Source organism: Streptomyces sp. NPDC002306 (assembly GCF_053593435.1).
In genome coordinates this window covers 157,181-214,851 of record NZ_JBSFCK010000003.1, presented here as the reverse complement: position 1 = coordinate 214,851, position 57,671 = coordinate 157,181, and the positions used below count along the sequence as shown (strand labels likewise).

The window sequence follows — 57,671 nt, the reverse complement described above, 5'->3', positions numbered from 1 at the left end:
GCCTACGCCGACGCCCCGCTCGCCACCCGGATGCGCGACGGCGATCTGGTCTCCTCCAGCAGCCAGCCGTCCCTCATGGCGCTGATGCTGGCCGAGCTGCGGGTCACGGACGGCGACCGGGTCCTGGAGATCGGCGCCGGCACCGGATACAACGCGGCGCTGCTGTCGTACCGCCTGGGCGACGACCTGGTCACCACCGTCGACCTGTACCCGGAGATCACCGAGTCGGCCCGCCGGCACCTGGCGGACGCCGGGTACCACCCCGCCGTCGTCACCGGCGACGGCTCCCGGGGCGTCCCCGAGCGCGCTCCGTTCGACCGGATCATCGCCACCTGCACGCTGACCTCGGTCCCGCGCGCCTGGGTCGCCCAGTGCCGGCCGGGCGCCCGGATCCTGGCGCCGCTGGCCACCGGCCTGATCGCGCTGACGGTAGGCGACGCCGGGCACGCCGAGGGCCGCTTCCTGCACACGCCCGCCTACTTCGTGCCGCTGCGTGGCGAGGGCCGCCCGGAGCCGGAGCAGGCGCCGCTCGGCGGGGTGCCGCACCGGGCCCGGGACGACGAACTGTTCCGGTTCCTGCTCGCCCTGACCCGCGGCAGCCTCGCGCCGCAGGACGCCTACACGCTGTGGGAGCGGGAGGACGCGCCGCGGCGCGAGCGCTACGGCGTCACGGTCGGCGGGGAGCGGGAGTGGGCGTGGCTGGACGATCCGCGGGGGCCGTACGTGTGGCCCCTCCCCGAATGACGGCTGAGGCCTGTCCGCCGGCCGCCGACGGGCAACCCGCCTGACGGCTGTCCGGCGGCCGCCGGCGTGCGGCTACCCGCCCGACGGCCCCCGGTGGGCCGACCGTCCCCGGTCGGCCCGACCGCCTCGCACTAGCCTCGCCGGATCGTGATCGTCGTCCAGGCGCCCACGTGCACCTGGTCGCCGTCCTGGAGCGGTACCGGCACGAAGGGCTGGATGGGCTCCTCGGAGCCGTTGACCGTCGTGCCGTTCGTCGAGTTCTGGTCGACGACCGCCCAGGTGCCGTCGGGCTGCTGCACCAGGACGGCGTGCTGGTGGGAGACGCCCGGGTCCTCCGGCGGCACCGACAGGTCGACGTCGGGGGTCTCGCCGGTGGAGTGGCGGCGGCGGCCGATGGTGAGCTGGTTGCCGGTGAGCGCGCGCTGCTGCTCGGGCGAGTAGGCGGGCAGGTTCAGGCCCGCGGCCTCGGGTCCGGAGCGCTGCATCATCGCCATGAAGTACGCGCGGTCCGGGCCGATGGTCGCCGTCCACGTCGTCGGCTGCTGCTGCTGGTAGACGGGGCCGGGCGGCGGGGCCTGGGTCGCGCCGGGCTGCGCGTAGCCGCCGTAGCCGTCGCCGGGCGCGCCGGGGCCGCCCGGGCCGGGACCCGACGGCGGGGAGATCACCCAGTCGTCGTCACCGCCGCCGAAGGACTGACCGCCCTGGCGGGGACCGCCCTGCTGAGGGCCGCCCGGCTGCCGGCGTCCCGTCTCCTGCGGGAACATCGGCGGGGCCTGCGGACCGGACTGCTGGAACGCCTGCGGAGCCCCGCTGGTCACACCGGGACCGCCACCAGGACCTCCGGGTCCGGCACCGGGACCGTAGCCCCCGGGACCGGGACCGTTGGGCGGCGTGGGGCCGGGCGGTGGCGGGACCGGCCGGGACGGGTCCGTACCGAACACGGACGGGCCGGAGGGGCCGGGCCGGCCGGAAGGGCCGGGGAAGCCCGAGGCGCCCTGCGAGCCGGGCTGACCGGGCTGTCCCGGCTGGCCGGGGCGGCGCGAGGGGTCCGCGCCGAACGGCGGAGCCGACGGGTCGCCGCCGAAGGGCGGGATCGGCTCGGCCGGCCGGTTCACCTGCGAGGGCCGGGAGCTCTGGTAGTCGAACGAGTCACCGCCGCCGAAGGACGGTCCGGGAGCGCCGGGGCCACCGGGAGCGCCCGGGCCGCCGGGTGCCCCGGGCGGCTGCTGGAAACGCACGGCCGGGCCGGGCGCCGGCGGGCGCGGGGCGGCCGGGGTGTAGGAGGTCGCGGTGTTGGTGAGGAAGTTCCACCGGCACTCCTCGCAGAAGGGCGCACCACCCTCACGGGGCGTACGGCACTGCGGGCAGAGTTCGGGCTCGTGGCTCGGTACGGCGGACAGATGCCGGTTGCCGGGACCCTGCTGGCCGCCCGGGCCGGGCGGCGGGGGCGGGAAGCCGTAGCCGCCGCCGGGGGGCGGCGGGGGCGGAGGCACGGCACCGGCCATGCGGTGACCGCAGACCTCGCACCAGTCGTCGGAACCCGACTGGTGTCCGTTCGGGCAGGTCGGCATGTCGGCGCTTCCCCCTCTCCTGTTCCGGCCGCTCTGACCGGATTTACTCCAACCCCAGGAGGGGTCGGGCTCGCTGCTTGCAGTGTCCTACTAGGTCACTTCTTTACACGAACAGTCTTTGTGGACCGTGTTTCGAGAGTCATCTCGTCGGCCTCCGCGACTTTTGCCTTCAATCGCACAGTACCTGTCGTCGCGTCGACCACGTCCACCACCTTCGCAAGCAGTTTCGCAGTATCCGCGTTCCCGGAGGCACTCGCGAGCTGAACGGCCCGGCCCAGTTTGGCTGTTGCCCCATCGAAATCACCCGCTTTGCGAAGGTCCAGGCCCTGTTGGATGGCCTGGGCCAGTTCCGCCTGGCCGGTGTAGTGCGCGACCTGCGGATTGATCGACGTCGAGGCCGTCATGTCGTCGGTCCACACGGCCCGTACGAGCCCCTGCGCGCCCAGGTTCTGGACGCTGCCGTCGGGTTGCGGGACGATCAGGGAGACGCGGGCGGCCAGCATCTCCTGGCCGATGTTCGCGGCCGGGACCTCGACGCACACGTGGTAGTCGCGGGACTCGTCGCCCCAGGATCCGGTGGGGTAGTCCCCGGCCCGGGGTCCTGCCTCGGATCTGCGGTCGGTCAACTCCGTGACGGTGGGCGCGACCTGCTTGACGTACTTGACGGAGGTGCCGAGCGGGGTCCACAGGCGCAGCGCGACGTCGGCGACCTCCTTGCCCATGGCCGTCTCCATCATCCGCGTGAAGTCGGTGGCGAGCCCGGCCGGATCGGCGACGATGTCGGCCGTGCCGAGCAGGGCGGAGGCGATGCCTGTGACTTCTTTCACTTCCCAGTCGGTGCCGACGCCGCGGGCGTCACAGGTGAAGCGCCCGGCGCAGTGGTCCAGGGACGCCTTGAGGTCCTGTGCCGACTCGTGTTCGTTACGGCCGTCGGTGAGCAGGATGCCGTGGCGTATCGCGACGTCGGCCGAGGACAGCAGGCGCTCGGCGAGCCGCAGCCAGGTGCCGATCGCCGTGCCGCCGCCGGCGCTCAGCTTGCGCAGCGCCTGCTTGGCCTGGTCGCGGGTGGTGGCGTCGGCCACCGCGAGACGGCCGCCGCCCGGGTAGACCTCCTTGGCCACGTGCGTGCCGCCGATCACCGCGAAGTGCACGCCGTCGCGCAGGGTGTCGATCGCGGCGGCCGTGGCGTCGCGGGCGTTGCGCATCTTCGTCGCCGGGTAGTCCATCGAGCCCGAACAGTCGACCATGATCGCCACACCCGCGGACGGGCCCTGCCCCGGCGCGTACAGATGCGGCGCCGCGACCGCCGTCCCGACCGTGCCGCCGCCCGTCGCGGTGACCGTGACGATCGCGTTGACCTCGCGGCCGCCCTCCGGGAGGTACTCGTTCTGGTAGACGTCCACCGAGAACTGCGGCACGTTCGACTTAGAGAAATTGGCCATACCTGCTCAAATCCCCCTTGGAACCCCCACGGTTGTGGGGCGATGACTCGGTACGGACCGGTCCCCTCCGGTCCGTGGATGCTTGTGCGCGTTCCGCCCCGTTCGCGGCCTCAGGCCGATCCTGCCCCGGGCGGTGGCGCGGGGAACGGCAGTACGGCCACTGTTACGTTGTCGTGGCCCCCGCCGTCCAGCGCGTGGCCGACCAGGACCCGGGCGCTGTGCAGCGGGCGTACGGCCGCGTCGAGGGGGAGCACCTCGGCCATCTCCTGGGCCGCCTCCGCGTAGTTCCACAGGCCGTCCGTGCAGACCACCACCACGCCCGGCCGGTCGGGCTTGAAGGACGCGGTGTGCGGCTCGAGTTCGTAGGCGTCCGCGCCGAGCCAGCCGGTGATGGCGTGGGCGCGCTCGTCGGCGTAGGCCTCCGCCTCGTTCATCAGGCCCGCGGCGACCATCTGCGCGGCCCACGAGTCGTCCTCGGTGAGCCGGGCCGGGGGCGCGCCGCGGTCGGCCGGCACCCAGTAGACGCGGCTGTCGCCGACCCAGCCGACGACCAGCAGACCCGTGGTGACCACGGCGCCGACCAGCGTGCAGGCGGGCGCGTTCTGGTGCGGGGCGTGTTCGCGCGCGGTCTCCGGTTCCCGGGCCAGCGCGTTGACCGCGTGCGAGGCGGCGACGATCGCGTCGTGCATCGCCTGCTGCGGGTGCGTGCCCTGCGGCAGGGCGGTCAGCAGGGACTCGCTCGCCGCGCGGGAGGCGGCCAGCGAGGCGTCGTCCGGGCGGGTCGCCGAGGAGACGCCGTCGCAGACGATCGCGACCAGCGCGGGGGTGCCGTCGGGCAGCGCGCTCTCGCGGACGGCGAACGCGTCCTCGTTGCGGTGATGGCGCAGGCCCCGGTCGCTGACGGCGGCGATCGGGCCCGACTCCTGCTCCATGTGGTCGCGTTCACGTGGCTGGGCGTGCCCGCAGACCTCGCAGTAGCCGTCGTCGTCGACCCGGCCGGCCCGGCAGGCGACGCACACCCTGGCCTCCTCGGCCGCCGCCGCGAGCTCGGCGGCCACCCGGGGGTCGGGCGCCTGGAGGGCGTACTCGTCGGGCTCGGGGGGCCGGTCGAACCGTACGCCGGTGGCGGGCGAGACCGGGGAGCCGGGCTGCGGCGGGACCGCGGCCACCACCGGGGTGCCGGGCTTCGTGGCCGGCTGGGCCGCCGGCTGCGAGGCCGCGCCGTTCATCGTGAGCGTCGGGTGGTCGTCCGGCTGGGGCGGTACGGCGGACAGGTCGTATCCGCACGCACCGCAGAACCGGTCACCGGACTCGAGCGGCTCGGCGCAGCTCGGACACCGCGCCAGGGCGGCCTGCTGGGGCATCTGCGACATCAACTACACCCACGTCCGCGGGCGGTAACGATTGGCACGTTCCACCAGGTCGATCCTTTCATCGCCGCCGGTCGCCAGCCGGGCCAGCATGCGGTACGAGCGCTCCAGGCCGAACCTGAGGCCCCGTTCGTCCAGGCCACTGCCGAGCAGCGCCCGTTCCCCGGCTGCGGTCGGGGCGGAAGTCCGGCCCCCGGAGAGTATCCAGTCCAGGGCGCAGCCGAGCACCTCCGTGGACAACTGCTCGCGCCGCGTCGGATCCAGACCGTACGCGTCCAGTGCCTCGATCTGCGCGGCGGCGGCGGTCAGATCCTCCAGGAAGGGGGCGTCCGAGGCCGTCGCCGTCCGCTGCCGCAGCCGTGCGCGCACCGCCGCCACCCGGGCGGCCGTGTAGTGGATGGACGACTCCGGCACCGACTCCAGCGTCCGTACGGCGCTCCGCCGGTCCCCGGCCGCGAGCTGGACCCGGGCCAGGCCGAACGCGGTACTCACATAGCTGGGGTCGGTCGACCACACCAGCCGGTAGTACTCGGCCGCGTTGTCGAGCTGGCCCAGTACCTCCGCGCACAGGCCGAGGGCCAGCTTGGGCGCCGGTTCCCCGGGGAAGGCGTCGTAGATCGCGTCGAAGGCGAGCGCGGCACCCTCGTGGTCGCCGGTCACCAGCGCGGCCGCGCCCCGGTACCAGACCACACGCCAGTCGTCCTGGCGCTCCTTCTCCAGCGCGCCCAGGGCGTTCAGCGCGGTGGCCGCGTCGCCGTTCTCCAGCCAGGCCCGGATCATCCGCAGTCGTGTCTCGACGGACGGGGCGGGCGCGGCCGGCAGGGCGCTGATCAGCTCGGCCGGAGCGGAGGTCATCAGGCCCGCCAGGAAGCCGGCGTTGGGGTCGGTGGGGTCGACGTGGGGCACGGGCAGGGCGAGCGCCGCGGCGGGCGCGGGGACCGGCTTGACGAGGCCCGGCGCGGGAGCGGACGCCGGACCGGGCACCAGGTCGGCGCCGGAGCCGGGCGGCAGCGCCGCTGCCGCGCCGGGCGCGGAGGAGCGCCGTACCGCGGCCGCTCTGGCCCCCAGCCGGGACACGTCACCGTTCATCCGCGGGAACAGCTCCGCGTCGGTCACCTTCAGCTCGGGTCCGAACAGGGTCGACAGGGCCGGCCGCGCCTGTCCCGTCTGGAGGGAGACGACCTCCCGCAGCACGCCCGTCAGCTGCTCCGCCATCTCCTGCGCGGAGGCGAACCGGCGCGCCGGGTCGGGGTCGGTGGCGCGCACCAACAGCCGGTAGAACGACTCGTACTGGCGGAAGACCTCGATGTTGTCGGGGTCGGGCAGGGAGTCCACGAAGACGCTCGTGTAGCCCTGGAAGTCGAAGGTGAGGACCGCGAGCGTACGGCCCACGGTGTACAGGTCGCTGGCCACCGACGGGCCGACGTCGGCTACCTCGGGCGCCTGATAGCCCACCGTGCCGTAGATGGCCGACTCCTCGTCGTCCACCCTGCGCACCGCGCCCATGTCGATCAGCTTGAGCTGGTCCTCGGTCTGGATGGCGTTGTCGACCTTGAAGTCGCAGTACAGCAGGTTGCGGCTGTGCAGGTGCCCGAGGGCCTCCAGCGCCTCGATGCCGTACGCGCACGCCTGCTCCACCGGCAGCGGGTCGCGCTTGCCGGTGGCCGTGCGCCGGTCGTTGGCGATCTCCTTCAGCGACTTGCCGCCGACGTACTCCATGACGATGTACCCGTCCAGCGAACCCGTCCGCTGGTCGAGGTGCTCCACGAAGTTGTAGATCCGCACGATGTTGGAGTGCTCGATCTCGGCGAGGAAGCGGCGCTCGGCGACCGCGGCGGCCAGCGCGTCCTCGTCGCCGGTGTCCAGCAGGCCCTTCAGCACCACCCACCGGTCCGACACCGCGCGGTCCACGGCCAGGTAGACCCAGCCCAGCCCGCCGTGCGCGAGACAGCCCATGACCTCGTACTGGCCGTGCACGATGTCGCCGGTCTGCAGCTTCGGCACGAACGAGTAGGGGTGGCCGCACTTCGTGCAGAAGCCCTCCGTGCGCCCCTCCCGGTCACCGCGCGAGCGGCCCACCGGCGCGCCGCAGTCGGAGCGCGAGCAGAACCGCTTGCGCTCGGGCACCTCCGGGTTCTCCAGGACCATCGCGTGCGGGTCGGGCCGCGGCACCTGCGGGACCGTGACCAGCCCCGCGCCGAGCCGGCTGCGGGTGGAGCCGGCCGTGCCGGAGCCGGAGCTGCGCACCGACACCGAACGGCCGGTGGAACGGCCCGACACCGAGCGCGAGAGCCGTCCCGACACCGAGCGCCGCGACTTCGACGACTGCGACGACGTCCGCGCGCTACGGGCGCTGCGCGCGCTGGAGCGCGAACTGCCGCTGCCCGCGGAGCCCTTGCCGCTGCCGCTGACCCCGCTGGGCAGGGAGCCGACCAGGCCTCCCGCCGAGACGACCGGTGCGAGACCGCAGGTGTCGCAGTAGATCTCGCCCCCGCCCACGTCCTCGTACGACCCCTCGCAGCCCGGCCGCTGACATGCCTGACCCGCCTGACTCATGGCTACTGCTCCCCCCTACGGTCCTGAGGTCCGCCCTGCTCCGGCACGCGGGGCGTGCTGAGCAGGTCGACGGCCGCGTGCTGGTAGCGCAGCACGGCCTGTTCGGCGACGCGCAGATCACAGGGCGCGCTCCACAGCATGCGGCGGGCCACGTCGTACCGCTCGATCAGGAACGGGTCCTCCGCCAGGCCGTGCCGGGCGACCTTCGCCTTGTACGCGTCGAGGCGGCCGCGCAGCTCCGCGCGGACCGCCAGGGGCGCGGTGACCGCGGTCAGCGACTCGCGGGCGCGCAGGAGTTCGTCCTCCGCCTTCCGCTCCAGGGACTCCAGGAGCGGCGACAGGCGGTGCCACTGGGCGTGCCTGCGGTACTCGGCGGCCGTCGCCAGCTGTTCCTGGAGCACGGTCGGCGGACCGCTGACCACCGGCACCTCCGTGGCGGCGATCTTCGCGAGGACCTCGCCGCGCGCGGTGCGCGCCTCGGCGAGCGTGCGGTCCGCGCGGGAGAGCACGTCACGCAGCCGCACCAGCCGCTGTTCGGCGTCCTGGCGGACCGTCAGCACGGCGTCGATCTCCCGGCGGACGTCCTCCAGCCCCCGTGCCTCACGGTCGTACACCGTCGTGTCGGGCCGGCCGCCGCCCGGCGCCGAACTGCCCTGCGCGGGCACCCAGAAGGCGAGCGGGTCGGACACCACCTGTTCGCGCAGCGCCGTCAGGACGCGCGTGATGCGCTCCAGGTCGTCGCCCGCCGGGTGCTCGCCGGGGCGCACGCCCACGGAGTGCGCGAGCCGGCGGGTGCGCTGGAGCTCCGCGGCCAGTAAATCTATCCGGGCGGGCAGCGCCGACCAGACCGCGTCGGCGGTGACGACCATGTCCAGCGAGGACGCGTACAGCTCGTTCATCCGCTCCACCAGCGTGACGAGCGAGAAGCTCTGGCTGAGCCGGCCCGAGCCGGACAGCGTCGGCGCGTTGGCGGTGGCCGTGGCGCTGCCGGCGACCGTGACGGACTCGCCGCGCAGCAGTTCGGTCAGCTCCACCAGGTCCTCGCGGCTGGACCAGCGGCGGCGGGCGCGGATGTCACGCGCCGAGCGCAGCGCGTCCGTGTAGGCGTCGAAGTACGCCCACAGCAGGGTGATCGACGCCTCCGCGGACGCCCAGCGCTCCCGGGTGGTGCCCGTGAGCGCGGCGCCTTCGAGGAGTCTGCGGCCCGCGTGGTCCTGGAGGGCGAGGAGGGAGGTCTCGATCGCCTCGTGCTCCGCGCCGAGCCGCGCCAGCGCACGGTCCACCTCGTCCCGGTCCATCACCGGCCCGGCGGGGTCCGTGACGCCCATCGATCACCTCTCGCTGCTGAATCGGGTTTCTGGGTTGTTCTCCGCGTGATCCTTCTGGCCCTCGTCGACGTACGGTCAGCTCGTGCGCAGGTACTGCGGTGCCGATGGCTCGGACGCCTTCGCGTCCTTCCCCAGTGTCGCCGACAGCCAGGTGTCGTACGAGGCCTGCCAGCCGTCGCCTCGGTAGTCCACCAGGATCTTGTTGACCCGGCGCACCAGGTCGTCGGCGTCCTTCTTCATCGCCACGCCGTAGTACTCGGTGGTGAAGGCGGCGCCCTTCAGTTCGAGCGTGGGGTCCTGGGCGGCCTGGCTCGCGGCGAGCGCGCCGTCGGTGACCACCGCGTCGACCTCGCCGAGCTGGAGCCGGACCAGGCAGTCGAGCTGGTTGGGCACGGTGGTGGAGATGTCGACCGAGGAAGCGAGCCGCCCCGCCTTCCTGTCCTCGTCCAGCTTGGCGTACGCGGTGGAGCCCGCCGCCGTGCAGATCCGCTTCTTCGCCAGCGTGCCGTTGTAGCCCGTGATCGTCGACGACTTGGGCGCCAGGACCTGCTGGCCGGTCTTGAAGTAGGGCGCGGAGAACGCCACGTCGGTCAGCCGGGCGCAGTTGATGGTCATGGTGCGCACCACCATGTCGACCCGGCCGTCCTTGATCGCCGGTATGCGCTCGTTGGTGGGGATCGCCTTGAACTGGATCGCGTCCGGGTCGCCGAGGATGTCCTGGGCGATCCGGTGCACCAGGTCGATGTCGAAGCCCTCCAGCTCGGAGCCCTGGTTGTTGGGGTCCCGGTAGCCCCAGCGGTAGCTGTTCTGGTCGACGCCGACGATCAGCTTGCGCTTCTCGCCGGTGCGGTTCTTGATGGCCTCGATGGTGGCGCCGTCCGCACCCGACGGCGCCAGGGTCTGCTTCTCCGGGGCGTCGCAGTCCTCGGCGCGCACCGGGCTGCCGTCGGCGACGCCCGGGCCGCCCAGGCCCGTGCTGCCGTCGCCGTGCGACCGGGCCAGCGGCAGCAGCAGCACGAAGGCCAGGGCCAGGGCACAGACGACCGCCATGGCACCCACCCCGCCCCAGCCCTTCAGGCCGGCCCGCACGCGTCGCACATGCATCGTCACGCCCCCTGTCACCGGTACTCCGAAAGCCTGCGTCCGATGCCGAGCACCGCGCCCGTCGCGCCCAGCACGGCGAGGACGGCGGCGCCCGTCGGCAGTCCGGTCATGGCGCCCAGGCCGTCGCCCGCCGCCTGCCGGAACTCGCCCTGTTCGTGGGTGATCGCGAGCGCGAGGTTGTCGTCGACGCTGTCGAAGCACTCGCCGGTCGCGCCCTTGCCGCCGATCACCTGGTCGAGAGCCTGCTGGTAGTTGCCGTTCTCGTCCTGTTCGCGGGCGGCGGTGTGGCGCTTCTTCCACTCCGTCATGTTGGCGACGGCCGAGGTGACCGGCGTGGCCCCGTCCTTGTCGTCGGCGAGCTTCTCCGCCTCGGCGAGGCCCTTGCCGAGGGTGTCCATGTCCTCGGTGAAGTCGTGGTCGTAGGCGTCGACCTGCTCGGTGCCGACCTTGACCGTCTCGGCGCCGCGCGCCACCAGGGTGAGGTTCTCGTTGCCCCGGGCCTTGAGGGAGGCGATCCGGGCGTCGTGCAGCACGGTCAGCGAGCGGACGCCGTGGTCGTAGGAGGCGTCCAGCTGCGCGCGGGCCACCGTGTGGCCGACGGCCAGCCAGAGCAGGACGACCGTCGCGGTGGCCGTGGCGGCGACCAGGCCGTGGTTCAGCACCCGGTTGGTGCGCCGGTAGTTGCGGTGCTGGGCCCAGGCGAGCGCGGCGAGGACGAGGACGCCGAGGGCGATCGCCGCCCACGGGTAGGGCGTGGCCCTCGCGTAGTCGTCGCTCAGGCGCCGGTTCTCCTTGGTGTAGAGGTCCTGCGCCGCCGGGAGCATCTCGTGCTGCATCTTCTCGTTGGCGTAACGCAGGTAGGCGCCGCCCACCGGGAAACCCTGCCGGTTGTAGGTGCGGGCGCGCTCGACCAGGCCCTTGTACTCCGGCAGCAGCGTGTTGAGCTTGGCTATGGTCGCCGCCGCGGGGGAGCCCGGGTCGGAGTTGGCGGCCGCCGTGACGAGCTTGGCGGCGGCGGTGTCGATGTCCGTCTCGTACCGGTCGCGGGAGGCGGCCGTCTCCTGGCCGCCGGCCAGGAAACCGCTGGAGGCGGCGGTGTTGGCGTCGGCGAGCGAGCGGTAGATGTCGGCCGCGGCGGAGGTGAGCGGCTGGCTCTTGTGCAGGACGTCGTCGGCCGCGGCCGTGCGGTCGGTCATCTGCCAGGCGGTGACGGCGCCGAACGCGACGACGAGCAGGGCCAGGAGCGCGCCGATGACCCGCAGCCGGCCGGGTTCGGTGGTCGCCGCGGCGCGCAGCCGGTCGGCGCCCTCCGCGAACGCGGTTCTGCGGGGCGGCGCGGGGTCGGACGGGGGCGGTCCGCTCGGCCCGGGGCGGCCGGCTCCCGGCTGCGGTGGGACCACCGGCATCGCCGGCACGCCCGAACTCGGTGGTGCCGCGCTGCTCTTCGGCGCTTGAGTCACTGCTGACCTCCCCCGTGGTCATCCGTCGACGCAAGTATCGCTGCCGGGACCGACATCCGCACCGGGCTTCGCACGATCTTGATCGGATCGCAGCGGAAGCCGGTGGGGCGCCGGAACGCTGTCCGACCCCCTGCCCATGAATACGCTGCGGCAATCTGTTCGGTTCCCGGCCCGCGGACCGGCCGGACCCGTCGGTCGCACGGCACGCAGCACGCCTGCCTCACGGCACGTGCAACGCCCGCCTCACGGAACGTAGAACGCCCGCAGCCGCTCCAGCGCCCCCGTCGTCACGCCCGCCCGGTCCAGCCCCAGCAGCGCCGCCCCGAGCACCGGCGGCGCCGTCACCACCGTCGGCACCGCCTTCGGGGCCCGGGCGGCGAGCAGATCCCGTACCGCGTCGTCCAGTTGGGTGTGACCGGCCGCGAGGACGCCGCCGCCCAGCAGGACCGGCGTCTCCTCGTCCAGCAGGTCGAGCCGGGTCAGGGCGACCGTGGCCATGACCACGATCTCCTCGGCCAGCCGGTCGACGACCGTGCGGGCCACCGGGTCGCCCGCGGCGGCCGTGGCGAACAGCACCGGGGTCAGCTCGTGGCGGCGGTGCTGCGGCACGTGCTCCAGGTGCAGTGCCTCGATCAGCGCGTACATCGAGTCGAGCCCGAAGTGCGCGGGCAGCGTCCGGGCCAGTGCCGAGGGCGCGCCGCGGCCGTCCTCCGCGCGGGCCGCGTGCCACAGCGCCTCCTCGGCCAGATGCCAGCCGCCGCCCCAGTCGCCGGAGATCCGGCCGATCGCCGGGAAGCGGGCGGTGCGGCCGTCGGGGCGCATGCCGGCGCAGTTGATGCCGGCGCCGCACACCACGGCGACGCCCCTCGGTTCGGCCACGCCCGCCCGCAGGACGGCGAAGGTGTCGTTGCGGACCTCCACGGCCGTGCCCCACGCGCGCGCGTGCAGCGCGGCCGCCAGCTGCTCCTCCTCCACCGGGAGGTCGGCGTTGGCCAGGCAGGCCGAGACATGGGCGACGGAGGTGACGCCGGCCGCCGCGTACGCCCGCCCGACCGCCTCCGCCAGCGCGTCCACCGCCGCCGTCACCCCCACGGCCGGCGGCCGGAACCCGCCGCCGCGGGCCGTGGCGAGGACGTCTCCGTCGGCCGCCACGACCGCGACGTCGGTCTTGCTGTTGCCGGCGTCGATGGCGAGGACGCATGCGGTCAGGCCCACGCGAGGTGCTCCCGGTTGTGTGCGATCAGCTGGTCGGTGAGGGTCTCGGCGTACTCGTACTGCCCGACCAGGGGATGGGCGAGGAGGGCTTCGAAGACACGGTCGCGGCCGCCGTGCAGGGCGGCCTTCAGCGCCAGGTCCTCGTAGGCCGTCACGTTCGCCGTCAGCCCCGCGTACAGCGGGTCGACCGGCGGGACGGGCAGCGGGGCCGCCCCCTTCGGGCCGACCGCCGCCTGCACCTCGATCACCGCGTCCGCGGGGAGGAAGGGCAGCGTGCCGTTGTTGTACGTGTTGACCACCTGGTACGGGCTCCCGGCCCCGGTCAGCAGCGCCGCGGCGAGGTCCACCGCGGCCTCGGAGTAGTAGGCGCCGCCGCGCTTGGCGAGCAGCTCCGGCTTCTCGTCCAGGGCCGGATCCCCGTACATCGCCAGCAGTTCCCGTTCCATCGCGGCCACTTCGGCCGCCCGCGACGGCTTGGTGCGCAGTTCCCGTACGACCTCGTCGTGCGCGTAGTAGTAGCGCAGGTAGTACGACGGGACCACGCCCAGCCGGTCCAGGAGCGGGCGGGGCAGCCGCAGGTCGGCGGCGATCGTGTCGCCGTGCGCGGCCAGCAGGGCGGGCAGCACGTCCTCGCCCTCGGGTCCGTGCAGACGGACCGCGGTCTCCCAGGTCAGGTGGTTGAGGCCGACGTGGTCGAGGTGGATGTCGGCGGGCGTGACGCCGAGCAGCGCGGCGAACTTGCGCTGGAGACCGATCGCCACGTTGCACAGACCGACCGCCTTGTGCCCGGCCTGGAGCAGGGCGCGGGTGACGATGCCGACCGGGTTGGTGAAGTCGATGATCCAGGCGTTCGGGTTGGCCCGGCGCACCCGTTCGGCGATGTCCAGGACCACCGGCACCGTGCGCAGCGCCTTGGCCAGGCCGCCCGCGCCGGTCGTCTCCTGGCCGATGCAGCCGCATTCCAGGGGCCAGGTCTCGTCCTGCTCGCGGGCGGCCTGGCCGCCGACGCGCAGCTGGAGCAGGACCGCGTCCGCGCCGTCGACGCCCGCGTCGAGGTCGGCGGTGGTGACGATACGGCCCGGGTGGCCCTGCTTGGCGAAGATCCGCCGGGCCAGGCCGCCGACCAGCTCCAGCCGGTCCGCGGCCGGGTCGACCAGGACCAGTTCCTCGATGGGCAGGGTGTCGCGCAACCGTGCGAAGCCGTCGATGAGTTCGGGTGTGTAGGTCGAGCCGCCGCCGACCACGGTGAGTTTCATACTTGGTTCAACCCTTTACTCCGGTGAGCGTGACGCCCTCGACGAACGCCTTCTGGGCGAAGAAGAACACGAGGATCACGGGGGCCATGACCAGCACGGTGGCGGCCATGGTGAGGTTCCAGTCGGTGTGGTGGGCGCCCTTGAAGGATTCCAGGCCGTAGGACAGGGTCCAGGCCCCGGGGTTCTCGGACGCGTAGATCTGCGGGCCGAAGTAGTCGTTCCAGGCGTAGAAGAACTGGAAGAGCGCCACGGCCGCGATGCCCGGCTTCGCCATCGGGACGATGACCCTCAGCAGGGTGCGCAGGTCGCCGCAGCCGTCCACCTTGGCCGCGTCGACGTACTCGTTCGGGATCGTGGTCAGGAACTGGCGCAGCAGGAAGATGGAGAACGCGTCGCCGAACGCCATCGGGACGATCAGCGGCCACAGCGTGCCCGAGAGCCCCAGCTGCTTCGCCCAGAAGAGGTACATCGGGATGATGACGACCTGCGGGGGCAGCATCATCATCGAGATCACCAGCATGAGCGCCAGATTCCGGCCGCGGAAGCGGAACTTGGCGAGCGCGTAGGCCACCGGGATCGACGTCACGACCGTCAGGACGGTGCCGAGACCGGCGTAGATCAGGGTGTTCTTCCACCAGGTCAGGAAGCCGGGCGTGTCGAACACCTTCTGGTAGTTGGCCCATTCCCAGGTGCGCGGGATCAGGTCCCGGCTCAGTGCCTGGGTGTCGCTCATCAGCGAGGTCAGGAACACGAACACGAAGGGCAGGACGAAGAAGAGGGCGGCCGCGATGCCGAGCGCGTGCACGGCGATCCACTCCAGCAGCGCCCGGCGCCGCGCGGTGCGTTCGGCGGGTGTGACGGGTGCCTTCAACTCCAGCGGCGGGTCGAGTACTTGGGTCATGGTCAGTCACCTGCCTGGATGAGACCGCCCCGGCGCCGCATCAGGAACGCGGTGAACACCATCGACAGGGCGAAGAGGACGAGTGCCACCACGCACGCGGAGCCGTAGTCGAAGCGCTGGAAGCCGAGGTTGTAGACGAGCTGGGGGAGGGTGAGGGTCGACTTGTCCGGGTAGCCGGGCTCGAACTGGGTGCCCGCGCCCTGGATGACACCCGAGGCGACCTTTCCCGCGATCAGTGGCTGTGTGTAGTACTGCATGGTCTGGATCACGCCGGTGACCACCGCGAACATCACGATCGGCGAGATGTTCGGGAGCGTGACGAAGCGGAAGCGCTGCCACGCCGACGCTCCGTCCAGTTCGGCCGCCTCGTACTGCTCGGTCGGCACGTCCAGCAGCGCCGCCATGAAGATGACCATCAGGTCGCCGATGCCCCACAGGGCGAGCAGGGTGAGCGCCGGCTTGGACCAGGAGGGGTCGTTGAACCAGCCGGGCGCCGGGACGCCGATCTTCTCCAGGAGCGAGTTGACCGGGCCCGTACCGGGGTTGAGCAGGAAGGCGAAGGACATGGTGGCCGCGACCGGCGGGGCCAGATACGGCAGGTAGAAGAGGGTGCGGAAGACGCCCGTGCCCGTCTTGATCTTCGTGATGAGCAGGCCGACGCCCAGTCCGAAGACCACGCGCAGGCTCACCATGACGAGGACCAGCCACAGGGTGTTGCGCAGGGCGGGCCAGAAGAGGGGGTAGTTCTCGAAGACGTACGTCCAGTTCTTCGTTCCGCTCCACGTCGGCGGCTTGAAGCCGTCGTAGTGCATGAACGAGAAGTAGACCGTCGAGATCAGCGGGTACGCGAAGAAGACCGCGAAGCCGATCAGCCAGGGCGAGAGGAAGGCGAGGTTGCGAAGTGCCGCGCGGCGGTGCTTCGACGCCAGGGTGACGGTGCTCATCGCCGTACTACTTCGCCTGCGCGATGTCCGTGTCGATCTGCCGGGCCGTCGCGGCCAGGCCCGACGCGAGATCCTTCGCCTTGCCGCTCTCGTAGTCGTAGCCGAACTGCTGGATCGTCACCAGGTAGACACCGCCGTTGATCGAGGCGGGAGTCGTGGTCGAGTTCGGGTTCGCCGCGATGTCGAGGAAGGTCTTGAAGCGCGGGTCGTACTTCAGCTTCGGCGACTTGAGCGCCTCCAGCGTGGAGGGCACGTTGTGGATGGCGTTGGAGAAGCCCACGACCGCGTCCGTGTCGGTGGTCATGTACTTCACCAGTTCCCAGGCCGCGTTCTGCTTCTTGCTGTTGGCGGCTATGCCGGTGATCGTGCCGGTGATGTAGCCCTTGCCGTACTGGTCGGCCTGGTCGTCGGGCACGGGCAGCGGGGCGACGCCGATCTCGAAGTCCGGCTTGGCGTCGACCGCCATGCCCAGGCGCCACTCACCGTCCAGCTGCATCGCGACCTGGCCGGTGTGGAAGGGGTGCTTGGGGCCCCACTCGTCGCCCAGCGTGGAGCGGAACTTCTCCAGCTTCTGGAAGCCGCCGAGTCCGTCGACGAGCTTCTTCTGCAGGGTGAAACCGGCCGTGAAGGCGGGGTCCTTGGCGAGGTTCGACTTGCCGCTGCTGTCGAAGTACGTCGGGGAGAACTGCCCGAAGTAGTGCTCGGTCGTCGACTCCCAGCCGTGGTAGTTCGGCATGAACCCGAGCTGTGTGTACGAGTCGCCCTTGGCGATCGTCAGCTTCTTCGCGTCCGCCTCGAACTCGGACCAGGTGCGCGGCGGGCTCTTGATGCCGGCCTTGGTGAACGCCGTCTTGTTGTAGTAGAGCCCGTACGCGTCGCCCAGCAGCGGTGCCGCGCAGCGGTCGCCGTCGAACTGGGTGTACTCGTTCATCGCCTTCGGGAAGGTCGTCTCGGGGTCGATGCCGGACTTCTCGAAGAAGGGGTTGAGGTCGACCAGGGCGCCCGAGGAGCAGAACTTGCCCACGTTGTTCGTGGTGAAGGAGGAGATCACGTCGGGTGCTTTGTCGCCGCCCGCCCGCAGCGACTGGTTGATCTTGTCGTCGGTCATGTTGCCGACGACGTTGACGTGGATGTTGGGGTGCGCCTTCTCGAAGCCGGCGACCAGCGACTGCACGGCCTTGACCTCGGAGGGCGCGCTCCAGGCGTGCCAGAAGTTGATGGTGGTGTCCTTCGACGCGTCGTCGCTCGCGCCGGAGTCGCTCTGGCCGGTACAGGCGGTGGTCAGGAGGAGCGCGGACGCTGTGAGGGCGAGAGCTGCCTTGCGTACCGCTTCGGGCATGACTTCGGGCATGACGGTGTCTCCCTGGGACGGGGCGGGGTGAGCGAGGTCTTGAGCGAAGGACGAGACGGGTCTTGAGGGAAGGACGAGACGGGTCTTGAGCGAAGGACGAGAGGGGTCTTGAGCGAAGGACGAGAGGGGGTTTTCGGGATCAGCGGGAGGTGTCGAAGACCTCGTCGCGGGTGGCCGCCAGCGCGCTCTCCAACGCGCCGCGCAGTACGGGGTGTTCGGTGACGTCGCCGACGACGAGCCGGGGCCGGGCGGCGGCCAGCTCCTCCAGTTCGGCCTGGACCAGGGCGCGCAGCACCTCACCGCCGGCGGTGAGCGGGACGCCGCTGAGGACGACGAGTTCGGGGTCGAGGACGGAGACGAGGGAGGCGAGACCGGTGGCGAGCCGGGTCGCGTACGTCTGGAGCAGCTGCCGGTGGGGGCCGTCGTCGGCCTCGGCCGCGCGGGCGACGAGGGCGGCGGCGACCTCGGTGTACGAGCCGGCCGGGATGTCCTTGATGCCCAGTTCCCGGGCCAGCCGGGGGACGGCCTGGGAACCGGCCAGCTCCTGGTAGCCGCCGCTGTTGGCCTTGGTCACCTGGCGGACCAGGGGCGCGCCGGGCACCGGCAGGAAGCCGACCTCGCCGGCGCCGCCGGTCCAGCCGCGGTGCAGCCGTCCGCCGAGGACGAGGGCGGCGCCGAGGCCGCCCTCGTTCCACAGCAGGACGAAGTCCGCGTGTCCCCGGGCCGCGCCCAGGCGCTGTTCGGCGACGGCGACGAGGTTGACGTCGTTCTCGTACTCGACCGGCATGGGCAGGGCGGCGGCGAGTTCGTCGAGGAGGGCGGGGGCGTGCCAGCCGGGCAGGTGGGAGGCGTAGCGCAGCCGGCCGGTGTTGGGGTCGAAGGCGCCGGGGGTGCCGATGACGAGCCGGTGGACGTCGTCGCGGGCGAGGCCGGCCGCCTTCACCGCGCCGTCGAGGGCGTCCGTGACCTGCTGGACGACGGGTTTCGCCGGCCGCCGGCCGGGGGTGGGCAGTTCGTAGGCGCCGACGGTGCGCCCGGTGATGTCGGCGACGGCGGCGCGGATGCGCTCGGGGGTGACGTCGAGTCCGGCGGCGTACGCGGCGGCCGGGTTGACCTCGTACAGCTGGGCGCTGGGTCCGGGCCGGCCCTCGCTGGTGCCGGTCGCGAGCACGAGGCCGGCCGCCTCCAGCCGGGCCAGCAACTGGGACGCGGTCGGCTTGGACAGGCCGGTGAGCTTGCCGATCCGGGTGCGCGACAGCGGGCCGTGCTCCAGCAGGAGGTCGAGCGCGGCACGGTCGTTCATGGCGCGCAGGACGCGCGGAGTGCCCGGCGTACCGGCGGTTCCTGCCATGGGATCGACACCTGCCCTTCGGCTGACCCGCTTCCCGGCGGTCCGACGGGGAACGTCCCCCGGAAGATCACTGTTAGGAAGGTTTCCTATTCGGTGGCAGGAACGTAAGCCCGAGGGGAAGGAGGCGTCAAGGGATCCTGTACCCGCGGCAACGCACTCGTTACCTGCGGGGGCCGGGGCCGGGGCCGGGGGAGCGACAGGGGGAGCGGCGGGGGAACGCTGGGGAGCCGTGAAGGAACCGTGGGGCGGCCCCGTGCCGTGACTACGGCAGGAACGGGGCCGTGTCCAGGGTGGGGTACGGCGCCGGGAGGAGGAGGGGCTCGCCGAGGTCGACCTTGGTGTCCTGGCCGTAGTAGGCCTCGGGGGGGTCGTCGCCGGGCAGGACGGGAGCGGTGTGGCAGTGGGCCGTCCCGGAGTGACGATCGATGAGGACGTGGACGGGGACGCCTGCGGCGGCGTAGACACGGAGTTTCGGGCCTGTGTCCATTTCGTGGTTGGTGGAGGTGACTTCTCCGACCAGGGCGAGCAGGTCGATGGGGTACCAGCCCTTGTGAGCCTTGGAGTAGGCCTCGTCCAGCTCGGACGGCCTGCGGCGGCGGACGTAGAAATCGGGGATCACCAACGCCATGGTGTTGCCGTCCTTGTGAGCGGCGCGGTAGCCGTTGTTGAAGCCGGCGAGCCGGATCCCGGCAGTTCGGAACTGGAAGTACAGCTCGCCGGCGCCATCGTTGTGGTTGTCGTTCGGTTGCGGCGGCACGACGGCCATCCCCTCGACGTATTCGGGTCGAGTCGGCGCTTGGGACGCCTCTTCGATCGCGATCAACAAATCGACGGGGTCCTGCTTCGGCTCCATGACCGGCTCCACGACGGGTTCGGCACTCATTCCTGGTCCTCCTCGTCACGCTGCTGCCAGCCCGCGCCAGGTGCCCCGGCAGAACGATGGGGCACCCCGCGCGCTCCCCGCGCCGGGATGCCCCGATCGTTCACTCGAACGAGTGTGCTGAACCGTTCCGTCCCCTCTCTGCGGTTCCGCGGTTCCGTGTCCATGTGCCTACGTGTGAGGGCGGCACCCGGAGCTCCCCGGGTGCCGCCCTCACACGTAGCGCTACTTCGCGCGTACCGCCTACTTCGTCGGTGCCGGCGTTCGCGGCTGGGCGAGCGGTGTGGCCGCCACCGACTGGGGGGACTCCGCGTTGGCGAAGACCGACGGGGCCGCGACCGCGGCGGTCGGGTCGACCGGGTCCTCCTCCAGGGGGGCGGTGGCGCCGCCCACGATGCGGATGTCGGCCGCGTCGAAGGCCCGCTTGACCCGCCAGCGCAGCTCGCGCTCCACCGCCAGGGACTTGCCGGGCATCGTCTTCGCCGAGACGCGGACCACCATGGAGTCCAGCAGCACGCTGTCCAGGCCCAGCACCTCGATCGGGCTCCACAGGAGCTCGTTCCAGGGCTCTTCCTTGCTCATCTTCTCGGCGACCTCGTCGAGAGTGGCCTTCACCCGGTCCAGGTCCTCCGAGGCGCGCACGGTCACGTCGACGCCGGCCGTGGCCCAGCCCTGCGAGAGGTTGCCGATCCGCTTGACCTCGCCGTTGCGGACGTACCAGATCTCACCGTTGGCGCCGCGCAGCTTGGTCACCCGCAGGCCGACCTCGATGACCTCGCCGGAGGCCACCCCCGCGTCGATCTGGTCGCCGACCCCGTACTGGTCCTCCAGGATCATGAACACACCGGAGAGGAAGTCCGTCACCAGGTTGCGGGCGCCGAAACCGATCGCCACACCCGCGACACCGGCGGAGGCCAGCAGCGGGGCGAGGTTGATCTCGAAGGTCGACAGCACCATCAGGGCGGCCGTGCCGAGGATGAGGAAGCTCGCCACCGAACGCAGCACCGAGCCGATCGCCTGCGAGCGCTGCCTGCGCCGCTCGGTGTTGGCCAGCAGCCCGCCCAGGGCCGTGCCGTCGACCGACTCCACGGTCCTGGTCATGCGGTCGATCAGCTTGGTGATCGCCCGCTGCACCACCACTCTGAGCACCGCGGCGATCACCAGGATCAGCAGGACCCGCAGACCTATCGCGAGCCACGTCGACCAGTTCTGCTCGACCCAGCTCGCCGCGTTCGTGGCGCTCTCCTGGGCGTCGTCGAGGGACGGGACGGTCACGCTCGGCGACCCCGAGGGGGTCGGCGCGGGCGACGAACCGGCGGCCGACAGGACGGCGGACAAGAACACGGCAGGTACCTCCAGGTGCTGCGCTGCTCCGTTTGGTCCGGCGGTCAAGGGCGACACGCGCTGCAAGGTCACGGAAGGGTCACCGGACGGACAGAACCACCACACTAACGGGGCATTGCGTGTGGCTCGGCGCGATGCGCGAAGGAGAGACAGTACTCACCCGCGCTTGAACAGGGCGTGATCCTGGGGATGCATCGGATGTGGTCGAAAACACTCCCAGCCCGTTACCGGGACATGGTGGCGCGTTCACCAGGCATGAGGGGAGACTGACCACAGATCGTCCCGGCGCGAGCCACGCGCCGCCGACGCACAAGGAGGCCTCCGTGCCGCATGTCCTGGTCCTCAACGCGTCGTACGAGCCACTCGGCGTCGTACCGCTCCGCCGCGCGCTCATCCTCGTCCTCGAGAACAAGGCCGTCTGCCTCGAGGAATCCGGCGCCTTCATGCACAGCGCAACCGTCACAGTCCCCGCACCCAGCGTGGTCCGGCTCAAGCGATTCGTGCGGGTTCCCTATCGGGGGCCCGTTCCTCTCACCCGTCGTGCGCTCTTCGCCCGTGACGGGGGCCGGTGCATGTACTGCGGTGGCGTCGCAACCAGCGTCGACCACGTCATCCCGCGCAGCCGCGGGGGCAAGCACGTCTGGGACAACGTGGTGGCCTCCTGCCGCCGCTGCAACCACGTGAAGGCCGACCGACACCTCTTCGAGATCGGCTGGCGCCTGCGCCACAAACCCGCCCCGCCCACCGGACTGGCCTGGCGCATCATCGGGACCGGGCACCGGGACCCACGCTGGCTGCCCTACTTGCAACCGTTCGGCGCGGACGACGCCCTGGCCCGGATCGACGGCATTTCCGCCTGACATGATCCGGGCCTTCGCATTGCCGCGGACGACCGTGTCCCGGCCCCGGGGATCCCCTGTGCCCCCGGGGCCGGACGGTCGCGTGAGTACGTGGGGCGCCTGTGCCCGCCGGGCTGGACGGTGGCGTGTGGCGGCCTGTGGCGCCTGTGTCCCCGTGAGGCCGGTCGGTCACGTGTGGTGCCTGTGCCTGCCGGGCCGGTCGTCACGTGTGGTGCCTGTGCCTGCCGGGCCGGTCGGTCACGTGTGGCGCAGTTGCGCGGGGTGCAGTGAGCGGCGAAGCAGCGGCAGCGAGGTGGCCGCCGCCAGCAGACAGCAGACGTACACCGCCGGCGGGATCAGCAGGGCCGCGTACGGCACGGCCGCACTGCCGAGGACGGCGGCCTGGGAGGCGTACCAGACACCGATCGTCAAGCCGCCCGCGCCCGCCAGCAGGACCGCCGGCGCGAGCGGCAGCGCGGTCTCCAGCAGCAGGGCCCGGCCGAGCACCCGCCGTGGCACTCCGGCAGCGGCCAGCGTGGCGAGCCCCCGGCGGCGGGCCGCCACCGACTCGGCGGTGCCGACGGCCAGCGCGCACAGCACGATCCCGAGCCCGACGAGGACACCGACGGCGGTGAGGTCGAGCCCCGTCGTGTAGAAGGCGCGGCTCCCGGCCGGCCGATGGCCGCGGTTCGGCTCGTCCAGGTAGGCGAGCAGCGTCGCCCGCACCCCGGCGAAGCCCGTGCCCACGACCGTCACCAGCAGCACGGCCGCATGGGTGCGGGCCGCGGCCCACGGGTCGTCGCGCAGCCGCTCCGCCGCGATCAGCGTCGCCGCCGACCGGGCACGGGGTGCGAGCAGCCGGCCGGTGAGCCCCGACACCGCCCCGGCCAGCCATACCGCGCCCACCCCGACGGCCACGACCAGGCTCAGCAGCGTCAGCGGCACCCGCCCGGCCTCCCCCCGGGCGGGCTCGCCCGCGGCGGTGGCGCTCGACGCGGCCACCGCCAGGACGACCACCAGCAGCAGGCCGCCCAGGAACAGCAGCCCCGGCCCCCGCCCGGAGACGGCGCGCACCCGGCGCACCGGGCCCAGCGGAGAGGCCGCCACCCGGCGCAGCGCCAGCGCCCCCGCCGCCGCGCCCAGGATCGGCACGCCCGGTGTGACCAGCGCGAACCCGACCCAGGTCAGGGGCGTTGGCTCGGTCCACAGGCGCAGCAGGACCCAGAGGGATCCGCCGGTGGCGAGCACGGCGCCCAGCAGACAGGCGAGCCCGGTCTCCAGCGCCGCGATCCGGCGCACCTGCCCCGGCGTGGCCCCGGCCAGCCGCAGCCCGGCCAGCCGCCGGTCGCGGTGCACCGCCCCGATCAGGGCGCACTGGCCGAGGAAGCCGAGCACCGGTACCAGCAGGAGCAGCAGGCTGGTGATCACCCCGGCGCGCTGGCCGGGCTGGTCGAGCAGCCCGTGCCCGAGAGCGAAGTGGTACTGGCCGCGCACGGAGGCCAGGGCCACGGCCGCGAGCAGGATGCCCGTCGCCAGGGCCGCCCCGGCCGCGGTCAGTCCGACCCGCCACCACTCCCGCCGGTCGGACCCCCGGGTGAGCTCCCAGGCCAGCCGGATGTCGGTCCTCACGAGGTCACCTCCGCCGCGAGCGTCGCGCCGTCGCTCAGCCGCACCTCGCGGTCCGCGTACGCCGCGGTCGGGGCGTCGTGCGTGATCAGCAGCACCGCAGTGCCGGACTCGCGGGCCGTGTGGGCCAGGGCCGTCATGACCTGCTCGGCGGCGAGGGAGTCCAGCGCTCCCGTGGGCTCGTCCGCGAAGACCACCTTCGGCCCGGTGACCAGGGCGCGGGCCAGGGCGACCCGCTGGGCCTGGCCGCCGCTGAGCTCGCCCGGCCGCAGCTCCTGCTGTCCGCGCACCCCGAACCGCTCCAGCCACTCCCCGGCCCGCTGCCGGGCCACGGCCCGCGTGGTCCCGGCCAGCAGCAGCGGAAGTGTCACGTTGTCGACCGCCGTCAGCTCCGGGACCAGCTGTCCGAACTGGAAGACCACGCCGAAGTCGGTGCGGCGCAGCTCGCTCAGCCGCTTCTCGGGCAGCTGGTCGAGTCGCTGTCCGCCGTACGTCACCGAGCCCCGGTCCGGACGCACGATCCCGGCCAGGCAGTGCAGCAGCGTCGACTTCCCGCTGCCGCTCGCACCGGTCACGGCGAGGATCTCGCCGGCCCGCAGGTCCACCGAGGCGCCGCGCAGCGCCTCGTTCCTGCCGTGCGCTTTGACCAGGTCACAGGCCTGGAGCAGCGGCACGGGGGCCTCCCCCTTGGTGTTCACGTCGCATCGACCTCCGCGGTCAGAGTGGTCAGCCGGGCCGCCGTCGTGATCATCCAGCGGAGGTCGGCGTCGAGGTGGTTGAGGGCGTAGTCCGCCGACAGCACGGTCGCCAGATCGGCGCCCGGATCGGTCTTGAGCGCGGTCAGCTGGCGCATCCGCTCCATGTGGGCGGCCCGCTGTGCCCCGAGGTAGGCGGCCGGGTCGCCGCCGGCCAGGATCGAGACGACGACCTTGGCGAAGATCTCGTTGGTCACGAAGGGCGCGGGCGGCGCGATCTCCCCGGCCCACTCGGCCAGCTCGCGCGCACCCCGCTCCGTCGAGCGGTAGGTCGTACGCTCCGGGCCGCCGTCCGACGCGGTTCCCTCCACCTCCGCGAGACCGTCGCGGACCAGGCGTTGAAGGGTCGTGTAGACCTGCCCGTAGGCCAGCGGACGGGCCTGCGGGAAACGTTCGTCGTGGCGTCGCTTGAGGTCGTAGCCATGGCTCGGCCCTCCGGCGAGCAGCCCCAGCAGGATGTGGCGGATGCTCATGGCGATCATTATGCACTCGATATATGTACTGAGTGAATAGCGAGTGCGCGGCAAAGTCGGCACTGTCCGCGCGGGCGGTGGCGGCGAAGTCTGCACCGCCCGCGCGGGCGGGCGGGGGAGTGCCCGGAGGTCGGGAATTCCGGAACGGAATGTGACGACATGCGCCTTGCCCGCGTCCTGGACGTCTGCGGTCGCGTTCCCTGGGTAGGGCTGCGATAGCCCGCAATCGACAAGTTCCGCGCCATCCGCCCCCGACAAGTTCCGCGCCATCCGCACCCGACAGGTACCGCGTCACCGCGTCCCCCCACCCGACAGGTTCCGCGTCACCCCCACCCGACAAGGAGACCCCCGTGGCCGCACCCGCCCCCACCCTTCCGTTGCTCCCCACCCCCTCCAAACGTGAGGTCGGCCGTGCCTTCAGCGCGGAGCCGACCTTCGCCGAGGCCCCGCTGACCAGCGAGCCCCCGCTGCCCGACGCGGAGCCCCTGACCAGCGAGCCGCCGCTCGCCGCCGCGGACTCCGACGTCACGAGGCCGTAGATGACCGCACCCCGGTCGGCCGCGCCCCTCACCGAGGACCTGTCCAGGCTCGCCGCACTGCACGGCGTGGCCACCTCCTACAGCCCCTCCCCGGACCGCACGGTCGCGGCCTCCGCCGCCGCGGTCGCCGGCGCGCTGGCCGCCCTCGGCGTCGACGCCGGCACCCCTGAGGCCGCCCGCGCCGCGCTCGCCGCCCGGGAAGGCCGACTGCGCGAACGGCTGCTGCCGCCCACCGTGGTCCTCTGGAGCGGCGCCACCTCGCCGGTCCTCGCGGCCCTGCCCGAGGGCACCCGGCTGCGGATCGAGACCGAGCAGGGCGAGACCCGCGCCGCCGCCGAACAACTCCCGCCGGGCATCCACCGGTTGACCGCGACGGCACCCGACGGCCGCACGGCACAGGTGCATCTCGTCGTCGCCCCGCCCCGCCTGCCCACGCCCCGAGGACGCTCGTACGGCCTCCTCGTCCAGCTCTACTCCCTCCTCTCGCGGCGTTCCTGGGGCATGGGTGACCTCGGTGACCTCGGCGAACTCACCGCCTGGGCCGGACGCGCGCTCGGCGCCGGATTCGTCCAGGTCAACCCGCTGCACGCGGCCGTCCCCGGCCCGCCCGCCGACCCGTCCCCGTACCGGCCGTCCTCGCGCCGCTTCTCCGACCCGGTCCATCTGCGGGTCGAGGACGTACCCGAGTTCGCCTACGTGGAGGACCGCGAGCGGGTGCGCTCCCTGCTGGAGCGGGCCGCCCGGCTGCGCGAGACGGTGCTGGAGAAGGGGGCGCTGATCGACCGGGACGCCGTGTGGGAGCTCAAGCGCGAGGCGCTGGAACTGGTCGCGGACGTACCGCTCGGGCCGGGCCGGCGCGCCGCCTACCGCGACTTCCTCGCCGAACAGGGCGAGGCGCTGGAGGACCACGCCACCTGGTACGCCCTCGCGGAGGTGCACGGCTCGGACTGGAGCCGCTGGCCCGCAGGGTTGCGCGACCCCCGTTCGGCGCAGACCGCCCGCGCCCGCGCCGAACTCATGGACCGCGTCGACTTCCACAGCCGCCTCGCCTGGCTCACCGACGCCCAGCTCACCGCCGCCCAGCGCACCGCGCGCGAGGCCGGCATGCCGGTCGGGCTCGTGCACGACCTGGCGGTCGGGGTGCACCCCGGGGGCGCCGACGCCTGGGCGCAGCAGGAGTACTTCGCCGCCGGCATGTCGGTCGGCGCCCCACCGGACGCCTTCAACGCCCACGGCCAGGACTGGGGCCTGCCGCCCTGGCGCCCGGACCGCCTCGCCGAGTCCGGATACGAGCCCTACCGCCGCCTCCTGCGTGCCCTGTTCCGCCACGCGGGCGCCCTGCGCATCGACCACGTCATGGGCCTGTTCCGGCTCTGGTGGGTCCCGCAGGGACTCCCGCCGACGGAGGGCACCTACGTCCGCTACGACGCCGAGGCCATGCTCGCCGTCCTGGTCCTGGAGGCCTCCCGGGCCGGAGCGATGGTGATCGGCGAGGATCTGGGCACCGTGGAGGCCGGGGTGCGCGAGGCGCTGCGCGAACGCGGGGTGCTCGGCACCTCGGTGCTGTGGTTCGAGCGGGACTGGGACGGCGACGGCCGCCCGCTGCCGCCCGAACGCTGGCGCTCCGACTGCCTCGCCACCGCCACCACCCACGATCTGCCGCCCACCGCCTCCCGCCTGACCGGAGACCACGTCGAACTCCGCGACAGCCTGGGCCTGTTGGCCCGCCCGCTCGCGGAGGAACGGGCCGAGGCGGCCGCGGACACCAGGGAGTGGCTGGCCCTGCTCGCCCGGCTCGGCCTGGTGCGGGGCTCCGGCGGTGGCGCCGACACCACCTCGGAGGAGGCCGAGGTCCAGGCCGTCCACCGCTTCCTGCTGCGCACCCCCGCCCGTCTGATCGGCGTCTGGCTGCCCGACGGCGTAGGCGACCGGCGGCCGCAGAACCTCCCCGGCACCTGGGACCAGTACCCGAACTGGCGTCTGCCGATCGCCGACAGCGAGGGCCGCCCGGTGACGCTGGAGGAACTGGCCGCCTCACCACGGGTGCACGCCCTGATGGACGCGGTGCGAGAGGCCCGGAGCGGACGGACGAGCAGCGCCCCGGAAGCGGACGCGGACCCGGAGTCGGAGGCGAGGTCGAGGCCGGGCTCGGGGCGCGCGGAGGGGAACGGTGAGGTGGCGGCCGACGCGACGGTCGCTGCGGCGGCTTCTACGACTGGTGGTGCGGCAACCGAGGCGGCGACTTCGACGCCCGGTGTGGCGGCAACCCAGGCGGTGGGCGATGCGGTTCCTGACGCGGCGGGTGATGCGGTGGGTGAGGGGCGTTGAGGGGTGCGGAGGGGTGCCGAGGGGCCGCGCGGAACGGTGCTCGCCCCTCGTTCGCCCCTCGTACGGCACCCCGGGCGCGCGGTCACGTCGGGCGTTCGCTACTTTTGCACCGTGGACAAGAAGAACGCCCTGCGCGCCGGCGCCCTGGCTGCCGGTACGACGCTGATGATGCTGCTCATGTCGTCCCCCGCGCTCGCGCTCGCCCGCGACGACGGCGACGACCCCGGTCCGGGCCTGAGCGTCATCGAGACGCTGGGCCTCTACGTCCTGGCCCCGCTCGTGGTGTTCGGGGTGATCACGGGTCTGGTGATGGCTCTCGACAGGTCGACGGACCGTCGGCCGAAGGCCGGCACGAAGGCCAAGGTGGCCGCGAAGGCCTGATCACGGCCGACGCGTGATCCCGCACGGAGTCTGACGCGGGGTCCTGAACAGATCTTTTCGAGGGCGCCGTCCTCGCCGTACGTACCGGCCACTGCCGTACGTGGGTGAGAACGGCGCCCTCGCCGTGTTTCCGGAGCCGGTCCCCAAGGACGGGACGGCCCGGTGAGAGGCGGCGCGGTGAGGTGAGAGGCGGGCCGGTGACAGGCGGCGGGCCTAGGCCGACGGGTGCGGCGCGGTCAGATACCGCTGCACGGTGGGTGCCAGCCAGGCCACGATCTCCTCGCGGGTGAGCTCGACGGCCGGCGAGAAGCGCAGCACGTATCGGGCGAGCGCGAGCCCGAGGAGCTGGGTCGAGGCCAGCGCGGCCCGGGAGGGCACCTGCTCGGGGTCCGGGCACACCGCACGGGCGACCGGCAGGACCTGCTCCCGGAAGATGCCCTGCATCCGCTCCGCGCCGGACTGGTTGGTGACGCCGACCCGCAGCAGAGCCGTGAGCACCTCGTTCTCCTCCCACATGTCCAGGAAATGGGCCACGAGCACCCGCCCGGCCTCGTCACGGGGGAGACCGCCCAGGTCGGGCAGCTTCAGATCGACGGAGACGGCCGCCGCGAAGAGGCCCTCCTTGTTGCCGAAGTAGCGCATCACCATCGAGGGGTCGATGCCGGCGTCCTTGGCGATGGCGCGGATGGTGGCTCGCTCGTAGCCATCTGCGGCGAAGCGCTCGCGGGCGGCGTCGAGGATGGCGGTGCGGGTGGCGTCGGAGCGGCGAGGAGCGGCGGGAGGCTTGCTGGCGGTCATGTCAACGAGCGTAGGCCAACATGTGTTTGCCAACAAGGGTTGGCAGGGCTGTCGAGCTTGCGGGGCGGGAGGCGCCGCCGACGGTTCGCCTGCTGCGGTCGGCGGTGGTTGATCGACTGCAGCGGGTCAACATTGGTTGGCCAACACTCGTTTGCCAACATCTGTTGACTCTCTCGCATCGCCCGCTCTATTGTTGCCAACAAGCGTTGACCAACGTTCGTTGACCAACAGATGTTGGCCAACAGGTGTTGGTCAACAGGCGTAGACCAGAGCCCGTACGTGCTCCCTGCTCCCCCACTCCCCGCCCCGTGCTCCAGGAGGCCAAAATGAACGGCACCGTCGGCACTGCCAGCACCGTCGGCACCACCTCCCGCCCCGTGATCGTCGTCGGCTCCGGTCCCACCGGCCTCCTCCTCGCCGGGGACCTCGCCGCCGCCGGGGTGCGGGTCACGCTCGTCGAGAAGCGCCCGCACAAGATCAGCAACCTTTCCCGCGCCTTCGTCCTGCACGCCCGCACCCTGGAGCAGCTCGACGCCCGTGGTCTCGCCGACGGGCTCGAGGCCGTCGGCCGCCCCCTCGACCGGCTGCGTCTCTTCGGCCGCCTCACCATCACCCTCGACGCCCTTCCGTCCCGGTTCAACCACCTCCTGGTGATCCCGCAGTACGAGGTGGAGCGGGCACTGGAGCGCCGCGCGGTGGCCGCCGGGGTGGATTTCCGGTACGAGACCGAGGTCACCGGGCTGGACCAGGACGCGGACGGAGTGACGGTCCAGGTGCGTGGCACCGGCGACGAGATCGAGGAACTGCGGGCGGCGTACGTCGTCGGCAGTGACGGGATGCGCAGCGCCGTGCGGGACGCGATCGGGCTGCCCTTCCCCGGCCGGTCGGTCATCCGTTCCGTCGTCCTCGCGGACGTGCGGCTGGCCGAGGAGCCCGAGGATCTGCTCACCGTGAACACCGTGGGCGACGCCTTCGCCTTCATCGCGCCCTTCGGCGACGGCTACCACCGTGTGATCGGCTGGAACCGCGCGCGTGACGTGCCCGACCACGAACCCCTCGACCTGGACGAGGTCAAGGAGATCGTCCGGCTCGCCCTCGGTCGCGACTACGGCATGCACGACGCCCGCTGGATGTCCCGCTTCCACAGCGACGAGCGCCAGGCGCCCGCCTACCGGGTCGGCCGGGTCTTCCTGGCCGGTGACGCCGCCCATGTGCACACCCCGGCCGGCGGTCAGGGCATGAACACCGGCCTCCAGGACGCGGCCAACCTGAGCTGGAAGCTCGCCCAGGTGGTCAACGGCCACGCGGGCCCCGAACTGCTCGACACCTACCAGGCGGAACGGCACCCCGTCGGCAGGGCGGTCCTGCGCAGCAGCGGCGGCATCGTCCGCCTCGCCATGGCCAAGCGGCCCTGGACGCTGGCCCTGCGCGCGGCGCTCACCGCCTTCCTCGACGTGGTCGGTCCGGCCCGCCGCAGGGCGCTCGGCCAGGTCACCGGGATCGGCTACCGGTACGTGGCGCCCAAGGGCGCCCACCGCCTCACCGGCAGCCGCGTCCCCGACATCGCCCTCGCCGACGGCGGCCGCCTCTACGAGGCACTGCGCGGCGGCCGGTTCGTGCTGATCACGCCGGAGGCGTACGAGGAGCGGGGCGCTCGCGAGGACCGGCTGGCCCTGGCCCGTTGGGCGAGCGGCCGCCGTACGGCGCTGCTGGTACGGCCCGACGGATACGCCGCCTGGGCGGCCGACTCCGCCGACCCGGCGGCGATCGAGAACGCGCTCGCCGCGCACGTCGGCGACTTGGACGAGCCCGGCGAGCCCGGCGAACCCGGCAACCCCAGCGAACCCGGCGTACGCGGCGAGGAAGCCGCCCGGGGCTAGGTTTCCGGGCCGTGCGCCCCGGCGAGCAGTTGCCGCAACAGGTCGGCCAGTCGGCCGGCCTGTTCGGTGTCGAGGGCCGACAGGGCCTCCGTCTGGACGGCGAGGCCCGCGCCGAGCGCCTCGTCGGTCAGTGCCAGCCCCTTCCCGGTCAGCTTCACCTGTACGCCCTCTCCATCCGGTCGCCCATCGCGCGCGAGAGCAGGAAGACGCGCCCGAAGACCTCCATCGCGGCGGTGTCGAGATCGGGCCGTACGGCGGCCCACTGGCCGACGATCGCGTCGACGGCGTCCTCGCGCCGCTCCGGGCGTGCACTCATACGCCGAGCATCCGGCCCGAGCCGGTCGCCCGGGACGGCCCGAGCCGGCGGCCCGGGACGGCCTGAGCCGCTCACCCGGGCCGCGCCGAGGCGGGCGATCGGTGGCAGACGGGGTGGCGAAGCCGCGCCCTTGACACCCCCGGGCGCCGGGACGACCCTTGCCTGCTGTGTCAAGTGCCGTGCATGAAAGGCGAGTTGAGACGAAGGGCCGCGTGTTGTATCCGTCCGTCGGAGAACTGGAGCGACAGGCCCGCGCCTTGGCCGCGGCGGCGCCCGCGGTACTGCGACTGCGCGCCGTCGGTGAGAGCCGGGCCGGGCGCCCGCTGTGGCTGCTGTCCGCCGGGCACGGCGACCGGCAGATCCTGACCGTCGGCGGCGCGCACGCCAACGAACCCGTGGGCGGCGCCTCCGCACTGCGCCTGGCCCGGCTGCTCGCACGCCGACCACGCGTGCTCGAACGGCTCGGCTGCACCTGGCACTTCCTGTTCTGCCTCGACCCCGACGGCGCCCACCTCGCGCACGGCTGGGCACCCCGGGAGCCGGAACCGTCCCTGGAGGAGTGCCACCGCCACTTCTACCGGCCCGCTTTCGCCCGCCAGCCGGAGTCGCTGCCCGCGCCGGGCGAGGAGCGCGAACCGCTGCCCGAGTCGGCGACGCTGGTACGGCTGCTGGACGAGCTCAGGCCCGTCGCGCAGTTCACCCTGCACGGCATCGAGTTCGGCGGCGCCTTCGCGATGCTGACGCGGGAGGTCGCCGGGGCCGCCCGCGCCTTCCGGGAGACGGCGGCACGCCTGCGCGTCCCCCTCGACGACCACCCCTGCGACGGCCCCGACTGGCACCCGGACCCGCCGGGCGTGCTGCTGCTCCCCGACCACGGCGGGGGAAGCGAACGCGATCCCAGCGGCTTCGTCGCCGGAAGCACCTGGCTGCACCCGCTGCGGCACGGCACCCTGACCGCCCTCGTCGAGGCGCCCGCCTGGGCCGTCCCCGCGGTGAGCGACGCCCGTCCCGTCGCCGACCCGGAACGGGAGGTCGCCCGGGTCGGTGAGCTGCTGCTGGCCCGCACCCGGGAACTGGAGGCCGTACTGTCCGACGGCCGGGACGCCCCCGCCACCGCCCCGGCCCGCGTTCCCGTGGCCGAGGACCTGGCGCCCCTGCACGACGCCGCCAGGGAACTCCTCGACGTGGCGCCGGCGATCGTCGGCACCTGGGCGACGGAGGAACGCGGCGGTTCCCGGGGCCACTTCGCGACCCTGGGCACGGCCGCCCGCCGCATCCCGCTGCGGATCGCGGCCATGACCCGCCGCACCCTGGCCCGCACCGACCCCCGCACCGCCGAGGCACTCGGCGACCTGGTGCGGGAGTGGTGCCAGGAGCTCGCCAAGACGTACGAACCGCGCTGGGTGCCCGTCTCCGCGCAGACCGGACTGCACGTACGGACGATGATCGACATCGCCCGCCGGGTATGCACGGAGGGCGGGTGACCGACCCGGTCACCCGCCCTCCGCCCCTGCCTGCCAGGCCGGCCCCTGTCTGCCAGGAGCGGCCAAGGGCCATCCAGGACCAGCAGTCCCCGCCTGCCAGGACCGGCCACTACCTGTCAGGGCCGACCAAGGCCGGCCCCTCCAGCCCGCTGCCGGCTAGGACGCGGCCGCGTCCGCCGCCTGCGCCTTGAGCGCGCGCTCGACGCCCGAGCGGGACTCCGAGATCAGCCGGCGCAGCGCCGCGCCGGGCTCGGCGGCCGCCAGCCACTCGTCCGTCCTGCTCAGGGTCTCCTCGGAGACCTGGATCGACGGGTAGAGGCCGACCGCGATCTGCTGGGCCATCTCGTGCGAACGGGAGTCCCAGACGCCCCTGACCGCCTCGAAGAACTTCTCGGTGTACGGGGCGAGCAGCTCGCGCTGGTCGGTCTGGACGAAGCCGCCGATGACGGCCTCCTGAAGGGAGTTCGGCAGCTTGTCGGACTCGACGACCGACGCCCAGGCCTCGGCCTTGGCCTCCTCGGTCGGGCGGGCGGAGCGAGCGGTCGCCGCGTGGCGCTCACCCGCGGCCGTCCTGTCCCGCTCGTACTCGGCCGCGATCTCCGACTCGTCGAACCGGCCGACCGAGGCCAGACGCTGGACGAACGCCCAGCGCAGCTCCGTGTCGACGGCCAGGCCCTCGACCGCCTTCGAGCCGTCCAGCAGCGCTTCCAGCAGGTCCAGCTGCTCCGGCGTACGGGCGGTCGCCGCGAACGCCCGGGCCCAGGCCAGCTGGTGGTCGCCGCCGGGCGTGGACGACTGGAGGTGCGCCAGCGTCGCCTCCGTCCAGCGGGCCAGCAGCGCCTCGCGGGCCGTCGGGTCGGCGTACAGGTCGATCGCCAGCTTCACCTGGCGGTGCAGCGACTGCACGACACCGATGTCGGACTCCTTGCCGATGCCGGACAGCACCAGGGACAGGTAGTCGCGGGTGGCGAGTTCGCCGTCGCGGGTCATGTCCCAGGCCGACGCCCAGCACAGGGCGCGCGGCAGCGACGCCTCGAAGTCGCCCAGGTGTTCCGTCACGAACGCCAGGGACTCCTCGTCCAGGCGGACCTTGGCGTACGACAGGTCGTCGTCGTTGAGCAGGATCACGTCCGGACGACGCCGGCCGGCCAGCTGCGGTACGGCCGTCAGCTCGCCGTCGACGTCCAGCTCGACGCGCTCGGTGCGCACCAGCTTGCCGGTGCCGCCGTCGAGGTCGTACAGGCCGACCGCGATCCGGTGCGGGCGCAGGATCGGCTCACCCTTGGCGCCGGCGGGGAGCGCCGGGGCCTCCTGCCGGATGGCGAAGGAGGTGATCACCCCGTCCGCGCCGTCGGAGTCCGTCTCGATCTCGGGACGCAGGATGTTGATGCCCGCCGTCTCCAGCCACTTCTTCGACCAGGTCTTCAGATCGCGGCCGGAGGTCTCCTCCAGGGCGCCGAGCAGGTCGGACAGGCGCGTGTTGCCGTACGCGTGGCGCTTGAAGTACGCCTGCACGCCGGCGAAGAACTCGTCCATGCCGACGTACGCGACCAGCTGCTTCAGGACGCTCGCGCCCTTGGCGTACGTGATGCCGTCGAAGTTGACGAGGACGTCGTCCAGGTCGTTGATCTCGGCCATGATCGGGTGGGTGGACGGCAGCTGGTCCTGCCGGTACGCCCACGTCTTCATGGAGTTGGCGAACGTGGTCCAGGAGTGCGGCCAGCGGGAGCCGGGCGCGTACGCCTGGCAGGCGATGGACGTGTAGGTGGCGAACGACTCGTTCAGCCACAGGTCGTTCCACCACTCCATGGTGACCAGGTCGCCGAACCACATGTGGGCCAGCTCGTGCAGGATCGTCTCCGCACGCACCTCGTACGCCGCGTCCGTCACCTTGGACCGGAAGACGTACTGGTCGCGGATGGTCACCGCGCCCGCGTTCTCCATCGCGCCCGCGTTGAACTCCGGGACGAACAGCTGGTCGTACTTCTTGAAGGGGTACGCGTAGTCGAACTTCTCCTGGAACCAGTCGAAGCCCTGCCGGGTCACCTCGAAGATCGCGTCCGAGTCGAGGAACTCGGCGAGCGAGGGACGGCAGTAGATGCCGAGCGGCACGCTCTGCCCGTCCTTCTCGTACACGCTGTGCACCGAGTGGTACGGACCGACGATCAGCGCCGTGATGTACGTCGAGATGCGCGGCGTCGGCTCGAAGGCCCAGACGTCGTCCTTCGGCTCGGGCGTCGGCGAGTTGGAGATGACGGTCCAGCCGTCCGGCGCCTTCACGGTGAACTGGAAGGTGGCCTTCAGGTCCGGCTGCTCGAACGAGGCGAAGACGCGGCGGGCGTCCGGCACCTCGAACTGGGTGTACAGGTAGGCCTGCTGGTCGACCGGGTCGACGAACCGGTGCAGGCCCTCGCCGGTGTTGGTGTACGCGCAGTCGGCGACGACCCGCAGCACGTTACGGCCGGCCGGCAGACCGGGCAGCGTGATCCGGGAGTCGGCGAACACCGAGGCCGGGTCGAGTTCGTCACCGTTGAGCGTGACCTCGTGGACGGCCGGGGCCACCAGGTCGATGAAGGACTCCGTGTCCCCTTCGGCGACGTCGAAGCGCACCGTGGTCACGGACCGGTAGGTACCGCCCTCCTGAGCGCCGGAGAGGTCGAGATCGATCTCGTACGAGTCGACGGTGAGCAGCTTCGCCCGCTGCCGCGCCTCTTCGCGAGTCAGGTTTGTGCCAGGCACGCGGTCATCTCCTCGTTATGTGTGGGTTGCGTCATCCTTCCACGGGACCCGCACGGAACGCGATGTCCAAAACCCGCCGGTGGACATCGCCGACCCGGGCGAGCCTGAGGACATGACGACGGACATGACGACCGACACGACGACCGGCATGAAGGCGGACACGACAGCGGACACGACGACGGGCACGACGACGGAGACGACCGCGCGAGCGGCGCACCTGAGGAGAGCGGCCTACCCGGTGCGGCCCATCGAGCCGCCGGTCCTGCGGGAACTGCGCGCCGTCGACGACGCGGGACGGCCTGCGGTCGCCGTGACGGACGAGGAGGGCGGCGCCCCGCTGCGCTGCTGCCTGCGCCGCAGCGCGCCCGGCGAGCGGATCGCCCTGGTCTCGTACGCCCCGCTGCGCCGCTGGGCCGCCGAGCGGGGCGTCGATCCGGGGGCCTACGACGAACAGGGCCCCGTCTTCGTCCACGCGCGGGAGTGCGACGGACCGGCCGACGACGACGGGTACGCGTTCACGAACGCCCGTCGCACGCTGCGCCGGTACTCCGCCGCCGGACACATCCTGGGCGGACGCCTGGTGACGGACCCGGGCGGGTTCGGCCCGGCCTTCGAGGAGGCGTTCGCCGACCCGGCCGTGGCCCTGGTTCACGTGCGGGCGGTCGAGTACGGCTGCTTCCTCTACGAGGTGCGGCGGCCCTGAACCGTGGCCTGGGCGGACACACGCGAGGGGCGGTCCCTCCCCGACGGAGTCGAAGAGGACCGCCCCTCGCGTGAAGCGTCCTAGCGGGCGGCCGTCAGTTCGGCCGCCACCAGCTCCGCGATCTGCACGGCGTTCAGCGCCGCGCCCTTGCGGAGGTTGTCGTTGGAGACGAAGAGGGCCAGGCCGTTGTCGACCGTCTCGTCGGTGCGGATCCGGCCGACGTACGAGGCGTCCTGGCCGGCCGCCTGGAGCGGGGTCGGGATCTCGGAGAGGGCCACGCCGGGGGCGCCGGCCAGCAGTTCCGTCGCGCGCTCCACGCCGATCGGGCGGGCGAAGCGGGCGTGGACCTGGAGGGAGTGGCCGGAGAAGACCGGGACGCGCACGCACGTGCCGGAGACCTTCAGCTCGGGGATCTCCAGGATCTTGCGGGACTCGTGGCGGAGCTTCTGCTCCTCGTCCGTCTCGTTCAGGCCGTCGTCCACGAGGGACCCGGCGAGCGGGATCACGTTGAAGGCGATGGGGCGCTGGTAGACCTGCGGCTCGGGGAAGTCCACCGCCCCGCCGTCGTGGGTGAGCTTGTCGGCGTCGGCGATCACCTTCTGCGCCTGCCCGTGCAGCTCGGCGACGCCCGCGACGCCGGAGCCGGACACCGCCTGGTAGGTGGCGACGACCAGCGCCTCCAGACCGGCCTCCTCGTGCAGCGGACGCAGGACCGGCATCGCGGCCATCGTCGTGCAGTTCGGGTTGGCGATGATGCCCTTGGGGCGGTCGGCGATCGCGTGCGGGTTCACCTCGGACACCACCAGCGGTACGTCCGGGTCGCGGCGCCAGGCGGAGGAGTTGTCGATCACCACGGCGCCCTGCGAGGCGACCTTCTCGGCCAGCGCCTTCGAGGTCGCGCCGCCCGCGGAGAAGAGCACGATGTCCAGGCCGGAGTAGTCGGCGGCGGCCGCGTCCTCCACCGTCACGCCGTCCAGGACCGTCCCCGCGGAGCGGGCCGAAGCGAACAGACGCAGCTCGGTGACCGGGAAGTCCCGCTCCTTGAGGATCCTGCGCATGACCGTGCCGACCTGACCGGTGGCTCCGACGATTCCGACCCTCACGGCGACTCCCTGTGCGTGCGTTTGCTCGTGTGTGACTGACGGGCGTTTCCATCATGCGGCCGTTCCCGGCCCGTGTGTCCAGTTCTTTCCCCGGCGCGTCAGCGGACGAGGAAACGGCGGCCCCGCAGTCCCTGCCGATCCTGCCTACGAAACCCCCGCTGAGCTGGAGAAATTCCCTCGGTGAGGGCCCCGCGCCGCAAGCTGTGCCGCTCCGGCCCCTGCCCCCCGCCGGCACACCCACACGATGATGTGACGTACGCCTCTGCCGCGCGTGGTCACCGGGCCGAACGTTCCGGCCCCCGCCGGCGTCCTAGGGGAAACGTGCTGAGGGGGTGGCTTGTGCTGCGCAGAAAGGCCCGGCGCGGCCGGGGGACGGACGCCGCGACCGGCGACGACCCGCTGGACGCGGCCCAGGAACGCCGGGTGCGGGCGGTGCTCGCGCTGGGCGGGGTGCCGCAGGCGGACCTGCCTGACGGGGTGCAGCAGGTCCGCCTGCGGCTGCTGGAGCGGGCCGCGAGCGGGCGTGAGGCGCCGCGCGACGTGTCGGCGTGGGCGGCGGTCGTCGCCTCCAACCTGGCCATGGACTGGCATCGCGCCAAACGCCGCCAGGAGCGCATCGGGGAGCGTCTGGCCTCCCTGCGGCAGCCCGAACCCGGTTCCGGCGAGGACACCAGCCTGCTCTCCCTCGCCGTCGCCCGGGGCCTGGACGAGCTGCCGGACGGGCAGCGGCAGGTCCTGGTCCTGCGTTTCTACGCCGATCTGCCGGTCCGTTCGATCGCCGACGAACTCGGCATACCCGAGGGCACGGTCAAGAGCAGGCTGCACACGGCGGTACGGGCCCTGCGCGCCCGCCTGCACGAGGACGAGGTGGTGTGACATGACCGCCGAACACGACGGCCACGACGCCCGTGAAGCGGGCCAGGACGCCCTGCTGGCCGCGATCACCGGTGACCCGCTGTCCGGGCACGCCCGCACGGATCCCGCCTTCCTGGCGGCCCATCGCACCGCGACGGCCGACGTGGCGGTGCTGCGGGAACAGCTGGCCCTCATCGCGGACGCCCTGACCGGGCCCGAGCCGGCGCCCGATCCCGCGCCCGCGCCCGTTCGGGTGCCCGTACCCGCGTCGGCCCGGCCGTCCGGGACCCGGCCCACCCGGCCTCGGCCCCGCAGGCTCACCCTCGCCTTCCGCGCCGTCGCCGTCGCGGCCGCCGGGGTGATGGTGGTCGGGCTGGGCTGGCTGGTCGTGCGGGGCGGGAGCGGGGCGGGAGCGGGTTCCGCCGCCTCGGACAGCGCCGCCGGGGCGGACGACAAGGCGGCCGAGGCGAGCGCCGGAGCGAGGCTGGAGAATCCGGACTACCTCGCGTGCGCCCGGCTCGTCGTCGAGGGCGACGTGACGGACGTGGAGCCGGTCCCGGGCACCACGCAGCGGCGCGTGATGCTGCGGGTGACCCGTTCCTACAAACCGGACGAGATCCCGGCCGATGTCAGGTTCCTGCTGGAGCGGGAGGTCGGCCAGGATCCCCACGCGGGGGAACACGTCCTCGTCGTCGTGCCGCAGCACTCCGCCTACGCCGACGCCTGGATCACCGGAGCCGACGCGGTGGCCAGGGAACGGAACGGTGTCCTGCGCGCGCTGTCCGGCTCGCGCGCCCTCCAATGCCGGTGACCGCCGGCGGCGCACACGACACGCGGCGCGCGGCACGCGACACTGAGACATGAGAAAGGGGCGGGCGCCCGTCCGGACGCCCGCCCCCGCTGTCGTGCCGGTCGTTACGGCGTGACCTTCTCGATCTTCACGCTCGCGACGCCCGCGACGGTGCCGCGCGCGTTCACCAGCTGGGCCTGGCCGAAGAACTCGCGTCCCGCGGGGGCCGGGGCCAGCGCGGTGACCGAGCCGGAGAGCGTCGCCGACGCACCCGTGCCGAGCTTCACCGGCGCGGACGCGCCGACGTCGACGGAGCCCAGGGCGGCGGAGAAGAAGACGTCCTGGTAGTCGTAGTCGGTCGAGCCGGCCGGGACCGAGTAGCCCACGACCTCGATGGTGTACGTGCCGGCGGCCGGCGAGGCGAGGGAGACCGCCTCCTCCGAGTCACCGTCGGCGGACTGGCCGACGGTGGCGCCCGCCGCGTTGTAGACCGTCAGGTCGAGGTCGGCGGACGCGTCGGAGACCTTGCCGATGGCGACGTCCAGCGACTTGGCGCCCGCGGGGACCTCCACCGTGGTGAGCTGCGTCTCGCCCTCCTTGATGGCGGGACGGGCCGACTTGGACGAGCCGAGCGGGCCGCCCACCAGCGTGCCGTCGAGGGCCGCGAAGTTGTTCGTGACCTTCCAGGTGGCGGCGGACGGGACGCCCACCTTGGCCTCGGGCACGGTCACCGTGGCCGGGTCGAAGGCCGCGCCGAGCACGGCGACGTCGAGCTTGTAGGGGTTGTCGAGCAGCGGCGACGTACGACGCGACTCGACGTCGATCTCCCACACGCCCGGCTGCGGGTCCGCGTACGAACGCACGTCGGGCTTGCAGCCGTTGCCGTCGAGGTAGTTGTTGTAGCAGAACGGGGTACCGGTGTTGTCGACCGGCGTGCCGTACGGGTGGATGGCGAGGAACCGGGTCTGGCTCTTGTCCTTCAGCCCGCCGATCGCGACCTCCAGCGACTTGGCGCCCTCGGGCACGGTCACGAAGTACGACTGCGAGCTGTTGCGCTGGACGGTGTTCGACGCGGAGTAGGTGTACTTCACCGGCGCCGAGACCACGACCGTGGTGAGGATCTGCTTGTCGAGGCCCTCGGTCCGCGGGTCGTCGAGCTCGAGGATCGCGCTCTTGATGCCCGCGGACTTCGGCGCGGCCTGGACCTTGACGGTCACCGGCTGGTTCAGCGGCAGCCTCACCTCGTCGGAGCCGACGATCCGGAAGGTGCCACCGGCGTTGTTCTCGAAGTGCAGCTCGTGCCGGATCGCCTTGTCCGCGCCGGACGTACGGGTGAGGGTGATGTCGTACGTCTTCTTCTGGCCCGACTTGAGGCCGCCCTCGCGGTCGTAGAGGCCGGTGCCGAAGCCCGGCGTCTTCAGCGCGTAGTCGATCGCCGTGTCGACCGGGGCCTTCACGGTGTAGTCGTGGGCGGTGGCGCCGTCCTTGATGGCGTCCCAGGCGTCCACGATGTCGATGCTGCCCGCGCCCTCCGAGTACGCCTGCACATTCTTGATGTGGTCGGCGGTCGAGGTCAGGGCCGTGCGCAGGGTGGCCGGGGTGAGGGCGATGCCCTTCTGCTTCGCGGCCGACAGCAGCAGCGCGGAGGCGCCGGCGGCCTGCGGGGACGCCATCGACGTGCCCTGGAGCATGGAGTAGCCGGCCGGCAGCGTGTAGCCCGCCTCGGCGACCGGGGAGCCCGGCAGCCAGGTCTGGGTGGTGTTGATCGCGGCGCCGGGGGCGACGAGGGTCGGCGTGAAGCCGCCGTCCTCACGCGGACCGCGCGAGGAGAAGGGCAGCAGCGCGTACTTCGTCGTCACGGCCGAGCCGTAGTTGGCGGCCCAGGTCTCCTTGGAGATGCCCGCGCCGACCGAGATGACCTTGTCGGCCAGGCCGGGGTCGCCGATGGTGTTCGCGCCGGGGCCGGAGTTGCCCGCGGAGATCACCAGCTGGACGCCGTAGGTGTCGATGAGGCGCGTGTAGAGCTCGGCGCGCGCGTTGTTGCCGTCGTTCAGCGCCGGGAGGCCGCCGATCGACATGTTGACGATGTCGACACCGCGGTTGACGACCAGGTCGATCATGCCCTCGGTGAGCGCCACGTTGGTGCAGCCGCCGGTCCAGGTGCAGGCACGGGACGAGACGATCTTCGCACCCGGGGCCGCGCCGTTCATCCGGCCGCCGAACAGGCCGTTGGCGGCGGTGATACCGGCGACGTGCGTGCCGTGCTCGGACTCGATGACACCGATGTTGACGAAGTCGGCCTTCTTGCCGACCCAGTCGCCGCCGTAGGGGTCCATCGGCACGTCCTTGCGGATCTGCACGACGAACGGCTGGCGCTCGACGACGTCGGTCGCCGGGTTGTCGGTACCGAAGTAGCCGACCTGGTACCCGTCCTTGTACGGCTTCAGCGGCGTGTCGTCGGTGAAGTCGAAGTTGTTGTTCAGGTCGACGCGGACCGTGCCGGCCGCCGGGTCGTACAGGACGCCCCAGGAGTCGGTGGTGTCACCGTCGCGGTTGGCGTCACCGGCCGCGTCGCCGCCGGTGGTGTACGACTCCTTGAACGAGCTGACCTGGAAGGAGCCCGCCGGCGCGGTCCAGGTGCGGCCGCCGTAGGTGAAGGAGGTCCCGGAGACCGGGGTGACCATCGGGCGCCAGGTGTTGTCGCTGTCGACGATCGGGTCGGTCGACGTCACCCAGTCGACGATCTTGCGCTCGCCGGTGGTGGTCTTCTGGAGCGCCGGGTGGCCCAGGTCCACGCCCGAGTCGAGGATGCCGATCGTGACCCCGCGGCCGTCCGCCTTCGGGTGGTCCTGCACGAAGTCGACGGCGCCCGTCTCGAAGGACGGGTTGTACGGGTTCTCGGCGGGGGTCTTCTTGCCCGGAGCCGGGTAGGCGGCCGCCGTGCCCGCGGTGGGCTTCGTGCCCTTCGCGGTGTCCGCGCTCGGCGTCGGGTCGTCGAGCTGGATCTCCTGCCGCAGGTCGATGGCCTGCACGGAGGACAGCTTCGCGGCGGCCGCGATGGCCGAGTCGGCCGCGCCCGTCGGGACGGTGGCCCGGACGTAGCCGAGCTTGTCGTAGGTGCGGCCCACGGAGCCGCCCTTGACCGCGTCCAGCTTCTCGGCGACCTGCTCGGTCTGGCCGGGCGCGGTCGCGACCATCAGCGTGACGGTCTTGTCGCCGTCCGCCTTGGCCGCGGCGAGCCGGTCGGCGTCGTCGGAACCGAGCTTCGCGTCGGCGGACTTGACGCCCGGGTCGGCCGTGGCCGGTGCCTGGCCGGCGGAGAAGGCCATGGGGATCGGTCCGGCCGCGGAGAGCGCGGCCACCAGACCGGCGGCCACGGCGATGCGGACCACGCGTCTCGCGCCGGGTATCGGTTCACGCTGGGGGGTGAGGGTCATCGGCATCCCTTGTAGGTAAAGGAACGAGCGTGGCGCGACCGGACCCGTTCGGCCCTGGTCGCGATCGTCCGGATTGCGGCCCCGGATGATCGCTCAGCTTTACCCAAGAGGCAGGAGTTTGGGGAGGGTTGACCGAAACGATATGGATGTATGGGGAAAACCCGCGATGGACTTTAGGTGCATAGCGCGCACCCTGTGACATTCCTGTGACCGTGGGCGGGATGAACTACGCGCGTAGTGTCCTTATTGGTGGCCGAGTGATCACATCTCCGGCTAACGTCCCGGTGTGCGAAAGAAGTTGAGGGTGGCCGCCTACGCTGTCTGCGTCCGGGACGGACAGATCCTGCTCGCCCGCTCACCCGCCCCCGACGGCCCCCCGGAGTGGGTCCTGCCCGGCGGCGGCATGGAGCACGGCGAGGACCCCTACGACACCGTGCGGCGCGAGGTGACGGAGGAGACCGGCTACCGCATCGAGGTGACCGGCCTGCTCGGCATGCACTCCGTGCGCCACACCCTGGGCCGGGGAGGCCTGCGCCGCGCCACCGACCATCACGGCGTACGGATCGTCTACGAGGGCCGGGTGGTCGGCGGCGAACTGCGCAACGAGGTCGGCGGCTCCACGGACCTCGCGGCCTGGCAGCACCTGGACGCCGTGCCCGGCCTGAACCGCATCCCGCTGGTCGACGTGGCCCTGGGACTGTGGCGGGAGCGCCCGGCCGCGGGACGCTTCCCGCAGGCGCGGGAGTAGAGGCGCCTCGCGGTCGCGCGGACGCCTCGGCGGGGCGTGGAAATAGGTGCACTACCCCGGAAAATGAACACGCAGTGACCGTCTCCGGGCCATCCGGCGAGCGGCTCCGGGCGCCCCGGGTGGCCCAAGATCCACGTACGGCGATCGGCGCCGCGCGTTGCGGCCTCGTTCACGCACAGGCCACCCCCAGTGCCAAGCATCCGGTACGAGCGGGCAGTTCGCGCCCAACGGCGGCCCGCGACCACTGCCGACGCGTTCGCACTCGGGGAGACCGCGCCATGTCGCGCACACGCTCTGTCAGCACGTCCACGCCGGGGGTCAACCGGCGCACCGTCCTCGCCGTCACCGCGGCCGCGTCCGTCTCGGCGGGCGTCGGCTACGCCCTGCGGCCCACCGACAGTCAGGCGGCGCCCGCCACACCCGCGCCGCCCGCCACGGACGCCCCGGCCGCCTCGTCCCGTACGGTGGCCTCCGCCCCGCTCGCGCCGTACACCCGGGGCACCACCCTGGCGACCGTCGCCGCCCCGCGTACGCGCTCCGGCTACCGCCGCCTCGGCGACGGACCCGGCTGGAAGCGTGTGGTCCGGGGCGACCTGGCCGCGCCCAAGGCGGGCCGCGCCGACCGCCGTACCGCGCTCGCGGCCTTCGTGCAGCTCACCGACCTGCACCTGATCGACAGCCAGCACCCCCTGCGGCTGGAGTTCTTCCGGTCGGCGGACGTCGCCCGCTGGCGGCCGCACGAGGCGCTGACCGTGCACGGAGCGGTCTCCCTCGTCGAGCGCGTCAACGCGCTGCGCGGCGCCCCCGTCACCGGTTCGCCGCTGCACTTCGCGATGACCACCGGCGACAACACCGACAACAACGCCCGCACCGAGCTGGAGTGGTTCCTGACCGTCATGAGCGGCGGCCGCATCACCCCCGACTCCGGTGACCCGCGGCACTACGAGGGCGTCCAGAACAGCGGTCTCAAGCTGTACTGGCAGCCCGACCACGCGGTGCGCGACGCCGACAAGCAGCGCGGCTTCCCGCACCTGGAGGGCTTCCTCGCCGCCGCGACCCGCGAGCTGCACAGCCCCGGCCTCAACCTGCCCTGGTATTCCACCGTCGGCAACCACGACGCCCTGCCGCTCGGCTGCTACGCGCACGGCGACTCCTATCTCGCCGAGTACGCGGTCGGCGGCAAGAAGCTCATGACCCTGGCCCCGGCCGAGGTGGAGAAGCTGGAGCGGACCATTTCGCAGGCCAAGGACCCTCAGGGGGTGGCCTTCCGCGACCTCCTCAAGGCGCACGCCCGCGACATGCGCTCGGTCACCCCGGACGAGCGCCGCGCCCCCTACACGCCCGCCGACTACCTCAAGGCCCACCTCGACGCGGCCCACACCGGACCGGGGCCGGTCGGGCACGGCTACACCTCCGCGAACCTGCTGGCCGGCACCCAGTACTACAGCTTCCGCATCGCCGACGACGTGCTCGGCATCAGCCTCGACACCACCGACCCCGGGGGCCACTACAACGGCTCGATCGGCACCGCCCAGCTGAAGTGGCTGGAGCGGACCCTGCGCGACAACGAGGACTCCTACGCGATCGTCTTCAGCCATCACACCAGCGGCACGATGTCGAACACCCGGCCCGACCCGGCCCGCCCGCACGAGGCCCGGCACGGCGGTGCGGAGGTCGTCTCCCTGCTCGGCCGCCACCGGGGCGTCCTGGCCTGGGTGAACGGCCACATCCACAAGAACGTCATCACCTCGCACACGTCCGCCGCCGGGCACTCCTTCTGGGAGATCTCCACCGCCTCCCACGTCGACCACCCGCAGCTCGCCCGGGTCGTCGAGCTGGCCGACAACAAGGACGGGACCCTGTCCCTCTTCACCACGCTGATCGAGTCCGCCGCCCCGCACCGCACGGACTTCACCGACCTCTCCCAGACCGGCCTCGCGGCCCTCTACCGAGAGCTGGCCTTCAACACCCCCGGAGCCCGCGCCGACAAGGCCGGCGAGGCCCGCGACCGCAACACCGAACTGCTGCTGAGGAAGGGCTGAGACCACCTGCCCGGGGGCACGGCGACACGTGTTCGAGGCGTGGTTCCGCCGTGCCGGAAAGGTAAGAGCGCGCGGCGAAGGTGTGTAAGTGAGCGGACACGGACACGAAGCGCCGTGTTCACGCGGATGCAATGTCCGTATCGCCTCATATCGGCTAACCCGCACTTCACGGGGATGGCTTGATATGTGTGCAAGGCGGGTGGTCATATGCGTACCGGACGCGGACTGCGGGTCCTGTCGGTCTACGAGGGTTTCTTCTCCGGCGGTGCCCGGATTCTGCACACCGACGTGGTGCTGGGGCTGCGCGAGGGCGGCCAGTACCACCGGGTGCTGAGCATTCACGGGGAGGTGCACCGTGAGGCCACCCGGCAGCGGATGGAGGACGACGCCTGCTACCGGTCGCTGACCGCGGCCGGGGTGACCGTGGGCACCCTCGGCCACCCCGTCGATCCCAGGGACGATTCGGCCGTTTTCAGCGGCCCGCAGCTGGCCGAAACCGCCCGGGCCATGGCGGACGCCGATGTGATCCTGTCGCTCAAGGAGCAGCCCCTCGCCCTGCTCAACCAGGGGGGCCTGCCGCGCCGCCCGGTCGTGGTCTCCCTGCACCGCTCGGACCCCGAGAACCAGGGCCCCGCCCTCGACGAGCTGAAGGCCGCGATCGCCGACGGCACGGTCGCGGCCTGTGTCTGCTGCGCCGAGTCGACCCGGGACGCGTACGAGGCCGCCGGGGTCCCCGGCGAACTGCTGCACGTGATCCCGAACGGGGTGGACCTGCTCCGCTTCCGGCCCGACGCGGCCCGGCGGGTCGCGCTGCGCGCGGAGCTCGGCATCCCGGACACGGCGCCGGTGATCGTCTTCGCCGCCCGGTACGCGGCGATGAAGAACGTGCCCCTGTTCCTGCGGGCCGCCCGCGCCTGGCTGCGCGACCGGCCCGACGGACACGTGCTGATGTGCGGCGCGGGCATGACCGAGGTCAACCCGGAACTCGCGGCGGACCTCGCGGACGCCTTCGGGGACGAGTGCCCCCCGGCCGGACGGATGCACCTGCTGGGCGTACGGCGTGACATGGAGGTCGTGTACGCCGGTGCCGACGTGGTCGCGCTGACCTCCGGCTGGGGCGAGGCGGCCCCGCTGTGCCTGATCGAGGGCATGATGTGCGGCGCCGTGCCGGTGACCACCGACGTCGGCGACAGCGCTGCGATCGTGGCCGGGCTCGGGTTCGTCACCGCGCCGGACCCGGAGGCCGTCGCCGGGGCCTGGCACGACGCGGTCACCGGCCGCCCCGCCCTCACGGCGGCCCTCACCGCCGCTCGCGAGCGGTTCAGCCGTACGCGCATGATCGCGTCGTACGCCGAACTGATCGACCACGTGCACGCGGCGGCGACCCGGTCGTCCCTGCCGGAGACGCTGTAGGGCCGGCGCGGACGGTCAGGGCGCCAGGTCCGCGCGCCGGTCGATCGCCCGGTGACGGGTGTGCGGCACCCGGCCGGCGAACGTCACCTCGCCCTGCCCGACCGGCCGAAACGTTCGTTTCCGCCCGGCGGGCGACGCGATCCTGGTCGGCGGAGGCCGACGGTCGCGGTCGTGGTCGTGGGTCCGGTCGTACGAGGAGGGGCCGCCGGTTCGCTCCCGGCGGCCCCTCCTCTCCCCTCCTGCTGCGCGAGCCCTGTCCTTCACTACCGGGGCAGTACCACGACGTGCGCGGCGGGTTCCCGGTCCCCGGACGCCATCAGGGCCGTACGGACCACCGCCGCCTGCTGTTCCATCGCCTCCCGGAGCTTCTTCGGGGTGACGTAGACCACCGTGATGCCGAGCCGCTCCAGGTGCTCGCGCTTGCGGGCGTACTCGGACCACAGCGCGTCCTCGTCCTGGCGCGGGGCCCGGGTGTCCAGCTCCATCGCCACCGCCTGCTCGGGCCAGTAGGCGTCCAGGCCGCCCAGGTGCGGGCCCCCCGGCAGCCGCAGGTCGACGTTCCACACCGGGTCGGGCAGGCCGTACTCCCGGACCATCCGGTACAGGCGGTCCTCCGCGAACGCGCGGCCCTCGGCCAGCAGCGAGTCCACGGCGTCCACGACGTGCGGGCGGCTCAGCAGCTTCGACTGGGTCAACTCGCGGACGACGACGGCCGGTTCGCAGTGTCCGCCGCGTACCGCCTCGGTCAGCAGCCGGCGGACGGTGTCCGCGTCCGAGAGCTCGGCCACCGCGTCGGCCAGGGCGCGCGGGACGGGCGCCACCGGCAGACCCGTGACCTGCTGCGGGGTCGGCAGAGCGGGGGTGCGCACGATGCGCACGCAGCCGGTCGAACGCAGCCGGCGCAGTCGCGGCACCAGGACGTCGATCCGCTCCAGCGACGGCAGCGGGGGAGCGGAGGTGAAGCCGTGCAGGGTCAGCGCCGCCAGGCCCGTGATCATCGCCTCGGCGTACACCGGGCGGTGCGGCCCGCCGGCGTTCGGCTGGACCGGCACCGCGGGCCGCGACACCTCGCGGGCCGCGTACATCAGCACGCCGTGCAGCCGCTCCTCGCTGGTCGGCGGACCGGGGTGGAGCAGGAACACGTTCGGCAGGAGCTGCTGCCAGGGACCGCCCTCGCGGCACTGCTCGTTGGTCTCCGAGGGGGAGACGCCGTGGGCGCGGAGCTGACCGGCCGTCATGAGCCGGCGGTGCACCCCGGAGGGGTGGTGCACGGGGCGGGGGGAGAGCGGGGGGACCGGGGGGAGTGGGGTGTTGTGGTTCATGACCGGGAGATTCCCTCGTCCGATCCGCCCCTTAACCGCTGTTACACGCTCGTCGACAAATCCGGACAAGACGGAGCTAAAGGACGAGTGTTCGGATGCCGAGTAGGCACGGAAAACCCCTGGTCCGTTCGGGTTGGACCAGGGGTTACGGCTGCTATTGCCTGAATTCCGTAACGGCTACGGAGCGCACAATCCCTGGGGTGGGATCAGCCGGTCGCCGCCGCATCGCACACTTGTCCACGCAACGCCCGTGCCAGGTCGTCCCGCGACTCCAGCACCAGCCGGCGCAGCGCCGGAGCCGCCTCCTCGTGGGCCGACAGCCACGCGTCGGCGGCGTCCAGCGTCGCCTGGGAGTCCTGGAGGGACGGGAACAGACCGCGCACCACGTCCATGCCGATCTGGATCGACCGCTGCGACCACACCCGGTCGATGACGGCGAAGTACTTCTCCGTGTACGGCGCCAGCAGGTCCCGCCGCGAGGGCTGCGCGAAGCCCGCGATCGTCGCCTCGACCAGCGCGTTGGACAGCGCGTCCGACTCGACGACCTGCGCCCACGCCTGCGCCTTGACCGCGGCCGAGGGGCGCGCGGCGAGACAGCGGACCTGGTGGCGCCTGCCGGACGCCGTGTCGTCGCGGGCCAGTTCGGCCGCCAGGGCCGCCTCGTCCGCCGCCCCGTGCGCCGCCAGCGGCTCCAGGAACGCCCAGCGCAGCTCCTGGTCGACCGTCAGTCCGTCGATCTTCGCCGTGCCCTCCAGCAGGCCCAGCAGCAGCTGGAGGTCGGCCGGACCGGAGGCCACCGTCGCGAAGAACCGCGCCCACGCCAGCTGGTGCTCGCTGCCCGGCTCGGCCAGCCGCAGTTCCGTCAGCGCGCCCTCCGCGAGCAGCCGCTCACCCGTCTCCCGCCACTGCGGCGCCACATAGTGGACCAGCGCCGAGCCGGCCCACGTGTGCAGCATCTGGAGCACACCGATGTCCGACTCGCGCCCCGCGAACCGCAGCACCAGGTCGACGAAGTCCCGCGCCGGAAGCAGCGCGTCCCGGGTCAGGTTCCACAGCGCCGACCAGCACAGGGCGCGGGCCAGCGGGTCGGTGATGTCGCCGAGGTGCTCGCGCAGCGCCGCCAGCGAGGTGTCGTCGAAGCGGATCTTGCAGTACGTCAGGTCGTCGTCGTTGACGAGGACCAGCTCCGGAGCCTGCGCGCCGGCCAGCTCCGTGATGACCGTACGCGGACCGTCGACGTCCGCCTCCGCGCGCGCGTACCGCTCCAGGGCGCCGTCCGCGGTGCGCCGGTACAGGCCGATCGCCACCCGGTGCGGGCGCAGCTCGGGGTGGGACTCGGCGGCCTCCTGGAGCACGGCCAGTTCCGCGATCCGGCCCTCGGCGTCCAGCAGCACCTGCGGGGTCAGGGAGTTGACCCCGGCCGTCTGGAGCCAGGACCGGGCCCAGGCGGCCATGTCCCGCCCGCTGGTCTCCGCCAGCACCGACAGCAGGTCGCCCAGTCGGGTGTTGCCGTAGGCGTTGCGCTTGAAGTAGCGCCGGGCGCCCTCCAGGAACGCGTCCTGGCCGACGTAGGCCACCAGCTGCTTCAGGACGCTCGCGCCCTTGGCGTAGGTGATGCCGTCGAAGTTGAGCTTGGCGTCCTGGAGGTCGCGGATGTCCGCGGTGATCGGGTGCGTGGAGGGCAGCTGGTCCGCGCGGTACGCCCAGGCCTTGCGGCGGTTGGCGAAGGTGATCCAGGCGTCGGTGAAGCGGGTCGCGCCGACGTTGGCGAACGTGCCCATGAAGTCGGCGAACGACTCCTTCAGCCACAGGTCGTCCCACCACACCATGGTGACCAGGTCGCCGAACCACATGTGCGCCATCTCGTGCAGGATCACGTTGGCGCGGCTCTCGTACGACGCCTGCGTCACCTTCCCGCGGAAGATGAACTCCTCCCGGAAGGTGACCAGTCCCGGGTTCTCCATCGCGCCGAGGTTGTACTCGGGCACGAACGCCTGGTCGTACTTCCCGAACGGGTACGGGTAGTCGAAGTGGTCGTGGAAGAAGTCCAGGCCCTGCTTGGTGACGAGGAAGACGTCGTCCGCGTCGAAGTAGGGCGCCAGGCCCTTGCGGCACAGGGCGCCGAGGGGGATCTCCAGCGTCGTGCCGTCGGCGAACGTGCGGGAGTACGAGTCCGTCACGTAGTGGTAGGGGCCCGCCGTCACGCACGTGATGTACGTCGAGATCGGCTCGGTCTCGGCGAACCGCCAGACCCCGTCGGTGAGTGTCCCGGCCCCGTTGCTCCACACGACCCACCCCTCCGGCGCCCGCACCTCGAAGCGGAACGGCGCCTTGAGGTCGGGCTGCTCGAAGTTGGCGAACACCCGGCGGGAGTCGGCCGGCTCGTACTGGGTGTACAGGTACACCTCGCCGTCCTCGGGGTCGACGAAGCGGTGCATGCCCTCGCCGGTGCGGGAGTACGCGCACCGCGCGTCCACGACGAGCTCGTTGTCCGCGGCGAGTTCCTCCAGCAGGATCCGCGACCCGTCGAAGACGGCCCCCGGGTCGAGGTCCCTGCCGTTCAGCGAGACGGCCGTCACCTCCGGCGCGATCAGGTCCGCGAAGCTCGACGCGCCCGGCTCGCCGCAGCGGAAGCGGATCGTGGTCACCGAGCGGAAGGTGCGCGGCTCCTCGTCCCCGTCGCCGAGGGCGGACCGCAGGTCGAGGGACACGTCGTACCCGTCGACGGACAGCAGGGCGGCCCGCTCCCGGGCCTCGTCGCGGGTCAGATTCTCACCGGGCACGGGCGGCACTCCCTCTGGACATGTCGGACACGTCGTGGATACGTCGCTGATGCGACGGATTGGATACGTCTCGGATGCGGCGGAACAGGACCGATCCTGCCATGCGCCCCTGACGCCGGGCATCCGGGAATGGGGTGGTGGAGGTCGGTGTTGCGACAGCCAGAGTCCGCATCCTTAGGAGAGCCATGTCCGACACCGCGACCACGCCCGCCAAGACCCCCGTCGACTTCTGGTTCGATCCCCTGTGCCCCTGGGCCTGGATGACGTCCCGGTGGGTGCTGGAGGTGGAGAAGGTCCGCGACATCGAGGTCCGCTGGCACATCATGAGCCTGGCGGTACTGAACGAGAACCGGCTGGACGAACTGCCGGAGGAGTACCGCGAGATGCTCGCCACCCAGGCGTGGAAGCCGGTGCGTGTGGTGACCGCGGCCTGGCAGAAGCACGGCGCCGACGTCCTCGGCCCGCTCTACACCGCCCTCGGCACCCGCATCCACAACAACGAGGAGGGCCCCACCCTGGAGGCCATCGCCGGCGCGCTCGCCGACGTCGGCCTGCCCGCCGACCTGATCGACTACGCGGAGCAGGAGGACTTCGAGTTCGACGCCGAACTGCGCGCCTCCCACAAGGAGGGCATCGAGAAGGTCGGCCAGGACGTCGGCACCCCGGTCATCGCCGTCCCCGGCCCCGACGGCGAGCAGATCGCCTTCTTCGGCCCGGTCGTCACCCCCGCCCCCAAGGGCGAGGAGGCCGCCCGCCTCTGGGACGGCACCCTCGCGGTCGCCTCGGTCCCGGGCTTCTACGAGATCAAGCGCTCCCGCACCCAGGGCCCCGACTTCAGCAACCTCTGAGCGGCCGCGGCCGCCCGGTGGCGGTCACTCCGCCTCGGGCGGGGCGGGCACCCGGAACTCCTCCGGCAGGCTCGCCCCGTCCCGCTTGGCGTACCAGCGCTGGAACCGGAGGCAGCCGACGGCGGTGCAGCGCCAGTAGTCGTGCACGTACGACACCTCGACCACGGATCTGACGGCGTCCTTCTCCTCGTCCGTCAGCGGCCTGAAGTCCTGCATGTCGCCGCAGTTGCGGCAGTCCAGGTACTTGGTGGTCACACGCCCCTCCGTCCCGTCGCCCTGCCTTCGTCACCGGATCTCTCGTATCACCGGGACGGGGGCGCGCGCCATGGCGCGCGAAGACCCCCGCGAGTCACGTCCTCGCGGGGGTCTTCTTCATTCCGCCCGCCTGCGTGAAGGGTGAGAAGACGATCACGAGGCGGGACGACACGCGGCAACTCTTATTGCGAATAAGTTGCAACTACACGCTAGCAACAAAAAGGCCCTCACGGGTGCGCCGTGAGGGCCTTTCGGGCGGGGGAGCCCGGTCAGCCGCGGGCGCGCGCCCGCTGCCGGGCGTAGCCGACGGCCGCGAGGACCAGCGTCATCCCGCCCGTCGAGTACAGCTGCACCCGGGTGCCGGGCTCACGGGCCATCAGGACGAAGACCGTCGTCATGCCGGCCAACGCGATCCAGGTCAGCGCCGGGAACGCCCACATCCGCACGACCAGCCCGCCCGGCGCCTCCCGCTCCAGCCTGCCGCGCAGCCGCAGCTGCGAGACGGCGATGAAGATCCAGACGACCAGGATGACCGCGCCGATCATGTTCAGCAGCCAGGGGAAGACGTCGTCGGGCCGCCAGTAACTGAGCACCACGCAGACGAAACCGAAGACGCAGGAGGTGAGGACGGCGACCCGCGGCACCCCGCCGGACACCTTCGCCAGCGCCCTCGGGCCCTGCCCGCGCGCCACCAGGGAGTACGCGATGCGCGAGGAGCCGTAGACGTTGGCGTTCATCGCGCTCAGCAGCGCCACCAGCACGACCACGTTCATCAGTTGGCCGGCGCCCGGGATGCCGAGACGGTCGAGGGCGGCCACGTACGGGCCCTTGTCCACGATCTCCTTCGCGTCCCAGGGGACGAGGGTGACGATCAGCGCCATCGAGCCGACGTAGAACAGCGCGATGCGCCACATCGCCGTACGGACCGCGCTCGCCACGCCCTTGACCGGGTCCTGTGACTCGGCGGCCGCGATGGTGACCGTCTCCAGGCCGCCGTAGGCGAAGACCGACGCGAGCAGGCCGACGACCAGGCCCTCGCCGCCGTGCGGGAGGAAGTCGGTGAGGTTCGCGGCGCCCGGGGAGTCGGTGCCCGGCAGGACACCGGCCACGGCCAGCACGCCCAGCACCAGGAACAGGCTGATCGCGCCGACCTTCAGGGCCGCGAACCAGAACTCGAACTCGCCGAAGTTCTTCACGGCGGCCAGGTTCGCCCCGCAGAAGACGAGCATGAAGAGGGCCACCCAGGCCCACTCCGGGGTGCCCGGCAGCCAGCCGGTGACGATCTTCGCGGCGCCGATGCCCTCCAGGCCGACGGCCGTGCACAGCAGGACCCAGAAGGCCCAGCCCGCGGTGAACCCGGCCCAGGGGCCGATGGCCCGCTCGGCGTGCGCGGAGAAGGAACCCGAGGACGGGTATGCGGCGGACATCTCGCCGAGCATCCGCATCACCAGCATCACGAGGAGACCGGACACGGCGTAGGCGACGACGATCGACGGCCCGGCCGCGGCGATACCGGCGCCCGAGCCGACGAACAGGCCCGCGCCGATCACGCCGCCGAGGGCGATCATCGACAGGTGGCGCTGCTTGAGGCCGTGGGAGAGGGAGGCGTTCTCCTGCTGCGGAGCTGTCTGCGTGGTGGAGGTGCTGGGCATGGGCGCGGCTCGTCCAGTGCGATAGGCGGGCGAAATCGCCCACAGTCTGGGCAGGCCGTCCGCCCACACGAAGAAGCCGTTCAATATCCGGACAGCTGCTGTACGCAGGGTGAATTCCCGGTTACGACGTGAGGGTGAGCGGAGGCGAGAGGGCTGACGCTCCGCGCTGCCCGCGCGGGCTGGGCAGGCCGGGCAGCGCCGTACGGTGCCCCTCGCCCGGGTTGGCGAAACCCTACAGACGCCGGTCGGACGGCCCCCGTTGCCCATGCCACCCGACCTCAGTGACCGGCGTCACGTCGTACCACGCGTAACCGGCTTCCTTTGTGCGAAGCCCACCAAGCCCCCGATCCCCCCTTTGTCGAACGCTGACGGTGATCACTCCGCGACCGCTGGGATAGCGTCACGATGTCCCTCGCTGCCCTCACCTCGCGGAGTCCCCATGAGCACCGCCGCCACTGCCACCGCCCGGCCCGGACAGGTCCTCGCCGACCTGCTCCCCGCGTCCCGCGTCCGGGACATCGCCCTCGTGCTCGGCGGAGCCGTGCTCACCGGCCTCGCGGCCCAGCTCTCGGTCCCCGTCCCGGGCTCCCCGGTGCCGGTCACCGGCCAGACCTTCGCCGCCCTGCTGGTCGGCGCCTCCCTCGGCGCCGGCCGCGGCTTCCTCGCCCTCGCCCTGTACGCGCTGGCGGGCGTCGCCGGCGTGCCGTGGTTCGCGGAGGGCGCCTCCGGCGGCTCCGCTCCGTCCTTCGGCTACGTCATCGGCATGCTGCTCGCGTCCACCGTCGTGGGTGCCCTGGCCCGACGCGGCGCCGACCGCTCCGTCCTGCGGACGGCGGGCACGATGCTGCTCGGCGAGGCGATCATCTACGCCGTCGGCGTCCCCTACCTGGCCCTCGCCACCGGCATGTCCGCCACCGCCGCGATCGCGGCCGGCCTCACCCCGTTCCTGATCGGCGACGCCCTGAAGGCGGCCCTGGCGATGGGTGCGCTGCCCGCCGCCTGGAAGATCGCCAAGCGCTGAGGCCGGGGCGCCACGGGCGCACGCAGGAAGCTCGCCGGGGGCCGGGGTGCATGGCGCACCCCGGCCCCCGGCCCCGTTTTCCGCGGTCCTGGGTCCGCTCAGCCCTGCCGGGCCCGCGGTGCCCGCTGCGACCACCACAGCCCGGCCGCACCCGCCGCGACCAGTGCCGCGCCGGCCGCGCCGAGCGGCAGGACATCGCGTCCGACGCCGGTCTTGGGCAGCTCGTCGCCGCCCGGCGCCACGGGCTGGTTGTCGGTGCCGAGCAGCAGCGGAGTGGCAGGGGCGTTCGGCGACGGGTTGACCGTGCCGAACGGGACCGGCCCCTGCTGCCAGAAGGTCTTCTTCCCGTCCGTGGTCTGCACGGGCAGGCAGATCTTCCCGGTCTTGCCCAGGTCGTACGTCGCGGACACGTCGTACGACTTCGACTTGCCCGCCGCGAGATTGCCGACGGCGCAACTGAAACCGCTGTTCGAGCCCGGCGGCAGATCCTTTTCCGCGATCGCCGAGCAGCCTTGCACGGCCGTGACCTCAAGGCCGTCGAAGCCGACCACCAAAAGCCTGATGTCGCCGCTGTCCTTGGTCCCTTCGTTCTTCACCGTGGCGGTGATCGCTGTTTTCTTCGAACTGTTGTCGACCGAGATCTTCTCCGGCAGCAGTGTCGTCAGCTTCACGCCCGCCGGTGCCTCGTCAACGGCCTTTCCCCCCTTGCTGCTGCCCGGTCCCTGGTCATCGGCGGTGGCCGTGAACGGAAGGATCATCACGGCCGAGAAAGATGCCGTGACCAGCGATCCCGCGATGGCCGTCATCCGACGAGAACTCATGTTCGTCCCCCTTGCGTCCCCCTGGACTGCGCCTGAATTCGCAGTACTTGAAGAGGTACCACAAGATTTCTCCGCACTATGCTGGTACGGCACCAAGTGTGACCATTATGTGCCAGTGGAGACCTTTCGGACTGCCGGTGAGGGGGGTGCAGCGGATTGCAGGGGAACTCGGGAAACCCGGGGAATGCGGGAAACCTGGGAAACGCGGGGAATTCGGGAAACGCGAGGAGCGGCGGTGTTCCCGGGCTGCTGGTGACGGGGCGTTACCGGCTGGTCGAAAGCATTGGCCAAGGCGGAATGGGACGGGTGTGGCGAGCCGTCGACGAAATGCTCGACCGGCTGGTCGCCGTCAAGGAAATGCGCATCGACGGACTCGACGCGGAGGACACCCGTACCCGTCGTGAACGCACACTGCGTGAGGCCAGGGCGACGGCCCGGATCGACCACCCCCACGTCGTGCGCGTGTACGACGTGGTGGACGAGGGCGAACGCCTTTGGATCGTCATGGAGTTGGTGGCCGGACGCTCCCTGGAGCGGGTCATCGCGGAGGACGGCCCGCTGAGCCCGGGAGAGACCGCGCGCGTCGGCCTCGGCCTGGTCGCGGCGCTGCGGCAGGTGCACGCCGGCGGTGTCCTGCACCGCGACATCAAGCCGGGCAACGTGCTGGTGGAGAGCGGCGGACGACGCGTGGTCCTGACGGACTTCGGTATCGCCGCGATGCAGGACGCGAAGGCGCTCACCATGGTCGGCATGCTGGTCGGCTCGCCCGACTACATGGCTCCCGAGCGCATATCCGGCCGCCGCCAGGGGCCGCCCTCCGACGTGTGGTCCCTGGGCGCGACGCTGTGCGCGGCCCTCGGCGGCCGCTCGCCCTTCTCCCGCGACACGACGCTGGCGACCCTGCACGCGGTCCTCTACGAGGAGCCCGAACTCCCGCGCCTTTCCGGTCCGTTACGGGCCGTCCTGGCCGCGCTCCTGGAGAAGGACCCGTCGGTGCGCCCGTCCCTGGAGGAGGTGGAGTCGGCGCTGCGACCGGTCGCGTTCCCGCCCCGGACACCGACGCTGGCGGTAGGCGGACCGATCACCTCAGGCGATCCCCGGCCCACCCCCGACCCCCCGATCCCGAGCAGTGGACACCCGCCCCCGGGCGGAGCCCCTCTGCCACCGGCGGCCGGGGCCGCCTCATCACCGGCTGATGCGGTCGTCCCGCCGCCGGCGGGTGGGGCCCATCTGCCGACGACCGGCGGGGTCGTCCCGCCACCGGCGGACGCTGGGAGCTACCCGAGGCCGGCACCGGAGCCAGGGCAGCCGACAGCGCCGGGGCCACCTGGAACCGCGCCAGGGCAGGAGGCGGGGCTTGGGACGGAGGCGAGGCCTGGGGCGGCTTCCGGGCATGGGGTGGATTCGGGGTTCGAGGTGGGCTCGGAGTCCGGGGTGGGCTCAGGACCTGGGGCTGACTTGGGGCCTGGGGTGGATTCGGGGCTCAGGGGGGAGTCGGGGCGCGGGACGGGAGCAGGGCCCGGGGCGGAAGCGGAACTTGGGGCGGGAGCGTGGCCCGGGTTGCAGCAAAGGCCCTTGGCGGCAGAGGTATTTGGGGCGGAAGCGGAAGTTGGGGTGGATTCAGGGGCTGGGGCGGATCCACGGCCTGGGGCTGAGCCGCAGCCCGGGGTGGCGCCAGCGCCCGAAGCCGATGCAGAGGCTGGGGGACAGGCAGGGCCGGGCGTAGGTACAGGGCACGGGCCAGCGGCAGTACCTGGCGTGCAGGCAGGGCACGGGGCGAAGGAGGCTCCCGGGCCAGGAGCAGTACCCGGTGCCGGGACAGGGCCGGCCGACAGGAGCGTGCCGGAGCCTGGGATCGGGGTTCGCCCCGTGGCGGGGGCTGAGCCGGAGGCAAGGGCCGAGTCCGTGGCGGTGGCCGAGCCGACGCCGGAAGCGCCGTCCACTTCGGCGTCGCAGCCCGGATCCACCGTCCCTGCCGCGCCGACGTCCGGACCTGGCTCGCCCTTCGAGCCGAGGCCGGGGACCGACTCTTCGCCTGGCTCGGTGCCCGGAGCCGCCGCGGCCTCAAGCCAGGCGTCCGGAGCCGGTCCCGGCCCCGCGCCGGCCTCGGGATCGGGGCATGGGCCAACACCTCGCACCACGCCTGCGCCGGACCAGACACCCGATCGTGGTCCGCAGGACGAGGGTGTCTCCGACCAGACGCCCGAGACCGCCCCGCCTCCCGGTCCGGGGCCCGACAGCGGCTCACTTTCCGGTCCGGGGTCTGGGACCGGTTCGCCCCCCGGTCCGTGGTCGGGGACCGGCCGACGCCCGAGTCCGGCCTCCGAGTCCGGCCCGTTGCCTGGCCGTACGTCCGAGGTCGCCTCACCCCTCAGTCCGGCGTCCGAGGCTGGCTCGTCGCCTGGCCGCGCGTCCGGGACGGGCTCCCCTCCCGGTCCGGGGCCCGATAGCGGCTCAGTTTCCGGTCCGGAGTCTGAGACCGGCTCACCCCCCGGCCCGGCGTCTGGGACCGCCTCGCACCCCGGTCCGGGGTCCGAGGCCGACTTACTGCCTGGCGGAGAGTCTGGGACCGGTTCGCCCCCCGATCCGGGCTCCGGGGCTGGCCCATTGCTCGGCCGAGCGTCTGGGACCAGCACACCGCAGGGTCCGGCGTCCGGTGGCGGCTCGGTTTCTGGTCCGGGGTCCGGGACCGGTTCCCGTCCCGGTCCGAGGTCCGGGGTCGGCTCATTGCCTGGCGGAACGTCCGAGACCAGCACCCCTCAAGGTCCAGTGTCCGGTGGCGGCTCGGTTTCTGGTCCGGGGTCCGGGACCGGTTCCCGTCCCGGTCCGGGGTCCGGGGTCGGCTCATTGCCTGGCGGAACGTCCGAGACCAGCACCCCTCAAGGTCCAGTGTCCGGTGGCGG

Annotated in this window: 43 protein-coding genes and 2 pseudogenes (1 of these 45 cut by a window edge); 17 read left to right on the top strand and 28 right to left on the bottom strand. The window is 72.4% G+C overall.

Annotated elements, in window-relative coordinates; genetic code table 11:
* Positions 1–744: the 3' portion of a methyltransferase domain-containing protein gene (locus ACWCQK_RS08545; RefSeq protein ID WP_451153285.1), read on the top strand. 240 nt of this gene lie to the left of the window's left edge; 744 of the gene's 984 nt are visible here — the last part of the coding sequence; its start codon lies off the left edge, out of view; it ends in the stop codon at positions 742–744.
* Positions 745–875: 131 nt separating this feature from the next.
* On the opposite strand, the gene ACWCQK_RS08540 is transcribed toward ACWCQK_RS08545, so the two are convergent.
* From ACWCQK_RS08540 to ACWCQK_RS08525, 4 genes are all read right to left on the bottom strand, one after another.
* Positions 876–2,315, bottom strand: a complete 1,440-nt coding sequence (locus ACWCQK_RS08540) for an FHA domain-containing protein (RefSeq protein WP_451153283.1) — start codon at positions 2,313–2,315, stop codon at positions 876–878.
* A 95-nt stretch (positions 2,316–2,410) separates the two neighbouring features.
* Positions 2,411–3,757: a vWA domain-containing protein gene (locus tag ACWCQK_RS08535; RefSeq protein ID WP_451153281.1), complete on the bottom strand. Its 1,347-nt coding sequence runs from the start codon at positions 3,755–3,757 to the stop codon at positions 2,411–2,413.
* Positions 3,758–3,867: 110 nt separating this feature from the next.
* Positions 3,868–5,133, bottom strand: coding sequence for a PP2C family serine/threonine-protein phosphatase (locus ACWCQK_RS08530; protein WP_451153279.1), 1,266 nt, complete (start codon positions 5,131–5,133; stop codon positions 3,868–3,870).
* On the bottom strand, positions 5,134–7,380 hold the full coding sequence (locus ACWCQK_RS08525) for a tetratricopeptide repeat protein (protein ID WP_451153277.1): 2,247 nt from the start codon (positions 7,378–7,380) through the stop codon (positions 5,134–5,136).
* Here ACWCQK_RS08525 and ACWCQK_RS08520 point away from each other — a divergent pair.
* Positions 7,352–7,609: a hypothetical protein gene (locus tag ACWCQK_RS08520; protein WP_451153275.1), complete on the top strand. Its 258-nt coding sequence runs from the start codon at positions 7,352–7,354 to the stop codon at positions 7,607–7,609. The genes ACWCQK_RS08525 and ACWCQK_RS08520 overlap by 29 nt on opposite strands.
* A gap of 76 nt (positions 7,610–7,685) precedes the next feature.
* Here the strand turns inward: ACWCQK_RS08520 and ACWCQK_RS08515 are convergent, their stop codons facing one another.
* The 11 genes from ACWCQK_RS08515 to ACWCQK_RS08465 all read right to left on the bottom strand — a co-directional run bounded on the left by ACWCQK_RS08515 (position 7,686) and on the right by ACWCQK_RS08465 (position 20,817).
* Positions 7,686–9,011, bottom strand: coding sequence for a hypothetical protein (locus tag ACWCQK_RS08515; RefSeq protein ID WP_451153273.1), 1,326 nt, complete (start codon positions 9,009–9,011; stop codon positions 7,686–7,688).
* Between the two features lie 75 nt (positions 9,012–9,086).
* The gene (locus ACWCQK_RS08510) at positions 9,087–10,115 is read right to left on the bottom strand and encodes a glutamate ABC transporter substrate-binding protein (protein ID WP_451153271.1); all 1,029 of its coding nucleotides are present in this window, start codon (positions 10,113–10,115) and stop codon (positions 9,087–9,089) included.
* 14 nt (positions 10,116–10,129) lie between these two features.
* Entirely contained in the window at positions 10,130–11,521 is a 1,392-nt protein-coding gene (locus ACWCQK_RS08505) for a hypothetical protein (protein ID WP_451153912.1), read from the bottom strand.
* A 297-nt stretch (positions 11,522–11,818) separates the two neighbouring features.
* Positions 11,819–12,790, bottom strand: a complete 972-nt coding sequence (locus ACWCQK_RS08500) for an N-acetylglucosamine kinase (RefSeq protein WP_451153269.1) — start codon at positions 12,788–12,790, stop codon at positions 11,819–11,821.
* Positions 12,781–14,046 carry a 6-phospho-beta-glucosidase gene (locus ACWCQK_RS08495; protein ID WP_451153267.1) on the bottom strand — a complete coding sequence of 422 codons (1,266 nt, stop codon included), beginning with the start codon at positions 14,044–14,046 and terminating at the stop codon, positions 12,781–12,783. Before ACWCQK_RS08495 ends, ACWCQK_RS08500 begins: the two co-directional genes overlap by 10 nt.
* A 7-nt stretch (positions 14,047–14,053) precedes the next feature.
* Positions 14,054–14,947: a carbohydrate ABC transporter permease gene (locus ACWCQK_RS08490; protein WP_451153265.1), complete on the bottom strand. Its 894-nt coding sequence runs from the start codon at positions 14,945–14,947 to the stop codon at positions 14,054–14,056.
* A gap of 2 nt (positions 14,948–14,949) precedes the next feature.
* Complete coding sequence (locus ACWCQK_RS08485; protein ID WP_451153263.1) at positions 14,950–15,891, bottom strand: carbohydrate ABC transporter permease; 942 nt, start codon at positions 15,889–15,891, stop codon at positions 14,950–14,952.
* A 7-nt stretch (positions 15,892–15,898) separates the two neighbouring features.
* Positions 15,899–17,230 (bottom strand): ABC transporter substrate-binding protein, encoded by a 1,332-nt coding sequence (locus ACWCQK_RS08480; RefSeq protein ID WP_451153910.1) that lies wholly within the window; start codon positions 17,228–17,230, stop codon positions 15,899–15,901.
* Between the two features lie 151 nt (positions 17,231–17,381).
* A complete protein-coding gene (locus ACWCQK_RS08475) occupies positions 17,382–18,593 on the bottom strand; it encodes an ROK family transcriptional regulator (protein ID WP_451153261.1) in 1,212 nt (403 codons plus the stop codon).
* 262 nt (positions 18,594–18,855) lie between these two features.
* Entirely contained in the window at positions 18,856–19,476 is a 621-nt protein-coding gene (locus tag ACWCQK_RS08470; RefSeq protein ID WP_451153259.1) for a Uma2 family endonuclease, read from the bottom strand.
* Between the two features lie 240 nt (positions 19,477–19,716).
* The gene (locus ACWCQK_RS08465) at positions 19,717–20,817 is read right to left on the bottom strand and encodes a mechanosensitive ion channel family protein (protein ID WP_451153257.1); all 1,101 of its coding nucleotides are present in this window, start codon (positions 20,815–20,817) and stop codon (positions 19,717–19,719) included.
* A gap of 323 nt (positions 20,818–21,140) precedes the next feature.
* Between ACWCQK_RS08465 and ACWCQK_RS08460 the strand changes: the two genes are divergently transcribed.
* Positions 21,141–21,677: an HNH endonuclease gene (locus tag ACWCQK_RS08460; RefSeq protein ID WP_385774612.1), complete on the top strand. Its 537-nt coding sequence runs from the start codon at positions 21,141–21,143 to the stop codon at positions 21,675–21,677.
* A 237-nt stretch (positions 21,678–21,914) separates the two neighbouring features.
* Here the strand turns inward: ACWCQK_RS08460 and ACWCQK_RS08455 are convergent, their stop codons facing one another.
* Genes ACWCQK_RS08455 through ACWCQK_RS08445 form a run of 3 tightly spaced genes read right to left on the bottom strand, consistent with a single transcriptional unit; the run spans position 21,915 to position 24,510 of the window.
* On the bottom strand, positions 21,915–23,285 hold the full coding sequence (locus tag ACWCQK_RS08455) for an FtsX-like permease family protein (protein WP_451153255.1): 1,371 nt from the start codon (positions 23,283–23,285) through the stop codon (positions 21,915–21,917).
* Positions 23,282–23,980, bottom strand: a complete 699-nt coding sequence (locus tag ACWCQK_RS08450; RefSeq protein ID WP_451153253.1) for an ABC transporter ATP-binding protein — start codon at positions 23,978–23,980, stop codon at positions 23,282–23,284. The genes ACWCQK_RS08455 and ACWCQK_RS08450 overlap by 4 nt, the downstream gene beginning before the upstream one ends.
* Positions 23,977–24,510: a PadR family transcriptional regulator gene (locus tag ACWCQK_RS08445; protein WP_451153251.1), complete on the bottom strand. Its 534-nt coding sequence runs from the start codon at positions 24,508–24,510 to the stop codon at positions 23,977–23,979. The genes ACWCQK_RS08450 and ACWCQK_RS08445 overlap by 4 nt, the downstream gene beginning before the upstream one ends.
* Before the next feature lie 350 nt (positions 24,511–24,860).
* Here ACWCQK_RS08445 and ACWCQK_RS08440 point away from each other — a divergent pair, with 350 nt between their 5' ends.
* The 3 genes from ACWCQK_RS08440 to ACWCQK_RS08430 all read left to right on the top strand — a co-directional run bounded on the left by ACWCQK_RS08440 (position 24,861) and on the right by ACWCQK_RS08430 (position 27,758).
* On the top strand, positions 24,861–25,049 hold the full coding sequence (locus ACWCQK_RS08440; protein WP_451153249.1) for a hypothetical protein: 189 nt from the start codon (positions 24,861–24,863) through the stop codon (positions 25,047–25,049).
* Positions 25,050–27,377: a 4-alpha-glucanotransferase gene (gene malQ, locus ACWCQK_RS08435; RefSeq protein ID WP_451153247.1), complete on the top strand. Its 2,328-nt coding sequence runs from the start codon at positions 25,050–25,052 to the stop codon at positions 27,375–27,377.
* 111 nt (positions 27,378–27,488) lie between these two features.
* Positions 27,489–27,758 carry a hypothetical protein gene (locus ACWCQK_RS08430; RefSeq protein WP_451153245.1) on the top strand — a complete coding sequence of 90 codons (270 nt, stop codon included), beginning with the start codon at positions 27,489–27,491 and terminating at the stop codon, positions 27,756–27,758.
* Positions 27,759–27,971: 213 nt separating this feature from the next.
* Here the strand turns inward: ACWCQK_RS08430 and ACWCQK_RS08425 are convergent, their stop codons facing one another.
* Positions 27,972–28,556 carry a TetR/AcrR family transcriptional regulator gene (locus ACWCQK_RS08425; RefSeq protein WP_451153243.1) on the bottom strand — a complete coding sequence of 195 codons (585 nt, stop codon included), beginning with the start codon at positions 28,554–28,556 and terminating at the stop codon, positions 27,972–27,974.
* Positions 28,557–28,882: 326 nt separating this feature from the next.
* Here ACWCQK_RS08425 and ACWCQK_RS08420 point away from each other — a divergent pair, with 326 nt between their 5' ends.
* Positions 28,883–30,436, top strand: a complete 1,554-nt coding sequence (locus ACWCQK_RS08420; protein WP_451153241.1) for an FAD-dependent monooxygenase — start codon at positions 28,883–28,885, stop codon at positions 30,434–30,436.
* Here the strand turns inward: ACWCQK_RS08420 and ACWCQK_RS08415 are convergent.
* Positions 30,433–30,752: pseudogene (locus tag ACWCQK_RS08415) on the bottom strand (hypothetical protein). The gene ACWCQK_RS08420 and the pseudogene ACWCQK_RS08415 overlap by 4 nt on opposite strands.
* A 212-nt stretch (positions 30,753–30,964) precedes the next feature.
* On the opposite strand from ACWCQK_RS08415, the gene ACWCQK_RS08410 reads away from it, so the two are divergent.
* Positions 30,965–32,236, top strand: a complete 1,272-nt coding sequence (locus ACWCQK_RS08410; protein ID WP_451153239.1) for a M14 family zinc carboxypeptidase — start codon at positions 30,965–30,967, stop codon at positions 32,234–32,236.
* 156 nt (positions 32,237–32,392) lie between these two features.
* On the opposite strand, the gene pepN (ACWCQK_RS08405) is transcribed toward ACWCQK_RS08410, so the two are convergent.
* Positions 32,393–34,975 carry an aminopeptidase N gene (pepN, locus tag ACWCQK_RS08405; protein WP_451153237.1) on the bottom strand — a complete coding sequence of 861 codons (2,583 nt, stop codon included), beginning with the start codon at positions 34,973–34,975 and terminating at the stop codon, positions 32,393–32,395.
* A gap of 112 nt (positions 34,976–35,087) precedes the next feature.
* Between pepN (ACWCQK_RS08405) and ACWCQK_RS08400 the strand changes: the two genes are divergently transcribed.
* Complete coding sequence (locus ACWCQK_RS08400; protein ID WP_451153235.1) at positions 35,088–35,678, top strand: DUF1203 domain-containing protein; 591 nt, start codon at positions 35,088–35,090, stop codon at positions 35,676–35,678.
* 80 nt (positions 35,679–35,758) lie between these two features.
* Here ACWCQK_RS08400 and ACWCQK_RS08395 read toward each other — a convergent pair whose 3' ends face one another.
* The gene (locus ACWCQK_RS08395; RefSeq protein WP_451153233.1) at positions 35,759–36,781 is read right to left on the bottom strand and encodes an aspartate-semialdehyde dehydrogenase; all 1,023 of its coding nucleotides are present in this window, start codon (positions 36,779–36,781) and stop codon (positions 35,759–35,761) included.
* Positions 36,782–37,120: 339 nt separating this feature from the next.
* On the opposite strand from ACWCQK_RS08395, the gene ACWCQK_RS08390 reads away from it, so the two are divergent.
* Positions 37,121–37,657, top strand: a complete 537-nt coding sequence (locus ACWCQK_RS08390; RefSeq protein WP_451153231.1) for a sigma-70 family RNA polymerase sigma factor — start codon at positions 37,121–37,123, stop codon at positions 37,655–37,657.
* 1 nt (position 37,658) lies between these two features.
* The gene (locus ACWCQK_RS08385) at positions 37,659–38,447 is read left to right on the top strand and encodes a hypothetical protein (RefSeq protein WP_451153229.1); all 789 of its coding nucleotides are present in this window, start codon (positions 37,659–37,661) and stop codon (positions 38,445–38,447) included.
* 104 nt (positions 38,448–38,551) lie between these two features.
* On the opposite strand, the gene ACWCQK_RS08380 is transcribed toward ACWCQK_RS08385, so the two are convergent.
* Positions 38,552–41,863, bottom strand: coding sequence for a S8 family serine peptidase (locus ACWCQK_RS08380; protein ID WP_451153227.1), 3,312 nt, complete (start codon positions 41,861–41,863; stop codon positions 38,552–38,554).
* A 286-nt stretch (positions 41,864–42,149) separates the two neighbouring features.
* Here ACWCQK_RS08380 and ACWCQK_RS08375 point away from each other — a divergent pair, with 286 nt between their 5' ends.
* From ACWCQK_RS08375 to ACWCQK_RS08365, 3 genes are all read left to right on the top strand, one after another.
* The gene (locus ACWCQK_RS08375; protein WP_451153225.1) at positions 42,150–42,611 is read left to right on the top strand and encodes an NUDIX hydrolase; all 462 of its coding nucleotides are present in this window, start codon (positions 42,150–42,152) and stop codon (positions 42,609–42,611) included.
* A gap of 278 nt (positions 42,612–42,889) precedes the next feature.
* Positions 42,890–44,653 (top strand): TIGR03767 family metallophosphoesterase, encoded by a 1,764-nt coding sequence (locus ACWCQK_RS08370; RefSeq protein WP_451153223.1) that lies wholly within the window; start codon positions 42,890–42,892, stop codon positions 44,651–44,653.
* A gap of 207 nt (positions 44,654–44,860) precedes the next feature.
* Positions 44,861–46,066, top strand: coding sequence for a glycosyltransferase (locus tag ACWCQK_RS08365; protein WP_451153221.1), 1,206 nt, complete (start codon positions 44,861–44,863; stop codon positions 46,064–46,066).
* A 263-nt stretch (positions 46,067–46,329) separates the two neighbouring features.
* Here ACWCQK_RS08365 and ACWCQK_RS08360 read toward each other — a convergent pair whose 3' ends face one another.
* Positions 46,330–47,388, bottom strand: a complete 1,059-nt coding sequence (locus ACWCQK_RS08360) for a hypothetical protein (RefSeq protein ID WP_451153219.1) — start codon at positions 47,386–47,388, stop codon at positions 46,330–46,332.
* Positions 47,389–47,594: 206 nt separating this feature from the next.
* A complete protein-coding gene (gene pepN / locus ACWCQK_RS08355) occupies positions 47,595–50,171 on the bottom strand; it encodes an aminopeptidase N (RefSeq protein WP_451153217.1) in 2,577 nt (858 codons plus the stop codon).
* Positions 50,172–50,356: 185 nt separating this feature from the next.
* On the opposite strand from pepN (ACWCQK_RS08355), the gene ACWCQK_RS08350 reads away from it, so the two are divergent.
* The gene (locus tag ACWCQK_RS08350; protein ID WP_451153215.1) at positions 50,357–51,019 is read left to right on the top strand and encodes a mycothiol-dependent nitroreductase Rv2466c family protein; all 663 of its coding nucleotides are present in this window, start codon (positions 50,357–50,359) and stop codon (positions 51,017–51,019) included.
* A 24-nt stretch (positions 51,020–51,043) separates the two neighbouring features.
* On the opposite strand, the gene ACWCQK_RS08345 is transcribed toward ACWCQK_RS08350, so the two are convergent.
* Positions 51,044–51,274, bottom strand: a complete 231-nt coding sequence (locus tag ACWCQK_RS08345; protein WP_451153213.1) for a hypothetical protein — start codon at positions 51,272–51,274, stop codon at positions 51,044–51,046.
* 269 nt (positions 51,275–51,543) lie between these two features.
* Complete coding sequence (locus ACWCQK_RS08340; RefSeq protein WP_451153211.1) at positions 51,544–52,926, bottom strand: amino acid permease; 1,383 nt, start codon at positions 52,924–52,926, stop codon at positions 51,544–51,546.
* 439 nt (positions 52,927–53,365) lie between these two features.
* Between ACWCQK_RS08340 and ACWCQK_RS08335 the strand changes: the two genes are divergently transcribed.
* Positions 53,366–53,947: a biotin transporter BioY gene (locus ACWCQK_RS08335; protein WP_451153209.1), complete on the top strand. Its 582-nt coding sequence runs from the start codon at positions 53,366–53,368 to the stop codon at positions 53,945–53,947.
* Between the two features lie 98 nt (positions 53,948–54,045).
* Here ACWCQK_RS08335 and ACWCQK_RS08330 read toward each other — a convergent pair whose 3' ends face one another.
* Complete coding sequence (locus tag ACWCQK_RS08330) at positions 54,046–54,768, bottom strand: hypothetical protein (RefSeq protein WP_451153207.1); 723 nt, start codon at positions 54,766–54,768, stop codon at positions 54,046–54,048.
* Positions 54,769–55,065: 297 nt separating this feature from the next.
* Between ACWCQK_RS08330 and ACWCQK_RS08325 the strand changes: the two are divergent.
* Positions 55,066–55,819: pseudogene (locus ACWCQK_RS08325) on the top strand (serine/threonine-protein kinase); the annotation flags it as partial.
* Positions 55,820–57,671 lie beyond the last annotated feature (1,852 nt).

What these genes read in the sequence shown, in the direction of transcription:
- ACWCQK_RS08445 (WP_451153251.1), bottom strand. Translation starts at nt 24,510, where the DNA reads ATGAGCATCCGCCACATCCTGCTGGGGCTGCTCGCCGGAGGGCCGAGC.
- ACWCQK_RS08495 (WP_451153267.1), bottom strand. Translation starts at nt 14,046, where the DNA reads ATGAAACTCACCGTGGTCGGCGGCGGCTCGACCTACACACCCGAACTC.
- ACWCQK_RS08335 (WP_451153209.1), top strand. Translation starts at nt 53,366, where the DNA reads ATGAGCACCGCCGCCACTGCCACCGCCCGGCCCGGACAGGTCCTCGCC.
- ACWCQK_RS08365 (WP_451153221.1), top strand. Translation starts at nt 44,861, where the DNA reads ATGCGTACCGGACGCGGACTGCGGGTCCTGTCGGTCTACGAGGGTTTC.
- ACWCQK_RS08480 (WP_451153910.1), bottom strand. Translation starts at nt 17,230, where the DNA reads ATGCCCGAAGCGGTACGCAAGGCAGCTCTCGCCCTCACAGCGTCCGCG.
- ACWCQK_RS08340 (WP_451153211.1), bottom strand. Translation starts at nt 52,926, where the DNA reads ATGCCCAGCACCTCCACCACGCAGACAGCTCCGCAGCAGGAGAACGCC.
- ACWCQK_RS08370 (WP_451153223.1), top strand. Translation starts at nt 42,890, where the DNA reads ATGTCGCGCACACGCTCTGTCAGCACGTCCACGCCGGGGGTCAACCGG.
- ACWCQK_RS08400 (WP_451153235.1), top strand. Translation starts at nt 35,088, where the DNA reads ATGACGACGGACATGACGACCGACACGACGACCGGCATGAAGGCGGAC.
- ACWCQK_RS08360 (WP_451153219.1), bottom strand. Translation starts at nt 47,388, where the DNA reads ATGAACCACAACACCCCACTCCCCCCGGTCCCCCCGCTCTCCCCCCGC.
- ACWCQK_RS08510 (WP_451153271.1), bottom strand. Translation starts at nt 10,115, where the DNA reads ATGCATGTGCGACGCGTGCGGGCCGGCCTGAAGGGCTGGGGCGGGGTG.
- ACWCQK_RS08385 (WP_451153229.1), top strand. Translation starts at nt 37,659, where the DNA reads ATGACCGCCGAACACGACGGCCACGACGCCCGTGAAGCGGGCCAGGAC.
- ACWCQK_RS08330 (WP_451153207.1), bottom strand. Translation starts at nt 54,768, where the DNA reads ATGAGTTCTCGTCGGATGACGGCCATCGCGGGATCGCTGGTCACGGCA.
- ACWCQK_RS08350 (WP_451153215.1), top strand. Translation starts at nt 50,357, where the DNA reads ATGTCCGACACCGCGACCACGCCCGCCAAGACCCCCGTCGACTTCTGG.
- ACWCQK_RS08470 (WP_451153259.1), bottom strand. Translation starts at nt 19,476, where the DNA reads ATGAGTGCCGAACCCGTCGTGGAGCCGGTCATGGAGCCGAAGCAGGAC.
- ACWCQK_RS08475 (WP_451153261.1), bottom strand. Translation starts at nt 18,593, where the DNA reads ATGGCAGGAACCGCCGGTACGCCGGGCACTCCGCGCGTCCTGCGCGCC.
- ACWCQK_RS08425 (WP_451153243.1), bottom strand. Translation starts at nt 28,556, where the DNA reads ATGACCGCCAGCAAGCCTCCCGCCGCTCCTCGCCGCTCCGACGCCACC.
- ACWCQK_RS08540 (WP_451153283.1), bottom strand. Translation starts at nt 2,315, where the DNA reads ATGCCGACCTGCCCGAACGGACACCAGTCGGGTTCCGACGACTGGTGC.
- ACWCQK_RS08535 (WP_451153281.1), bottom strand. Translation starts at nt 3,757, where the DNA reads ATGGCCAATTTCTCTAAGTCGAACGTGCCGCAGTTCTCGGTGGACGTC.
- ACWCQK_RS08420 (WP_451153241.1), top strand. Translation starts at nt 28,883, where the DNA reads ATGAACGGCACCGTCGGCACTGCCAGCACCGTCGGCACCACCTCCCGC.
- ACWCQK_RS08380 (WP_451153227.1), bottom strand. Translation starts at nt 41,863, where the DNA reads ATGACCCTCACCCCCCAGCGTGAACCGATACCCGGCGCGAGACGCGTG.
- malQ (WP_451153247.1), top strand. Translation starts at nt 25,050, where the DNA reads ATGACCGCACCCCGGTCGGCCGCGCCCCTCACCGAGGACCTGTCCAGG.
- ACWCQK_RS08515 (WP_451153273.1), bottom strand. Translation starts at nt 9,011, where the DNA reads ATGGGCGTCACGGACCCCGCCGGGCCGGTGATGGACCGGGACGAGGTG.
- ACWCQK_RS08490 (WP_451153265.1), bottom strand. Translation starts at nt 14,947, where the DNA reads ATGACCCAAGTACTCGACCCGCCGCTGGAGTTGAAGGCACCCGTCACA.
- ACWCQK_RS08505 (WP_451153912.1), bottom strand. Translation starts at nt 11,521, where the DNA reads ATGCCGGTGGTCCCACCGCAGCCGGGAGCCGGCCGCCCCGGGCCGAGC.
- ACWCQK_RS08485 (WP_451153263.1), bottom strand. Translation starts at nt 15,891, where the DNA reads ATGAGCACCGTCACCCTGGCGTCGAAGCACCGCCGCGCGGCACTTCGC.